Origin of the sequence: Streptomyces virginiae, from assembly GCF_000720455.1 — a bacterium.
Classification (GTDB): Bacteria; Actinomycetota; Actinomycetes; order Streptomycetales; family Streptomycetaceae; genus Streptomyces; species Streptomyces virginiae.
This window is the reverse complement of sequence record NZ_JOAK01000011.1, coordinates 112,616-170,286: the sequence shown is the minus strand read 5'-3', so window position 1 is coordinate 170,286 and position 57,671 is coordinate 112,616. Positions and strand designations below refer to the sequence as shown.

At 72.7% G+C, this 57,671-nt stretch carries 44 protein-coding genes and 1 pseudogene (2 of these 45 running past the window's edge); 13 read left to right on the top strand and 32 right to left on the bottom strand.

The features are described 5' to 3' along the window. Window positions 1-2,724, top strand: the 3' portion of a protein-coding gene (locus tag IG86_RS0118875; protein ID WP_030823964.1) for a type VII secretion protein EccC. It extends 1,233 nt beyond the left edge of the window; only the last 2,724 of its 3,957 coding nucleotides appear in the window; its start codon lies beyond the left edge, outside the window; it ends in the stop codon at window positions 2,722-2,724. A 128-nt stretch (window positions 2,725-2,852) separates the two neighbouring features. Then, window positions 2,853-3,098 carry a DUF397 domain-containing protein gene (locus tag IG86_RS0118870; protein ID WP_030651192.1) on the top strand — a complete coding sequence of 82 codons (246 nt, stop codon included), beginning with the start codon at window positions 2,853-2,855 and terminating at the stop codon, window positions 3,096-3,098. 89 nt (window positions 3,099-3,187) lie between these two features. Here IG86_RS0118870 and IG86_RS0118865 read toward each other — a convergent pair whose 3' ends face one another. The 4 genes from IG86_RS0118865 to eccB all read right to left on the bottom strand — a co-directional run bounded on the left by IG86_RS0118865 (window position 3,188) and on the right by eccB (window position 6,933). After that, window positions 3,188-3,493 (bottom strand): WXG100 family type VII secretion target, encoded by a 306-nt coding sequence (locus IG86_RS0118865; RefSeq protein ID WP_030651188.1) that lies wholly within the window; start codon window positions 3,491-3,493, stop codon window positions 3,188-3,190. A gap of 45 nt (window positions 3,494-3,538) precedes the next feature. Then, window positions 3,539-3,886 (bottom strand): hypothetical protein, encoded by a 348-nt coding sequence (locus IG86_RS0118860; protein WP_030823960.1) that lies wholly within the window; start codon window positions 3,884-3,886, stop codon window positions 3,539-3,541. A 213-nt stretch (window positions 3,887-4,099) separates the two neighbouring features. Then, window positions 4,100-5,344: a type VII secretion-associated serine protease mycosin gene (gene mycP, locus IG86_RS0118855; RefSeq protein WP_030823957.1), complete on the bottom strand. Its 1,245-nt coding sequence runs from the start codon at window positions 5,342-5,344 to the stop codon at window positions 4,100-4,102. 11 nt (window positions 5,345-5,355) lie between these two features. Beyond that, window positions 5,356-6,933, bottom strand: a complete 1,578-nt coding sequence (gene eccB, locus IG86_RS0118850) for a type VII secretion protein EccB (protein ID WP_030823954.1) — start codon at window positions 6,931-6,933, stop codon at window positions 5,356-5,358. 258 nt (window positions 6,934-7,191) lie between these two features. On the opposite strand from eccB, the gene eccE reads away from it, so the two are divergent. The 3 genes from eccE (at window position 7,192) to IG86_RS0118835 (ending at window position 11,672) form a co-directional block, all read left to right on the top strand. Beyond that, a complete protein-coding gene (eccE, locus tag IG86_RS0118845) occupies window positions 7,192-8,466 on the top strand; it encodes a type VII secretion protein EccE (protein ID WP_030898153.1) in 1,275 nt (424 codons plus the stop codon). Beyond that, window positions 8,463-9,161 carry a hypothetical protein gene (locus IG86_RS0118840; protein WP_030823948.1) on the top strand — a complete coding sequence of 233 codons (699 nt, stop codon included), beginning with the start codon at window positions 8,463-8,465 and terminating at the stop codon, window positions 9,159-9,161. Before eccE ends, IG86_RS0118840 begins: the two co-directional genes overlap by 4 nt. A 123-nt stretch (window positions 9,162-9,284) precedes the next feature. Then, complete coding sequence (locus tag IG86_RS0118835) at window positions 9,285-11,672, top strand: SCO5717 family growth-regulating ATPase (RefSeq protein ID WP_030898150.1); 2,388 nt, start codon at window positions 9,285-9,287, stop codon at window positions 11,670-11,672. Window positions 11,673-11,765: 93 nt separating this feature from the next. Here the strand turns inward: IG86_RS0118835 and IG86_RS0118830 are convergent, their stop codons facing one another. The 9 genes and pseudogenes from IG86_RS0118830 to rimP all read right to left on the bottom strand — a co-directional run bounded on the left by IG86_RS0118830 (window position 11,766) and on the right by rimP (window position 23,792). Then, the gene (locus IG86_RS0118830; protein WP_078905955.1) at window positions 11,766-12,722 is read right to left on the bottom strand and encodes a bifunctional riboflavin kinase/FAD synthetase; all 957 of its coding nucleotides are present in this window, start codon (window positions 12,720-12,722) and stop codon (window positions 11,766-11,768) included. 137 nt (window positions 12,723-12,859) lie between these two features. Continuing rightward, window positions 12,860-16,515: pseudogene (locus IG86_RS41310) on the bottom strand (hypothetical protein); the annotation flags it as partial. Window positions 16,516-16,740: 225 nt separating this feature from the next. After that, on the bottom strand, window positions 16,741-17,649 hold the full coding sequence (truB, locus tag IG86_RS0118815) for a tRNA pseudouridine(55) synthase TruB (RefSeq protein ID WP_030823924.1): 909 nt from the start codon (window positions 17,647-17,649) through the stop codon (window positions 16,741-16,743). Then, complete coding sequence (gene rbfA, locus IG86_RS0118810) at window positions 17,646-18,095, bottom strand: 30S ribosome-binding factor RbfA (RefSeq protein WP_030651161.1); 450 nt, start codon at window positions 18,093-18,095, stop codon at window positions 17,646-17,648. Before rbfA ends, truB begins: the two co-directional genes overlap by 4 nt. 28 nt (window positions 18,096-18,123) lie before the next feature. Continuing rightward, a complete protein-coding gene (locus tag IG86_RS0118805; protein WP_030651158.1) occupies window positions 18,124-18,417 on the bottom strand; it encodes a DUF503 domain-containing protein in 294 nt (97 codons plus the stop codon). A gap of 160 nt (window positions 18,418-18,577) precedes the next feature. Next, window positions 18,578-21,682 carry a translation initiation factor IF-2 gene (gene infB, locus IG86_RS41305; RefSeq protein WP_078848090.1) on the bottom strand — a complete coding sequence of 1,035 codons (3,105 nt, stop codon included), beginning with the start codon at window positions 21,680-21,682 and terminating at the stop codon, window positions 18,578-18,580. 149 nt (window positions 21,683-21,831) lie between these two features. Continuing rightward, window positions 21,832-22,119: a YlxR family protein gene (locus IG86_RS0118795; RefSeq protein ID WP_030823921.1), complete on the bottom strand. Its 288-nt coding sequence runs from the start codon at window positions 22,117-22,119 to the stop codon at window positions 21,832-21,834. A 147-nt stretch (window positions 22,120-22,266) separates the two neighbouring features. Further along, complete coding sequence (nusA, locus tag IG86_RS0118790; protein ID WP_030823918.1) at window positions 22,267-23,277, bottom strand: transcription termination factor NusA; 1,011 nt, start codon at window positions 23,275-23,277, stop codon at window positions 22,267-22,269. A 2-nt stretch (window positions 23,278-23,279) separates the two neighbouring features. Beyond that, window positions 23,280-23,792: a ribosome maturation factor RimP gene (rimP, locus tag IG86_RS0118785; RefSeq protein ID WP_030823915.1), complete on the bottom strand. Its 513-nt coding sequence runs from the start codon at window positions 23,790-23,792 to the stop codon at window positions 23,280-23,282. A gap of 157 nt (window positions 23,793-23,949) precedes the next feature. Between rimP and IG86_RS0118780 the strand changes: the two genes are divergently transcribed. The 4 genes from IG86_RS0118780 to IG86_RS38855 all read left to right on the top strand — a co-directional run bounded on the left by IG86_RS0118780 (window position 23,950) and on the right by IG86_RS38855 (window position 26,991). After that, a complete protein-coding gene (locus IG86_RS0118780) occupies window positions 23,950-24,495 on the top strand; it encodes a hypothetical protein (RefSeq protein ID WP_030898139.1) in 546 nt (181 codons plus the stop codon). Beyond that, a complete protein-coding gene (locus IG86_RS0118775; protein ID WP_030823910.1) occupies window positions 24,492-24,932 on the top strand; it encodes a ferritin-like domain-containing protein in 441 nt (146 codons plus the stop codon). The genes IG86_RS0118780 and IG86_RS0118775 overlap by 4 nt, the downstream gene beginning before the upstream one ends. Before the next feature lie 33 nt (window positions 24,933-24,965). Then, window positions 24,966-25,868, top strand: coding sequence for an aminoglycoside phosphotransferase family protein (locus IG86_RS0118770; protein WP_030823908.1), 903 nt, complete (start codon window positions 24,966-24,968; stop codon window positions 25,866-25,868). 70 nt (window positions 25,869-25,938) lie between these two features. Then, window positions 25,939-26,991, top strand: a complete 1,053-nt coding sequence (locus tag IG86_RS38855) for a slipin family protein (RefSeq protein WP_045936346.1) — start codon at window positions 25,939-25,941, stop codon at window positions 26,989-26,991. Between the two features lie 32 nt (window positions 26,992-27,023). Here IG86_RS38855 and IG86_RS0118760 read toward each other — a convergent pair whose 3' ends face one another. The 11 genes from IG86_RS0118760 to IG86_RS0118710 all read right to left on the bottom strand — a co-directional run bounded on the left by IG86_RS0118760 (window position 27,024) and on the right by IG86_RS0118710 (window position 43,672). Continuing rightward, window positions 27,024-28,721 (bottom strand): proline--tRNA ligase, encoded by a 1,698-nt coding sequence (locus IG86_RS0118760; protein ID WP_030898136.1) that lies wholly within the window; start codon window positions 28,719-28,721, stop codon window positions 27,024-27,026. Window positions 28,722-28,763: 42 nt separating this feature from the next. Continuing rightward, entirely contained in the window at window positions 28,764-29,306 is a 543-nt protein-coding gene (locus IG86_RS0118755) for a GNAT family N-acetyltransferase (RefSeq protein ID WP_030823899.1), read from the bottom strand. 62 nt (window positions 29,307-29,368) lie between these two features. Further along, the gene (locus IG86_RS0118750; protein ID WP_030823896.1) at window positions 29,369-30,214 is read right to left on the bottom strand and encodes a GNAT family N-acetyltransferase; all 846 of its coding nucleotides are present in this window, start codon (window positions 30,212-30,214) and stop codon (window positions 29,369-29,371) included. 287 nt (window positions 30,215-30,501) lie between these two features. Beyond that, on the bottom strand, window positions 30,502-31,659 hold the full coding sequence (gene ispG / locus IG86_RS0118745) for a flavodoxin-dependent (E)-4-hydroxy-3-methylbut-2-enyl-diphosphate synthase (RefSeq protein ID WP_030823893.1): 1,158 nt from the start codon (window positions 31,657-31,659) through the stop codon (window positions 30,502-30,504). A gap of 174 nt (window positions 31,660-31,833) precedes the next feature. Next, window positions 31,834-33,135 carry a M50 family metallopeptidase gene (locus IG86_RS0118740; RefSeq protein WP_030823890.1) on the bottom strand — a complete coding sequence of 434 codons (1,302 nt, stop codon included), beginning with the start codon at window positions 33,133-33,135 and terminating at the stop codon, window positions 31,834-31,836. Then, complete coding sequence (gene dxr, locus IG86_RS0118735) at window positions 33,132-34,385, bottom strand: 1-deoxy-D-xylulose-5-phosphate reductoisomerase (protein WP_030898131.1); 1,254 nt, start codon at window positions 34,383-34,385, stop codon at window positions 33,132-33,134. The genes IG86_RS0118740 and dxr overlap by 4 nt, the downstream gene beginning before the upstream one ends. Before the next feature lie 21 nt (window positions 34,386-34,406). Beyond that, entirely contained in the window at window positions 34,407-35,735 is a 1,329-nt protein-coding gene (locus tag IG86_RS0118730) for a hypothetical protein (protein WP_030898129.1), read from the bottom strand. Window positions 35,736-35,831: 96 nt separating this feature from the next. Next, window positions 35,832-37,790 (bottom strand): acyl-CoA dehydrogenase family protein, encoded by a 1,959-nt coding sequence (locus IG86_RS0118725; RefSeq protein ID WP_030823882.1) that lies wholly within the window; start codon window positions 37,788-37,790, stop codon window positions 35,832-35,834. Window positions 37,791-38,001: 211 nt separating this feature from the next. Further along, window positions 38,002-39,447 carry an aldehyde dehydrogenase family protein gene (locus IG86_RS0118720; protein WP_030898126.1) on the bottom strand — a complete coding sequence of 482 codons (1,446 nt, stop codon included), beginning with the start codon at window positions 39,445-39,447 and terminating at the stop codon, window positions 38,002-38,004. Window positions 39,448-39,597: 150 nt separating this feature from the next. Further along, window positions 39,598-41,181 carry a PucR family transcriptional regulator gene (locus IG86_RS0118715; protein WP_030823876.1) on the bottom strand — a complete coding sequence of 528 codons (1,584 nt, stop codon included), beginning with the start codon at window positions 41,179-41,181 and terminating at the stop codon, window positions 39,598-39,600. A 118-nt stretch (window positions 41,182-41,299) separates the two neighbouring features. Then, the gene (locus IG86_RS0118710) at window positions 41,300-43,672 is read right to left on the bottom strand and encodes a hypothetical protein (RefSeq protein ID WP_030898122.1); all 2,373 of its coding nucleotides are present in this window, start codon (window positions 43,670-43,672) and stop codon (window positions 41,300-41,302) included. Window positions 43,673-43,920: 248 nt separating this feature from the next. On the opposite strand from IG86_RS0118710, the gene gabT reads away from it, so the two are divergent. Continuing rightward, window positions 43,921-45,267: a 4-aminobutyrate--2-oxoglutarate transaminase gene (gene gabT, locus IG86_RS0118705; protein WP_030823871.1), complete on the top strand. Its 1,347-nt coding sequence runs from the start codon at window positions 43,921-43,923 to the stop codon at window positions 45,265-45,267. A 168-nt stretch (window positions 45,268-45,435) separates the two neighbouring features. Continuing rightward, the gene (locus IG86_RS0118700) at window positions 45,436-46,221 is read left to right on the top strand and encodes a phosphatase PAP2 family protein (protein ID WP_078905954.1); all 786 of its coding nucleotides are present in this window, start codon (window positions 45,436-45,438) and stop codon (window positions 46,219-46,221) included. Here the strand turns inward: IG86_RS0118700 and IG86_RS0118695 are convergent. From IG86_RS0118695 to IG86_RS0118660, 8 genes are all read right to left on the bottom strand, one after another. After that, window positions 46,181-47,998 carry a chitinase gene (locus IG86_RS0118695; RefSeq protein WP_030898115.1) on the bottom strand — a complete coding sequence of 606 codons (1,818 nt, stop codon included), beginning with the start codon at window positions 47,996-47,998 and terminating at the stop codon, window positions 46,181-46,183. The genes IG86_RS0118700 and IG86_RS0118695 overlap by 41 nt on opposite strands. 85 nt (window positions 47,999-48,083) lie before the next feature. After that, window positions 48,084-48,548 carry a hypothetical protein gene (locus IG86_RS0118690; RefSeq protein WP_030898112.1) on the bottom strand — a complete coding sequence of 155 codons (465 nt, stop codon included), beginning with the start codon at window positions 48,546-48,548 and terminating at the stop codon, window positions 48,084-48,086. A gap of 149 nt (window positions 48,549-48,697) precedes the next feature. After that, complete coding sequence (locus IG86_RS0118685; RefSeq protein WP_030823858.1) at window positions 48,698-50,116, bottom strand: NAD(P)/FAD-dependent oxidoreductase; 1,419 nt, start codon at window positions 50,114-50,116, stop codon at window positions 48,698-48,700. Window positions 50,117-50,158: 42 nt separating this feature from the next. After that, on the bottom strand, window positions 50,159-50,965 hold the full coding sequence (locus tag IG86_RS0118680; protein WP_030823855.1) for an ABC transporter permease: 807 nt from the start codon (window positions 50,963-50,965) through the stop codon (window positions 50,159-50,161). Further along, the gene (locus IG86_RS0118675; protein WP_030651072.1) at window positions 50,965-51,894 is read right to left on the bottom strand and encodes an ABC transporter permease; all 930 of its coding nucleotides are present in this window, start codon (window positions 51,892-51,894) and stop codon (window positions 50,965-50,967) included. Before IG86_RS0118675 ends, IG86_RS0118680 begins: the two co-directional genes overlap by 1 nt. Further along, the gene (locus IG86_RS0118670; RefSeq protein ID WP_030823852.1) at window positions 51,891-53,039 is read right to left on the bottom strand and encodes an ABC transporter ATP-binding protein; all 1,149 of its coding nucleotides are present in this window, start codon (window positions 53,037-53,039) and stop codon (window positions 51,891-51,893) included. The genes IG86_RS0118675 and IG86_RS0118670 overlap by 4 nt, the downstream gene beginning before the upstream one ends. Window positions 53,040-53,106: 67 nt before the next feature. Then, window positions 53,107-54,357: a polyamine ABC transporter substrate-binding protein gene (locus tag IG86_RS0118665; RefSeq protein WP_030823849.1), complete on the bottom strand. Its 1,251-nt coding sequence runs from the start codon at window positions 54,355-54,357 to the stop codon at window positions 53,107-53,109. Window positions 54,358-54,404: 47 nt separating this feature from the next. Next, window positions 54,405-55,919 (bottom strand): gamma-aminobutyraldehyde dehydrogenase, encoded by a 1,515-nt coding sequence (locus IG86_RS0118660; protein ID WP_030823846.1) that lies wholly within the window; start codon window positions 55,917-55,919, stop codon window positions 54,405-54,407. Between the two features lie 194 nt (window positions 55,920-56,113). On the opposite strand from IG86_RS0118660, the gene IG86_RS0118655 reads away from it, so the two are divergent. Together IG86_RS0118655 and IG86_RS0118650 are read left to right on the top strand one after the other, a co-directional pair. After that, window positions 56,114-56,668 carry an NADAR family protein gene (locus tag IG86_RS0118655; protein ID WP_030823843.1) on the top strand — a complete coding sequence of 185 codons (555 nt, stop codon included), beginning with the start codon at window positions 56,114-56,116 and terminating at the stop codon, window positions 56,666-56,668. A gap of 477 nt (window positions 56,669-57,145) precedes the next feature. Then, a protein-coding gene (locus IG86_RS0118650) for a TROVE domain-containing protein (protein WP_030823840.1) crosses the window boundary here: on the top strand, window positions 57,146-57,671 show its 5' end (the start). 1,073 nt of this gene lie beyond the right edge of the window; 526 of the gene's 1,599 nt are visible here — the first part of the coding sequence; its start codon is at window positions 57,146-57,148; its stop codon lies beyond the right edge, outside the window.

The window sequence follows — 57,671 nt, the reverse complement described above, 5'->3', positions numbered from 1 at the left end:
GACTTCACGGACCTGCTGAACCTGGGCGACGCGGCCGCGGTCGACGTGGCGCGGACCTGGCGGCCGCGGTCGGCCGGTGAGCGGCTGCGCGTGCCGATCGGCGTGGGCGAGGACGGGGCGCCGGTCATGCTGGACCTCAAGGAGGCCGCGCAGGAGGGCATGGGCCCGCACGGCCTGTGCGTGGGTGCGACCGGTTCCGGCAAGTCGGAGCTGCTGCGCACGCTGGTGCTGGGTCTGGCGGTCACGCACACCTCGGAGACGCTGAACTTCGTGCTCGCCGACTTCAAGGGCGGTGCGACCTTCACGGGCATGGGCCAGATGCCGCACGTCGCGGCGGTCATCACCAACCTCGCGGACGACCTCACGCTCGTGGACCGCATGGGCGACTCGATCCGAGGCGAGCTGCAGCGCCGTCAGGAGCTGCTGCGTTCGGCGGGCAACTACGCGAACATCCACGACTACGAGAAGGCCCGCGCGGCCGGCGCCCCGCTGGAGCCACTGGCGTCGCTGGTGCTGGTCATCGACGAGTTCAGCGAGCTGCTGACGGCGAAGCCCGACTTCATCGACATGTTCATCCAGATCGGCCGCATCGGCCGTTCGCTGGGCGTGCACCTGCTGCTGGCCTCGCAGCGGCTGGAGGAGGGCAAGCTGCGCGGGCTGGACACGTACCTGTCGTACCGGATCGGTCTGCGGACCTTCTCGGCGGCGGAGTCGCGGACGGCGATCGGTGTGCCGGACGCCTACCACCTGCCGTCGGTGCCCGGTTCGGGCTACCTCAAGTTCGGTACGGACGAGATGGTGCGCTTCAAGGCGGCGTACGTGTCGGGCACCTACCGTTCGGGCGGTCCGGACCTCTCGGTGGGGCAGTTCCCGGTGGAGCGGCGCCCGGCGCTGTTCACCGCGGCGCCGGTGCCGGTGGTGTACGCGGCCCCGGACCCGGCGTACCTGGCCGCGCGGTCGTCGCGGGAGGACGACGCGCTCGCGGACACCGTGCTGGACGTGATCGTGAGCCGGCTGGAGGGCCAGGGCGTTCCGGCGCACCAGGTGTGGCTGCCGCCGCTCGACCAGGCCCCGCCGCTGGACCAGCTGCTTCCGGCGCTGGCGCCGAGCGCGGAGCGCGGGCTGCACGCGGACGGCTACACGCGGCCGGGCGGGCTGGTCGTGCCGCTCGGTCTCATCGACAAGCCGTTCGAGCAGCGGCGCGAAGTGCTGTACCGGGACTTCTCGGGTGCGGCGGGCCACATGATGGTGGTCGGCGGTCCGCAGTCGGGCAAGTCGACGCTGATGCGGACGCTGATCTCCTCCTTCGCGCTCACGCACACCCCGCGCGAAGTGCAGTTCTACGGGCTGGACTTCGGTGGTGGCAGCCTGTCGGCGGTCTCGGACCTGCCGCACGTGGGCGGTATCGCCTCGCGTCTGGACCCGGAGCGGGTGCGGCGCACGGTCGCGGAGGTGGGGGGCATCCTCAACCGCCGTGAGGAGTTCTTCCGCGCGAACAACATCGACTCGATCGGCACCTACCGGCGCCGGCGGGCGGCGGGCGACCTGCCGCACGAGCCGTGGGGCGACGTGTTCCTGGTCGTCGACGGCTGGGGCAACTTCCGCGGCGAGTACGAGGTCCTGGAGCAGGTCGTCACGGACATCGCGGCGCGCGGTCTGGGCTACGGCATCCACGTGGTGATCACCGCGGGCCGGTACATGGAGGTCCGGGCGGCGCTGAAGGACCAGATGCTCAGCCGGCTGGAGCTGCGGCTGGGCGACACGATGGACTCGGAGTTCGACCGGAAGGTCGCGGCGAACGTCCCCACGGGGATGCCGGGCCGCGGTCAGGTCGCGGAGAAGCTGCACTTCCTGGGCGCGCTGCCGCGGATCGACGGCTCGCACGAGGCCGGTGACCTGTCGGAGGCGACGGCGTCCTTCGTGGAGGCGGTCCGGCAGAACTGGTCGGGGCCCGCGGCCCCGGGCGTACGGCTGCTGCCGCGGCTGCTCCACTCCGACCAGCTGCCCAAGGGCGGGGAGTTCCCCGACCGCGGGATCGCGATCGGCATCGACGAGACCGATCTGGAGCCGGTGTTCGTCGACTTCGAGAGCGACCCCTTCCTGCTGGTCTTCGGCGAGAGCGAGTCGGGCAAGACGAACCTGCTGCGGCTCATCGCCCAGCAGATCGCGCAGCGGTACACGCCGGACCAGGCGCGTCTGGTCGTCGGCGACTACCGGCGGACCCTGCTCGGGGCGCTGCCGGAGGAGCACCTGCTGGAGTACGCGCCGATGGCGAGCTCCCTCCAGATGCACATGGAGGCGCTGGGCGGGGTGTTCTCGCGGAGGCAGCCTCCGGACGACGTCACTCCGCAGCAGCTGCGCGACCGCAGCTGGTGGACGGGCCCGGACGTGTTCATCATCATCGACGACTTCGACCTGGTGGCGACGAGCCAGGGCAATCCGCTGGCGCCGCTGGTGGAGTACCTGCCCTTCGCCCGCGACACGGGCGTCCGCTTCATCATCGCGCGCAGCTCGGCGGGTGCCTCGCGCTCGATGTACGAGTCGTTCATGCAGCGGATCAAGGAACTGGGCGCGCAGGGCGTCGTCCTGTCCGGCGATCCGGCGGAGGGCGACCTGGTGGGCACCGTCCGGCCGCGTCCGATGCCGCCGGGCCGGGGCTACTTCGTCTCGCGGCGGCGGGGCACGTCGCTGGTGCAGCTCGGCCGGATGCCGGGCGGCGTGTGAGCCGGTCCGATGCCCGGGGCCGGGGATCACGCACCTGGCCCCGTGCATCGGCCGGAAAACCGTCCCGGTCCGCGGCGCAGCCCCGATAATCGGCGGGGAAGACCGCACCACCGAGGGAAAGGCCACCCATGGGCACCCAGCAGGAGAAGGACGAGCTGTACGCGCTCGACATCAGCGGTGTGGAGTGGGAAGGGCCGCCCGGGACCAGCCCGGACGAGGAGCGCGTGGAGATCGCGCGGCTCCCCGACGGTGCGGTGGCGATGCGGTCCTCGCTGGACCGGGAGACGGTGCTGCGCTACACGGCCGCCGAGTGGGAGGCCTTCGTACTCGGCGCCAGGGACGGTGAGTTCGACCTGGACCGCCACGAGCCCTGAGGGGCGGCAGGAGACGCCGAAGGGGCGCGCCCGTAGCGGGCGCGCCCCTTCGGCGTTTCGGGACCCGGGGCCCGGGTCCGCTGCCGGGCTCAGTAGGCCTCGGTGAAGAGGGTCGAGGCCCGCTTGTCGGTGGCGCGGTAGTCGTCCTTGCCGCGCTCGATGAGCTTGGCGACCTTCTCCAGCTCCGCGTGCATGGTGTCGGCCTTGGCCTTGTACTTCTTCTGGAGGTTGACGTACTCCTGGTGCGCCTCACCGTCCCAGGTGTCCGTGACGACCTTCACGGCCTGCTCCATCTCGGCCAGGTCCTTGAGGATGTTCCCGGAGACGACCCGGATGCGGTCCGCCATCTGCTGAACGGTCTCGTACCGGACCCGGGTCCCGTCGTTCGCCGTCATGTTCTTCTCCTTCTCGCTACGGCCGAATGGAAAGGGGGGCGCTGATCAGATGCCGTCGAGGCCCGAGCGGGCACCGCCGCCGGACGTCGGCTGGACGGCGTTCTTGAACGCGGCCCGCACCTCCTCGTCCTGCGCGTTGCTGAGGTTCTTGGTCTGCGCCACGGCGTTGTGCAGGACGCCGAGCAGCCGGCGGATCTCGTCGTGGCTGTCGTTGAGCGTCGTCTGGGCCGTGATGAAGCCCGAAGCGCCCACACCGGTCCAGCCGGCGCTCACGGTGGCGATGATGTCGGCAAGCTCGCGGGCCTGCTTGGAGACGGCGGTTCCCGTCTCCTGGATCTTGTTCTTCGCCTTGACGACCGGGTCGTCCGCAAGTCCGAAGGTGTTCGTGCTCATCGAAGCTCCTCACTTCTCAATTCGCCGGCAGAACCGGCGGATTGCGCAGCGGGGCGGGCGTGCCTGGCGCGGATGTGTGCCACGCGCTCCGGGCCGTCCCCCTCCGCTTCACGCGATCCCCCGATCACACTCGTGAAGCCTGGTGTCACTCTAGTCAGTTCATGAAGCAGTCCCAACACCGGTGGGCCGCTTCCGTAGACGAACTGTGACTGTTCACTGCAAACGACGTCGGCGGCTCCGCGCATCCCGGACGACCGTGGCCGTTCCCGCGATGACGGCGATCAGGACGGCGCCGATGCCGAGAGCGTACGTGCCGTAGCGCTCCTGTCGTTCCTGGGCCGTCTCGGTGAGCTGGAGGGGCGCGGCCTGCGGTGCCGTCGCCGGGGGCGGACCCGGGTCCGGGACGGGGGCCTTCGGGGCCTGCTGGTCCTGGCTGATGGCGCGGACCGGGTCGACGACACCCCAACCGACGTAGTCGTCGCGGCCGTTGACGGCGCGCTCGGCCGTGTTCTGGATCTGCCAGACGATCTGCTGCGCGGACCAGTCCCCGTGCTCGGCGCGCAGCAGGGCCGCGAGCCCGGCGACGTAGGGCGCGGAGAAGCTGGTGCCGTTGTCGATGCACTGGCCGAAGCCCGGGACGGTGGAGACCATGTCCACGCCGGGCGCCGCCACTCCGATGAAGTCGCCCGGCTGGGAGAAGGCGGCCCGTTCGTTGTTGCGGTCGGAGGCGCCGACGGCCAGGACGCCGGGGAAGGCGGCCGGATAGGTCTTGCGCTTCTGGCCGCTCATGCCGTCGTTGCCCGCCGAGGCCACGACCACGATGTTGGCGGCGACGGCCTTCTGGACGGACTTGCCGAGCTCGGAGTCCGCGGACAGCTGGACGTCGGTGTCCTGCGAGATGTTGATGACCTGGGCGCCCTTGGCGACCGCGTGGTCGATCGCCTGGCTCAGGGAGAGGGCGTTGCCCTTGCCCTGCCCGTCGTTCTGCCGGATGGGGATCAGGGTGGCGTCCGGGGCCAGGCCGACGAAGCCGGTGCCCTCCTGGGGGCGGGCCGCGATCAGCCCGGCGACCTTGGTGCCGTGCCCGACGGTGTCGGTCGTGCCGTCGCCGCCCTTGGGGTCGACGAAGTCCTTGCCCGCGCCGACGTCGAGGGCGCCGCTGAGCTGCGGGTTCGCCCGGTCCACGCCGGTGTCGATGACGGCTACCCGGACGCTCGCGCCGTTCTTGTCCTTGCCCTTGGTCTGCGCCCACAGCTCGTCGAGCAGGAGGCGCTGGAGGGCCCAGGGGCGGTCCGCGATCTGCTTCTTCATGGGGAAGGTGCACTCCCCCGCGCCGTCGAGGCGCAGGGCGTACGGGGGGTGCTGCGCGGCGGTCGCGGCCGTGGCGCCGGCGGCGGTCAGCGTGAGGGCGAAGGCGGCGGCGAGGAGCGCGCGCCGGGCGTCGCGGTACGGGGGCATCGGCGGTTTCCTCACGAACCCTGGGGCTGACGGGCGGAGTTGGTGTCCAGCCGGGGGCCCTTGGAGAGGAACTCCGACCAGGCGATGGGCACCATGGCCGGGGCGACACCGCCGTAGCCGAGCCTGACCTGCGCCTGGCTGGCCTCGGGGCGGCCGTCCCCGCCCGCCTTGGACTGGTCGGGGGCGCCGATCTCGGACTGCTCGCTGTCGCTGTCGCCGTTGGCCTGGACGGCGTACCGCAGGCCGGTGTCGGTGACCAGGAAGAGGGAGCCGCCGGCCGTGGTCTGCTTGCCCTGGACCTGGGTGTAGAGCAGGCCGGAGCCCGGGGTGACGTACGCGCTGGTGCCGCTGGCGGTGATGTCGACGGGGTAGCCGGTGCCGGCCCACGTGCTCAGCGTCTGGTTGCCCTGGCCGTCGACCGAGCGCAGGACGTTGCAGACGGTGTCGCGGTTGTTGGAGCCGCTCGCCGGGGTGCCTGCGGGCGGTGTCGTCTGGTTGATCCGCTCGGTCTTCCTCTGCGGCCACTTGACGCCGCCGGCGAACGGGGTGGCGTCCGGGGCGAGCGACTGGAGGTCGACTTCGCGGGCCTTGCCGTGCATGTTGAGGCCGTCGGTCGCGGGCGCCGAGATCAGCAGCCAGGCGACGAAGTCGGAGACCGGCGCGACCTTGCCGGGAAGGACCACGTAGTGCTGCGTGCCGGAGCCGGTCTGGGCCTTGAGCACCATGCCGACCTTGTTGTCGGCGGTGGCCAGGCCCTTGACGTCGGCGTTGGCGCCGGCCTTGCCGGGGATCGCCGGGAACGCCAGGTCGTCGCCGGAGTTGAGGGTCCCCAGCCATTCCGGGCCGACCTGCTGCGCGGTGGCTCCGGTGCCGACCAGCGCGTTGGTCATGGTCCCGGCGGCCGGTGTGCCCTCGGGGAACTTGTACTTGGTGCCGGTCGCGTCGACCAGGTAGCGCTCCTTGCCCGGCCCGGTGCTCTCCACGTACAGCGCCTGGGTGTCGGTGAGCCTGCGGGCGTCGTCCGTCACGGACGCCTCGCGGTCCGCGAGGACGAAGGTGGCGGTCTGCACGCCTCGGCCGTTGCCGCCCGGCTGCTGGCAGACGGCCCAGCGCTTGGCCTTGGCCGCCTCGGCCTTGGAAGGGAGCCGGTCGGGGGCGTACGGGATGCCGATGATGGGGCCGCGCGGCGGCTTGCCCGCGTCGAGGACCTTGTCCTCGACCTGTACGACCTTGAACTTCTGCGGGTCCAGCAGCAGTCGGGCGGAGGCGAGGTTCAACACCGGGTGCAGGCGCGTCTGGTCCTTGCCGCCCACCTTCGTCGTCAGGACCACGTAGCGGGTCGTGGAGTCCTTGCCGACGATGACCTTCGTGCCGGGCTCGTCCCAGCCCTTGGGGGCGGTGGGCTTGAACATGCCCCAGGCACCGAACCCGGCGAGCACGAGGGCTCCGACGACCACCCCCGGGAGGACCGCGCGCAGCGGGCGCGGGGCACCCTCCTCGGTACCCGTGGCGGAGGGCTGGAGGAACGCGGCCACCGTCCGCCGCTTCGCAAAGGTGTACGCGTTGAGCTCATCACGTCGTGATGCCATGACCGTCTGCTTCTCCCCGCACGGCCCGGCCGGTGAGTACGGTCCCCGGGCCTCGATTGTCGGACCGGGCACCTACTATGCCTCTTGACGGACGGTATGCAGGGGCCGGGTAGGGTGGGGCAGCCGCTCAGCGCCTTCCACACCGGGGTAATCAGGGCTTGTTGGGGTGGATTGGGGAGATTCCGGGGTCCCGCGACGGGAGTCGCGCAGCGCCGGAACTCATGAGGTCTGGCCCTGGAGAGGGGAAGTGCGCGAGTGATGGCCACGGCGACGGAGCCGCAGACCGGCGCGCCCGCACCCGCCCGCGGCGGGGTGACGCCGCACCCGAAGTCGAGCCCCGGCCGCTTCGGTCCGTTCCGACTGCAACAACTCGTAATGCTCCAGGTCGCGGCGGCCGGGCTGCTCGTGGCATGGGTGGTCGAGCCGCTGCTCCTGGTGCCCGTCGGCGCGCTCGCGCTCGTCCTGGTGGTCCTCGCGGTCGTACGCCGGCACCAGCGTTCCCTGCCGGAGTGGATCGGCAGCGCGCTCTCGTTGCGCGCGCGGCGCCGCCGGGCCGCGTCCTTCGCCGTGCCCGCGGGCACGGAACCGGGTCTCGCCCCGCTGGTCGAGGCCGATCCGGCCCTGCGCACCCTGACCTTCAGCGACCGCGACCGGCGTCCGGTCGGAATGGTCGGCGACGGCACCTTCCTGACCGCGGTGGTCCAGGTGGACACGGACGCCACCGCGCTGCGCCCCGACCGGGCGGCGCGGCCGCTGCCGCTCGGCGTCGTACGGGACATCCTCGAAGTGGACGGCATCCGGCTGGAGTCCGCGCAGCTGGTGCAGCACACGCAGCCCGCGCCGGCCCCGCACCTGCCGGAACGGTCGATGGCCACGCGCAACTACGCGCCGCTGCAGGCCCGTACGGGCACGCCGGCGGTGCGGCTGACCTGGATCGCCCTCAAGCTGGACCCGGAGCTGTGCCCCGAGGCGGTCACCGCCCGCGGCGGCGGGCTGGCGGGCGCGCAGCGGTGCGTGGTGCGCGCGGCGGACCAGCTGGCGAGCCGGCTCGCCGGCGCCGGATTCACGGCCACCGTGCTGACCGAGCAGGAGCTGACGGCGGCGCTGGCCACGTCCTCGTGCGCGAACCCGATGGCGATCACCCAGGCCGGCCGGTCGGCCAGCACCGGGCGGCGCACCGAGGAGACCTCCCGGACCTGGCGCTGCGACGACCGCCGGCACACGACGTACTGGATAGGCCGCTGGCCGCAGCTGGGCGGCGGCGGGGCCGCGGCGCTGCCGCAGTTCGTGGCGCTGCTGACCTCCCTGCCCGCCCTCGCGACGACCTTCAGCCTGACGATGGCCCCGGCGGAGCGGCAGGGCGTGACCCTGACCGGACACGTACGGGTGACGGGCCGCAGCGACGAGGAACTGGTCGCGGCACGGCGGGAGTTGGAGAGGACGGCGCGGGGCGTGAAGACCGGGCTGGTCCGGCTCGACCGCGAACAGGTGCCGGGGCTGCTGGCTTCGCTGCCGCTGGGAGGCGCGCGATGAGGGGCGGTTTCGGGCTGGTCGGCCCGCGGCGGGAGCGGCACGTGGTGCCCGCGGCGGACCTGGACGCGCTGGCGGTGCCCGTCGGGGACGACGGGGTCGTCATCGGCGTGGACGCCGAGGGACGGTCTGCGGTGCTCGGCATCAACCGGCCGACGCCGTACGAGGTGACGCTGATCGGCGGCCTGTGGACGGCGCAGGTGCTGGCGCTGCGCGCGGCGGCGACGGGTGCGCGGGTGGCGGTGGAGACCGGGCGCGGGCAGGTGTGGTCCGGGCTGGCCCAGGCGGCGGGCGGCGGGCAGCAGTGCGTGACCCTGCACGAGGTGGGACGGATCCCGCCGCAGGGCGCGTCCGCGGGCAGCCCGGTCCTGGTGATCCGCGACTGCGGCATGCGGCCGCCGCGCGGTCGCGTGGTGGCCGGGCCGTGGCAGTCGGTGCTGACCCTGCTGCCGTATCTGAGCCCGACGGCACCGCGCCTGCTCCAGCAGGCGTCGCTGGTGGGCGTGCAGCGGGTGTCCCCGGACGAGGCGGAGCAGATCGGCCGCCTGATGCGGCTGCCGCGTCAGGCCGTGGCCTCCCTGCCGACCCTGGGCGACGGAGTGACCCTGTGGTGCACCCCGCGGGACCGGCAGTTCGTGATGACCCAGGGGACCGAGGCGGAGACCGGCCTGCTGGGCGCGGCGCGCCGCATCGACTGACGCGCCGCGCGCCCTCCCCGTGGAACGGGACGCGGCGGACAGGGGCGACGCGCCCCGATTAGGCTGGACGTCGGCGCGGCGTGGGTGGGCGCCGGAGCAGTGTTCGACAGACCAGGAGGACCAGTGAGCGGCGATCGGAACGAGAGGCGCGGCGGGACGTGGGACGTCCCGACGGACGATCAGTCCGACGCGGAGCCCGAGATGACGGGCGAGTTCACCATCGACTACACACCACCGGCCTGGTACACGCAGAGTGCGTCCCCGGCCGCGGCCGCGCAGGTGCCGGGGCTGCCCGAGGGGAGCGGCTTCGAGCCGCACCGCCCGACGGACCTGGACTCCCCTTCGACGATGCGGATCGCCCCGCCGGCGCCGCGGACCCCGTCCGACGGTGCGGGTACGGCCCCGCCGTTCCCGCTCGCGGCCACGGCCGACCCGGCCCTTCCGGCCCCGGCCCCGGCACCTGAGCCGCCGTACGCGACACCGGTCCCGGTTCCGGCTCCCGAGCCGATCGCGGCCCCCGAGCTGCCGTACGCGGCCGCCGCTCCGACCCCGGATCCGGCTCCGGCCCCGGCCCCGGCTGACGCATCCGTGTACGCGCCCCAGGAGCCGATCGCGGCCCCCGAGCTGCCGTACGCGGCCGCCGCTCCGGCTCCGGCTCCGGCTGACGAGCCGCCGTACGCCGCTCCCGAGCCGATCGCGGCCCCGGAGCCGCCGTACGCGGCCGCTCTTCCTTCCCCGGCTCCGGCTCCGGTCGAGCCCGCTCCCGCGGTGCCCGAGGCCGCGGCTCCGGCTCCCGCGGTGCCCGAGGCCGCGGCTCCGGCTCCGGCTCCGGCTCCCGAGCCGCCGTACTCCGCTCCGGCTGCGGCCGAGGCGGCCCCCGCGCTGACCGAGGCCGCGGAGCCCGCCCCGTTCGACGCCGTTCCTCCGGCACCCGAAGCCCCGGCGCCGTTCGCGTCCCCGGCCCCGGCCCCGGCTCCGGCTCCGGCTCCGGCTCCGGCCGAGGAGGCGGCCCCGGAACCGGCCGACGCCGTACCCGCTCCGGTGCAGCCGGTGGCTCCGGCTCCGCAGGAGAGCCCGTTCGGCGGGCCTCCCGGTGAACTGCCTCCGCCGCCGCCCGCGTTCGCAAACCAGGGCTACGGCTTCCCGCCGCCCGCCCCCGCCCCGCAGCAGCCCCAGCCGCAGCCGCAGTACGACCCCCGCGCCGCCGGTCAGTGGCCCGCGGGCCCCGGTCAGCAGCCTGCGCAGCCGCAGCCGCCCCAGCCGCAGCCCCAGCCCCACGACCCCCGGTACGCGGCCGCGCCCACCGGCGGTGGGGCGCCGCTCGGCTACACCGCCGCCGTCGAGCTGTCCTCGGACCGGCTGCTGCGCAACAAGCAGAAGCCCAAGAGCAACAACAACGGCGCCGGCGGCGGCCTCTTCCGCTTCGGCGGCAAAGCGGCCGAGGCCGAACGCCGCCGCAAGCTGGAGCTGATCCGCACCCCGGTCATGTCCTGCTACCGCATCGCCGTCATCAGCCTCAAGGGCGGCGTCGGCAAGACCACGACCACCACCGCGCTCGGCGCCACCCTCGCCACCGAGCGCCAGGACAAGATCCTGGCCATCGACGCGAACCCGGACGCCGGCACCCTCGGCCGCCGTGTCCGCCGCGAGACCGGCGCGACGATCCGGGACCTGGTCCAGGCGATCCCGTACCTGAACTCGTATATGGACATCCGCCGGTTCACCTCGCAGGCGCCCTCCGGTCTGGAGATCATCGCCAACGACGTGGACCCCGCGGTCTCCACGACCTTCAACGACGAGGACTACCGCCGCGTCATCGAGACGCTGGGCCGCCAGTACCCGATCATCCTCACCGACTCGGGCACGGGTCTGCTCTACTCCGCCATGCGCGGCGTCCTGGACCTGGCCGATCAGCTGATCATCATCTCGACCCCGTCCGTGGACGGCGCCAGCAGCGCCAGCACCACCCTCGACTGGCTCTCCGCCCACGGCTACGCGGACCTCGTCTCCCGCTCCCTCACCGTCATCTCGGGGGTCCGCGAGACAGCCAAGATGATCAAGATCGAGGACATCGTGCAGCACTTCGAGACCCGCTGCCGCGGTGTCGTCGTGGTGCCCTTCGACGAGCACCTCGCAGCCGGCGCGGAAGTCGACCTCGACATGATGCGGCCCAAGACCCGAGAGGCGTACTTCAACCTCTCCGCCCTCGTGGCCGAGGACTTCCTGCGGGCCCAGCAGCAGGCCCCGCAGAACCACTGGGGAGCACCGCAGCAGCCCCACCAGCCCCAACCACACCCCCAACAGCCGCAGCACCACCAGCCGCAGCCGCCGCCCCAGCCGCAGCCGCAGCCCTACGGCCAGCCGCAGGGCCAGCCCCCGTACCAGCAGCCGCCGCAGCAGCCGGGACCCTACGGGCAGCCCTACCCCCAGCCCGGCCAGCCGTGGCAGCAGCCCCCGGCCGCACCGCCCCAGCAGCCCCCGCAGCCGCCGCGCGATCCGCGTCTCGGCTGACGGCCGCCGCGCCGAGCACAACGGGCGAGGGCCCGTACCACCCGGGGATCCGATCCGGATCCGGGGCGGTACGGGCCCTCGCCCGTACTCGCGTCAGCGCCTCGCGTCGTACGTGTCGGTCAGCACCCGGGCCCGCTTCACGTCGTCCGCGATCGCCTCCAGCAGCCCGTCCAGCGACTCGAACTTCGCCATCCCGCGCACGTACGCGAGGAAGTCGACGGCCACGTGCTTCCCGTACAGGTCCAGCCCGAGCCGGTCGATCGCGTACGCCTCCACCGTCCGCTCGGTCGCGTCGAACTGCACGTTCGTCCCCACCGAGATCGCCGCGGGCATCCGTTCGCCGTCCGCCGTCAGCCAGCCCGCGTAGACCCCGTCCGCCGGGATCGCCGTGTGCGGCTGCGTCTCGACGTTCGCCGTCGGGTAGCCGAGCTCACGCCCGCGCTGTGCTCCGCGCACCACCACGCCCTCGACCCGGTGCGGGCGTCCCAGGACCTCGGCGGCGCCGTCCATGTCGCCCTCGGCGACCAGCCGGCGCGCCAGCGTCGAGGAGAACGGCACGCCGCCGCCCGCCGTGCCGCGCTCCACCAGGTCCACGACCTCGACCTGGTAGTCGTACGTGGAGCCCAGCTCGCGCAGGAAGTCGACGTTCCCCGCGGCCCGGTGGCCGAAGCGGAAGTTCGGGCCCTCGATGACGGCCCGGGCGTGCAGCTTGTCGACGAGCACCTTCACGATGAAGTCGGCCGGGGACAGCTGCGAGAACTCGGCGGTGAACGGCAGGATCAGCAGCGCGTCCACGCCCAGTCCGGCCATCAGCTCGGCGCGCCGGTCGTACGGGGCCAGGATCGGCGGGTGGCTGCCGGGGCGGACGACCTCGCTCGGGTGCGGGTCGAAGGTGACGACGACGGAGGGGACGCCGAGCTCGCGCGCCATGGCCACGGCCCGGCCGATGATCAGCTGATGTCCCCGGTGCACGCCGTCGTAGGAGCCGATGGTGACGACGCTGCGTCCCCAGTCCTGGGGGATGTCCTCCAAGCCACGCCAGCGCTGCACTGTGACCGCTCCTCGCCCGAACCCGCTTGGTCCTTGAACTGATTGCCGATTGCAGGTCTAAGACTGCCATGCCGGGGGCCGGTGCCACGCATCGGCGTCCGGGCCGGACGGGCCCGCCGGGCCGCCGTCGCGGATCTTCACGTCACATCCGCCGCGGCCCTGCTGAGGGTCTCCACCGTCCGCCGGGCGCTCGGCCCCAGCAGGGCCGCGGCCTCGGTGACCGACTGCGCCAGCCAGCGGGCCACCAGCGCGCCGAAGGCCGGCCGGGCCCGGGCCAGCTCCACCGTGCGCCGCTCGAAGACCGCCGGACCGCCGGGGGCCCGCAGCAGCTGCCGCCCGGTGCGGCGCAGCAGCTCCCGGGTCCGGTCCTCCGGGCGCGCCGAGGCCCCTGCCGCGACGGCCCCGAGGAAGGCGTCCAGCACCCGCGGGTCGCTCTCCTCGCGCAGCAGCACCTCGGCCAGATCGCCGCGCAGCGCGTGCGAGGGCTCCCCGCCCGGCGCGCCCAGTACCGCGGCGAGCTCGGCCCGCACCCCGGCCGGCGCGGTCCGCAGCAGGTCCAGCACCAGCGGGCGCAGGGCGGGAACCGCGGCGGGCCCCTGCTCGAGCCGCCGGTCGACGAAGGCGGCGGCGTGCGGCGCGTCCCCGGGGGTGCGCGCGAGGTGCTCCCGTACGAGCTCGGCCGCGCGCCGGGCCAGCCCCGGCGTGGTCAGCGCGGCCAGGGCGCGAAGCACCTCCCCGTCGGCGCGGGCGCGCAGCGCGGCGAACACCGCGTCCTGGTCCGGGAGTACGGGCAGGGCCGCGACCAGCGCGGCGGCGGGCAGCCGCGAGCCGGGATCGGGATCGGCGAAGGACGCGAGGGCGTCGGGGAGGTAGCGGGCGCGCACCTGCGGGTCGCGCAGCAGCACGGCCAGGGCGCTGCCGTGCAGGGTGACGTCGGCGGGCCGGGCGAGCAGCGCCCGGGCCGCGCGGCGCAGCAGCTCCCGGTCGGCGGCGGTGCGAACGTGCGGGGCGGTGGCGAGGCCGTAGGCGGCGGCCGCGACCCGGCGCCCGGGCCGTTCGTCGTGGGCCCAGCGGTCCACGGCACGGCACAGGGCGGAGGGCTCCTCCTCGGCGAGTACGGCGAGCAGCTCGTCGGCGCGGGGGTGCGCGGCGCCGACGAGCGCCTCGGTGAGGTCGTCCGGGGCGAGGCGGCGGTGGGTGTGCAGCAGGGCCTGCGCCGCGGTGGCGACCGTGGCCCCGGGGCGGCCGCGCAGCCGGCGGCCGTCGCCGAACCAGGCGCAGAGCAGCGGCTGCGCACGCCGGGGGTCCCGGGCCAGCCGGCGGGCCACGGCATCGAGGTAGCGGTCGCCGGGGACCGCCTCGGCGGGGTCGGCGGGCAGCAGGCGGCGCAGCAGGTCGAGGCGGTCGGGCTCGGCCAGCCGGAGCCCGTTCCAGAACCAGCCGCCGAACTCCCCCGGGCCGACCCGGGACACGTGCTCGGCGAGGGCGTGCAGGACGGGGAGCTGGGGGTGCGCGTCGGGGAGGCGGAGCAGGGTCTCGCGCAACAACCGGGCGGCCCACCAGACGCGGTCGGCGCCGGCGCAGGCCTCCGCGTCCGCGGGGGCCTCGGCGAAGCCGTTCAGCGCGTGGACGAGCCGGGTGAGTTCCTCGCGCAGCCGGTCCGGGGCGAGTCTGCGCAGGGCTTCCAGGACGGGCCCGATCCGGTGCCGGGGCACGGGCGGCCCGGGCCGGGCCGGGCCGTGGACGAGGACGCCGAGGGCCGGCGGGACGTCGAGGTGGCCGGCCTGGATCCAGTCGGACAGCTCCTCGTGGGCGAAGCGGTAGCCGGACCCGGTGGGCACCAGCAGCCCCTCGGTGAGGACGGCGGAGGCCCAGCCGGTGCGCCACGGGAAGAGCTCCTCGAAGGAGGCCCGGTCCAGCTGCCCCTGCCCGGGCCCCAGGCAGCGCCGGGCGGCCTCGTGCACCCGGCCGGCGACGCGGGCGGCGAGCCGCCTGACGCCGGGGCCGTGCACGGGGGCGCCTCCGGCCCCTGGGGATGCGGCGGCGATGCGGACTGCGGTGCGCAGGCACAGCAGGTCCAGGTGGGCGGCGAAGACCTCGTCGCGGCCGGGGCGGCCGGCGGTGACTCCGGCGGCGCGGATCCCGGCGAGGAGGTGCAGGGTGAGCGGGTGCCGGGCGTCGGCCTCGCGGACGGCGTCGGCCGGGATGCCGAGGCGGGCACGGACGGTCTCGGCCTCGGCGGCGGTGAGGTCCGCGAGCGGCAGGGCGGGCGGCAGCCGGCGGGCCGCCGGGCCGGGATGTGCAGCGCCCCCGGCCGGTGGAGGGCGCCGGCCCGCTCCCAGTACTCGGGCCGGGCGGCGACGACCAGCCGGGCCCCGGTCGCGAGCATCCACGCCGCGGTGGCTTCGGTCCAGGGCCCCAGGCGGTGGGCGAGCGCCGACGGCATCTCCTCGGGGGCGTCCAGGACGACGAGGAGGGGGCGTCCGGCGCGGGCGGCGAGGAGGGCGAGGTCCGTTGCCGCTCCGGCCGTTACCGCTCCGGCCGATACCGCTCCGGCCGTTTCCGCTCCCGCGGGGGCGGCGGCCTGCCCGGCGGCGGCTCCGAGGGGGTCCGTCCCACCGGGGTCCGTTGCGCCGGGGTCCGTTCCGCCGGGGCCGGGCGCTCGCCGGGGCGTCTCCTCGGGCGCCGAACGGTTCTCGGGGTCGGCAGGTACGGCGGCGGTACGTTCGGCGCCCTGCGGGGATCGCCCCGGCACACACCCGACCCCGCCGGAACCGGTGCCCGGGCCGCTGCCCGACGGCACGCCTCCGGTCCCGGCGGAACCGTCGGTGCCCGGCACGTCTGCGGCCCGGCCGGCGAGGCCACCGGCCTCGACGGTTCGGGCCGCCTCCGTCAGGGCTCGGGTGGCCGCGTCGGCGAGGGAGGTGTCGGTGGCGTGCAGGTCGGCGCCGCGCAGCCAGAGGGTCGGGGCGGGGTGGGCTCCGCGTGCCCGGCGCAGGGTCAGGGCCCTCAGTTCCGTCGTGCGGCCGGTGCCCGGGTTGCCCACGAGGCCGAGCACCGGGCGGTCGCCTGCCGTGAAGGCGTCCAGTTCGGCGGCGACGGCTGGCCGTTCCACCGGCTCGAACGGCCCGGTCGCGCCCACGGTGGTCGCGGCCAGTTCCAGCGCCCCGGCGAGGTTCAGGTCTGCGCCCCGGCCCGGCACGGTCGCGGCGTTGCGTTCGAGCAGCGCCGCGAGGGGGCCCCGCGGATCGGTGTCGGCGGCCGCCCGCAGCGCCACCGCGAAGCCGCCGGAGCGGTGCTCCGTGCGCAGGGCGGTGCCCAGTACGGCGAGCACCGCCCCGGTGGTGGCGTCGAGGACCGGCCCTCCGCAGGCTTCGCCGCCCTGGGCGAGGGCGTCGCGTCCGTCGGTGCCGATCGCCAGCTCCACCGCGGGTACCCATTGCGGCCGGCCGGCCGCCGGGTAGGCCGCCTGCGCGCTCCCCAGTACCCGCGCCTGCCGCCAGCCCCGCGCGGGCAGTCGTACGTAGGTGCCCGGGTCGATCGCCCCGCGCTGCGCCACCGGCAGCGGCCGTACCCCGAGCCCGTCCGTGCGGACGAGGGCCAGCGCCAGATGGGGCAGGGCGGTCACGTCGGCCGCCTCGGCGAGCCAGGTGCGCCCGGGGCCGTGCAGCAGCACCCGGGTCAGGCCGTCGACGGCCTCGTGACTGGTGACGACCGTTCCGCGGTCGTCCGCGACGAACCCGCTGCCGCGCTCCCGCCCGGCCGGATCGCAGATTTTGACGAGTTCCGCCATGGCCGCACCACTCCCCCGCAACGCCCCGTGCTCACGACGTTAGGCAGGTGAAGATCAGCGCGAAAAGCACACGCGGCGAACGCGCCCCCTTACGCTCCCTCCATTCACTCCGAGCGCCTGCTCGGACGGGTGAATAGCGGGGTCCGGGTGGATAGAGACCTACCCGAGGGGGGTCGTGGAGCGGTGAGCAGCACGGCAGATGCGCTCACCGCTCCACGTCAACGATCAGACGAAGACCGCGAGGGACTTCGCCTTTCCGTTCTTGCTCTCGACGAGCCCGAGGAGCTGGCCCTGCGGTCCGAAGACCGCGACCGTGCGGCCGTCCCCGTACTCCTCCGGCATGTCGATCCGTACGCCGTTGGCGAGCAGCGAGGCCCGCCGGGCGTCCAGGTCCCAGCGCGGGAAGGCCGCGGCCGCCGCCTCGCCGATCGGCATGACGGTCAGCTCCTCCTGGAGCTGGTCCAGGGTCCGCGCGCGGTCGAGCTTGTACGGGCCCACCCGCGTGCGGCGCAGCGCCGTCAGGTGTCCGCCGACGCCGAGGTCGGCGCCCAGGTCGCGGGCGAGGGCGCGGATGTACGTACCGCTGGAGCAGACGACGGAGACGACGAGGTCGACGACCTTGGTGCCGTCCTCGGCCTCCGCCTCCCGCATGTCGTACACCTGGAACGACGAGATCGTCACCGGCCGGGCCGGGATCTCGAAGTCCTCGCCGTCCCGTGCGCGCTTGTAGGAGCGCACGCCCTTGATCTTGATCGCGCTGACCTTGGACGGGACCTGCATGATCTCGCCCGACAGCTTGGCGACGCCCTCGTCCACGGCTTCCCGGGTGACCCCGGTGGCGTCCGTGGAGGAGGTGATCTCGCCCTCGGCGTCGTCCGTCAGGGTGTTCTGGCCCAGACGGATCGTGCCGAGGTACTCCTTCTCGGTGAGCGCGAGGTGGCCGAGGAGCTTGGTGGCCTTCTCCACGCCGAGGACGAGCACGCCCGTCGCCATCGGGTCGAGGGTGCCGGCGTGGCCGACGCGGCGGGTCTTGGCGATCCCCCGCATCTTGGCGACCACGTCGTGCGAAGTGAAGCCGGACGGCTTGTCGACGATGACAAGGCCGTCCGGAGTCTTCCCTGCGTTGGTGCTCATTCCGCGGCTGCGTCCTCGTCGTCCTCGCCCGGCTTCTTGTACGGGTCGGCGTCGCCGGCGTACTGGGCCCCGGAGGAGACCTCGCGCACCTGGGCGTCGGAGGTCCGTGCCTTCTCGAGGAGGTCCTCGATGGTCTTGGCGTTCTCCGGGAGGGCGTCCGCGACGAAGGTCAGGGTGGGCGTGAACTTGGTGCCCGCCGCCCGGCCGACCGCGGAGCGCAGGACGCCCTTGGCGCTTTCGAGACCCGCTGCCGCGCTCGCGCGGTCCTCGTCGTCGCCGTAGACCGTGTAGAAGACCGTGGCCTCCCGCAGGTCGCCGGTGACCCGGGTGTCCGTGATGGTCACGTGCGTACCGAGGCGGGGGTCCTTGACACCGCGCTGCAGCTTCTCGGCCACCACCTCCCGGATGAGGTCCGCCAGCTTCTTCGCCCGCGCATTGTCGGCCACTGGTCCGTCTCCTTCTTATGTCTTGCTATCAGTCTTCATCACCGTGGAGGCGCCGTCGTACGGACAGCAGCTCCACTTCCGGACGTGCCGCGACCAGCCGCTCGCAGCGGTCCAGTACGTCCGAGAGGAACCCCGCGTCCCCACTCACCAGAGCGACCCCTATACGGGCCCTGCGGTGCAGGTCCTGGTCGCCCACTTCAGCCGCGCTCACGGAGAACTTGCGTTGGAGCTCAGCCACGATGGGCCGGACCACGGAGCGTTTCTCCTTCAGCGAGTGGACGTCGCCGAGGAGCAGATCGAAGGACAGAGTCCCCACGTACATTCAGTTCCGGATGTCCCGCCGGTGCGGGTTCGGTGGCCTGCCGGCCGTCGCGCGGCAGGGTCACCAGAACCGTACACGCAACGGCCGGGGCCGATCGACGGATATTCCGCCGACCGGCCCCGGTGTTACGAGTTACGACACGGTGCGAACCGCCTCGCGCTTACGCGCGGGGCTTCTCGCGCATCTCGTACGTCGCGATGACGTCGTCGATCTTGATGTCGTTGAAGGAACCGAGGTTGATACCACCCTCGAAGCCCTCGCGGATCTCGGTGACGTCGTCCTTGAAGCGGCGCAGACCGGAGATGGTGAGGTTCTCCGCGATGACCTTGCCATCGCGCAGCAGGCGCGCCTTGGTGTTGCGCTTGACCTCGCCGGACCGGATGAGGACACCGGCGATGTTGCCCAGCTTGGACGAGCGGAAGATCTCGCGGACCTCCGCCGTACCGAGCTCGACCTCTTCGTACTCCGGCTTGAGGAGACCCTTCAGGGCCGCCTCGATCTCCTCGATGGCCTGGTAGATCACCGAGTAGTAGCGGACGTCGACGCCCTCGCGGTCCGCCATCTGCGCGGCGCGGCCGGCAGCACGGACGTTGTAGCCGATGACGATGGCGTCGGAGCCCATCGCCAGGGCGATGTCGGACTCGGTGACCGCACCCACACCGCGGTGCAGGACCCGGATGTCGACCTCTTCACCGACGTCGAGCTGGAGCAGCGAGGACTCGAGAGCCTCGACCGCACCGGACGCGTCGCCCTTGATGATGAGGTTGAGTTCCTGGACCAGACCGGCCTTGAGCACGGAGTCGAGGTCCTCGAGGGACACGCGACGGACGCGCTTGGCGAAGTTGGCGTTGCGCTCGCGCGCAGCACGCTTCTCGGCGATCTGGCGGGCCGTGCGGTCCTCGTCGACGACGAGGAAGTTGTCGCCGGCGCCGGGGACGTTGGTGAGACCCAGGACCAGGACGGGGGTCGACGGACCCGCTTCCTCGACGTTGTTGCCCTTGTCGTCGAGCATGGCGCGCACTCGGCCGTAGGCGTCGCCCACGACCATCGTGTCGCCGACGCGGAGGGTACCGCGCTGGACGAGGACGGTGGCGACGGCACCGCGGCCGCGGTCGAGGTGGGACTCGATCGCAATACCCTGAGCGTCCTGCTCCGGGTTGGCGCGCAGGTCGAGGGAGGCGTCGGCGGTGAGGACGACGGCCTCGAGCAGGGAGTCGATGTGCAGACCCTGCTTGGCGGAGATGTCGACGAACATCGTGTCGCCGCCGTACTCCTCGGCGACCAGACCGAACTCGGTCAGCTGACCGCGGACCTTGGTCGGGTCGGCACCCTCGACGTCGATCTTGTTGACCGCGACGACGATCGGGACGCCGGCGGCCTTGGCGTGGTTGAGCGCCTCGATCGTCTGCGGCATGACGCCGTCGTTGGCCGCGACCACGAGGATCGCGATGTCGGTCGACTTGGCACCACGGGCACGCATGGCGGTGAACGCCTCGTGACCGGGGGTGTCGATGAAGGTGATGCGACGCTCTTCGTCGTTGACCTCGGTGGAGACCTGGTACGCACCGATGTGCTGCGTGATGCCGCCGGCCTCGCCCGCGACGACGTTCGTCTTGCGGATGGCGTCGAGCAGTCGGGTCTTACCGTGGTCGACGTGACCCATGACGGTGACGACCGGCGGACGCGGCAGCAGGTACTCCTCGCCGCCCTCGTCCTCGCCGAACTCGATGTCGAAGGTCTCGAGGAGCTCGCGGTCCTCCTCCTCCGGGCTGACGATCTGAACCTGGTAGTTCATCTCGCCGGCGAGGAGCTGGAGGGTCTCGTCGGAGACGGACTGCGTGGCAGTGACCATCTCGCCGAGGTTCATCATGACCGCGACCAGCGACGCCGGGTTGGCGTTGATCTTCTCCGCGAAGTCGGTGAGGGACGCACCGCGCGACAGGCGAACGGTCTCGCCGTTGCCGCGGGGCAGCATCACGCCGCCCACGGACGGGGCCTGCATGGCCTCGTACTCCTGGCGCCTCTGACGCTTCGACTTGCGGCCGCGACGGGCCGGACCGCCGGGACGGCCGAAGGCACCCTGCGTACCGCCACGGGCACCGGGACCGCCGGGACGGCCACCGAAGCCGGGACGACCGCCGCCACCGGCGCCGGCCGGGCCGCCGCCGAAGCCGCCGCCACCCGGACGGGGACCGCCGAAGCCGCCGCCGCCCGCGGGACGCGAGCCGGGACCGGCCGGACGGCCGGCGAAGCCGCCGCCGCCGGGACGACCGGCGCCACCGGGACGGGGACCGCCCGCACCGGGACCACGGCCACCGGGGCCGCCGCCGGGACGGGGACCGGGACCACCGGCAGCGGGACGCTGCGGCATCATGCCCGGGTTGGGACGGTTACCGCCGGGAGCACCACCGGGACGCGGGGCGCCGCCCTGCGGACGGGGCATGCCACCGGGGGTCGGACGGGCGCCGCCGGGACCCTGCGGACGCGGAGCGCCGCCGGGGCCGCCCTGCGGACGGGGAGCACCCTGGCCGCCGCCGGCGCCAGGGGCACCGGGACGCGGGGCGCCGGCCGGACGGGGCGCCTGCGGGCGCGCCATGCCGGTGGAGCCACCAGAGGTGAACGGGTTGTTGCCCGGACGGGGACCGGCCGGACGGGCGCCCTGCGGGCGCGGGGTCTGGGCACCGGGGGTGCCGGCCGGACGGGCCTGGCCGCCGGGGGTGGCGCCGGCCGGACGCGGGGCGCCGGGACGGGCGCCGGGCTGGCCGCCCTGGGCCGGACGCTGCTGCGCCGGACGCGGGCCGGGGGCCGCGGCGGGACGCGCCGGGGCGGCCGGAGCCGCCGGAGGCGCGGAGAACTCGGTCGCCACGGGCGCCGCCGGAGCGGGCTTCGGGGCGGCCGGAGCCTTCGGGCCGGGACGCGGGCCGGGGGCGGCCGGCGTCACGGGTGCTGCGGCCGGGGCCTCGGCAGCGGCCGGCTTGGGGGCCGGTGCGCCGGGCTTCGGGGCAGCAGGACGTGCCGCAGCGGCCGGGGACGGCGCTGCGGGCTTGGCGGGCGCGGCCTTGCGGGGCGCGCCGGGCTTTGCAGCGGACTTGCCGGCGTTGCCGCCGGGCCCCTGCAGTGCGTCAGTCAACTTGCGTACAACCGGCGCCTCGATCGTCGAGGACGCCGAACGGACGAATTCACCGAGTTCTTGGAGCTTGGCCATGACGACCTTGCTCTCCACCCCGAACTCCTTGGCGAGTTCGTATACCCGGACCTTAGCCACTTCGCTCCTTTTAGGTCCGGGTTACGCCGGACCGTCGCTACTTCATGGGCGTACTCATCGCGTACTCATCGAGTGCTCATCGCAATCTCGACCTACTTCCAACTCGCGAGGTACCTGACCGCACGGGGTATCCGTGCCGTACTACTTCTTTACGCTGTGGTCCCGGCTTTCCCGGCCACGGCTTTGCGCAGGTTCGCCGTGTCGAGCGCTCCGGCGGACCTGAGGGCCCGGGGGAACGCCCGGCGGCGGACCGCCTGGTCGAGGCAGACCACGGCGGGGTGCACGTACGCACCCCGGCCGGGCAGCGTACCGCGAGGATCGGGGACGCATTCGTCCTCGATCGCCACGATCCGCAGCAGATCGCTCTTGGCCGCTCGCTCCCGACACCCCACACAGGTGCGTTCGGGGCATGCGCGGGCTTGCGTCCGGCCAGACACGCCTAAGTCTACCTCCCCGTACCGACCTCTTCCCCGACGAGTGCCGGAGGAAAGATCGAACGGCTGTTGTGTTGTCCTGATCCGCTGCCCTCGGCGGCGGCGGTGTGGAACCTGTCTACCGTCGGGGTAGCCCCGGCCGGTACCGGTTTATTCCCCGTCCCGGTCCCGGTCCGTGTCCGGGGACACCTCGGTGTCGGGACGGATGTCGATGCGCCAGCCGGTGAGCCGCGCGGCGAGGCGGGCGTTCTGGCCCTCCTTGCCGATGGCCAGGGACAGCTGGTAGTCGGGCACGGTCACCCGGGCGGAGCGGGAGTCCCAGTCGACGACCTCGACCTTGCTCACCCGGGCGGGTGACAGCGCGTTCGCGACCATCTCCGCCGGGTCGTCCGACCAGTCGACGATGTCGATCTTCTCGCCGTGAAGTTCGGCCATCACGTTGCGCACGCGGCTGCCCATCGGGCCGATGCAGGCGCCCTTGGGGTTCAGGCCCGAACGGGTGGACCGGACGGCGATCTTGGTGCGGTGACCGGCCTCACGGGCGATCGCCGAGATCTCGACGCTGCCGTCGGCGATCTCCGGGACCTCCAGCGAGAACAGCTTCTTCACCAGGTTCGGGTGGGTGCGCGAGAGGGTGACGGACGGGCCGCGGACACCCTTCGCCACACGCACGACGTACGCCTTCAGGCGCAGACCGTGCGGGTAGTCCTCACCGGGGACCTGCTCCTGCACCGGCAGGATGGCCTCCAGCTTGCCGATGTCGACGAGGACGTTCTTGGGGTCCTTGCCCTGCTGCACGACGCCGGTGATGACGTCGCCCTCACGGCCGGCGAACTCGCCGAAGGTCAGGTCGTCCTCGGCGTCGCGCAGACGCTGGAGGATCACCTGCTTGGCGGTCGTCGCGGCGATCCGGCCGAAGTCCGACGGCGTGTCGTCGAACTCCTTGGGCTCCTGGCCCTCTTCGAGATCCCTCGGGTCTTCCGTCGCCCACACGACCACGTGACCGTTGGTGCGGTCCAGCACGACGCGGGCGCGGCGGAAGCTCCCCTCGGTCCGGTGGTACGCGATGAGGAGGGCCGACTCGATCGCCTCGACGAGCAGGTCGAAGGAGATCTCCTTCTCCCGGACCAGACCCCGCAGGGCACTCATGTCGATGTCCACGGCTACGCCTCCTCTTCCTTCTTGTCCTTGCGGTTGAACTCGATCTCGACACGCGCCTTGGCGATGTCGGTGAAAGCAATGCGGCGGGCGGTGGCCTTGCGGCCCTTCACGCCCGGAACTTCGAGGTCCATGCCCTCGTCGTCGACGTCGAGGATGCGGGCGACCAGTTCCCCGGCGCCCTTCTCGTCCTCGGCGGACAGCTGGAACTTCACGAGACGGCCGATGGCCCGCACGTAGTGGCGGTGCTCGGTCAGCGGACGGTCGGCGCCCGGGGAGCTCACCTCGAGGACGTACTCGTCCTCGCCCATGACATCGGATTCGTCGAGCTTGTCGGAGACCTCACGGCTCAGCTCGGCACACGCGTCCAGCTCCACGCCCTCGTCGGAGTCCACGATGATCCGCAGCATCCGGCGCTTGCCCGCCCGCGACAGCTCGATCTCTTCGAGGTCCAGGCCCTTGGCGGCGACGAGCGGCTCCAGCAGTCCGCGCAGCCTGTCGCTCTGGGTGGTGCTCATCCGGGTGACTCCTCGGCCGCGTGTGCTGTTGTGGTTTCCGTCGTGCGTCAGGTCAAAGGGTATCCGGTGTCAGAGGGTGTTGCCGTCCGCCCTCCGAGCAGGGCCCCGGGTACCGTGATCACACCCTGCCCCGCCCCACACCCCCTAGGACGACGCCGTGCCCTGGACTCCGCCTTCGAGACCTTCGCGCAGGAGCCTGCTCGCCGGGGCCGCCGGCGCGGCCGGTGCCGCGCTGCTGACCGGGTGCACCGACGACCGCTCGGCCGCCTCTGACCCCACGATTTCACTCGAACGGCGGATGCGGGAGGCGGCCGTTCGTGACAGTGCACGACTGCTGGAACGTTACGACACCACGGCCGCCGCCCATCCGGACCTGGCCGCGCGGCTCGCTCCCCTGCGTGCCGCCGTCGCCGCGCACACGGCGGCCCTGTCCCCCGCCACCGCCTCGGGCTCGCCGTCCCCCGCCCCGTCACCGTCCGGCGGTACGGGGGCCGCGGCGCCCGCGCCGAGCGGCGAGCCGGTGCCCGCGAAGTCGGCCGAGGCGCTCACCGCCCTCGCCGACGCCGAGCGGAGCCTGTCCGAGGCCCGGACCATCGACCTGGCCGGGGCGCCGGGCGAACTGGCCCGGATGCTGGCCTCGGTGGCCGCCTGCGGCGCCGTGCACGTGTACCTGCTGACCTCGACCCCCGGAGCCAAGCCGTGACGCCCCAGCCCTCTCCCGCCGGACCGGCCCTGGAGGCCGCCCAGGCGGCCCTCGCCGCCGAGCACGCGGCCGCGTACGGGTACGGGGTGATCGGCGCGCGCACCACCGGCGCCCGCGCCACGGAGGCCCGGGAGGCGTACGGCAGCCACCTCGCGCGGCGTGACGCGCTGGCCCGGACCGTGCGCGAGCTGGGCGGTGCGCCCCGGCCCTCGGAGGCGGCGTACGCCCTGCCGTTCGAGGTGCGGAGCGCCGCCGACGCCGAGCGGCTGGCCGCGGTGATCGAGGACCGGGTGGCCGGGGCTTACTCCGATCTGGTGCGGGCGGCGGAGGGCCCGCTGCGCCGCGAGGCGGCCGACGCGCTGAGCGCCGCGGCCGTGCGCGCGGCACGCTGGCGCGGTGTCGGCGTAGCCTTCCCTGGGCTCGCGGAACGCGCATAGCGAGCCTCACCAGCTGAAAGGGACCACGCACGCATGGCTTTCGAACCGCCGCAGCGGCTTGTACGGGCGCTCGGCGAGATGCCGGGGACGGCGCAGGACACGGACTGGCTGGGGCAGTTGCCCGGCCTCACCGAGGCCGCGCTCTCCCGGCGGGGGCTACGGGCCCAGCGGGTGCAGGCCCCGGGCGGCCGCAGCAGTCTGGTCGTCCTCGTCACCTACGCGGACGGGACCCCGGCCGCTCTGAAACTGGCACCCCCGCACGCCCGGCCCGACCGGGAGCTGGCCGCGCTGGCGCACTGGGGCGGCTTCGGCGCCGTACGGGTCCTCGACACCCGCCACCACGAGGACGACGGGGCCCTGCTGCTGGAACGGCTGCACCCGGAGGTGTCGCTGCGGTCCCTGCCGGAGGCGAAGGCGCTGCTGGAGGCGAGCGGCACGCTGCGCCGGCTGTGGGTGGCGCCGCCCGCCGGGCACGGGTGGGAGACGGTGGCGGAGCGCACCGGGACCCAGTCGGCGGCCCTGAAGGCCGCCCCGGCGGAGGTGCGGACGCTGGCCGACTCGGCTCTGGCGGCGCGCGAGGAACTGCTGGCGGCCCCGCCGGAGGAACAGCTGCTGCACGGGAACTTCCGGCAGGGCAAGGTCCTGGCGGGCGAGCGGGCGCCGTGGCTGACCGTGGGGCCCGATCCGCTGGTCGGCGAGCGGGCGTACGACCTGGCGCGGCTGGTCCGGGACCGGCTGGAGGACCAAATGGCCACCTCGGCGGGGGCCGCGGGCGTCCGGCGCCGGGTGAACAAGCTCGCGGACGCACTGGAGGTCGACCGGGACCGGCTGCGGGGCTGGACCCTCTTCCGGGCGGTGGAATCGGGCAACCGCGCCCTGGCCGCCGGGCGGCGCCGGGACGCGGAGCTCCTGCTGGAGTTCGCGGCCTGGTTGTAGGCGGTCTGATCGACCGGACACTTGCTTGGGCATACCGTAAATAAGTAGGTATGTCCGGCAGGGGGCCGTCATGGTCGAGGAACTGCTGACAGCAGTGGTCGCCGCAGGCGTCGGTGTCGCGGTCTACATGGGCGCCGCGGCCCGGGTGGTGAAGCAGTACGAGCGGGGCCTGGTGTTCCGCTTCGGCAGGCTGCGGGAGGAGATCCGGCCGCCCGGCTTCACGGTGATCGTTCCCGTGATCGACCGGCTCCGCAAGGTCAACATGCAGATCGTGACGCTGCCGGTGCCCGCGCAGGAGGGCATCACCCGGGACAACGTCACGGTGCGGGTCGACGCGGTCGTGTACTTCAAGGTCGTCGACCCGGCGAACGCGGTCGTGGCGGTGGAGGACTACCGCTTCGCCGTATCGCAGATGGCGCAGACCTCGCTCAGGTCGATCATCGGAAAGTCCGACCTGGACGACCTGCTGTCCAACCGGGAGATGCTGAACCAGGGCCTGGAGCTGATGATCGACAGCCCGGCGGTGGGCTGGGGCGTGCAGATCGACCGGGTCGAGATCAAGGACGTGTCGCTGCCGGAGACGATGAAGCGGTCGATGGCGCGGCAGGCGGAGGCCGACCGTGAGCGCCGGGCCCGCGTGATCAACGCGGACGCGGAGCTGCAGGCCTCGCACAAGCTCGCCGAGGCGGCGGAGGTCATGTCCGAGCAGCCCGCGGCGCTCCAGCTGCGCCTGCTGCACACGGTCGTGGCCGTCGCCGCCGAGAAGAACTCCACGCTGGTGCTGCCGTTTCCGGTGGAGCTGCTGCGTTTCCTGGAACGCGCCGCCCCACCGCCTCCGGTGGCTGCCGCGCGGGAGGAACCGGCCCCGGCCGGCCCGGCTTCCGAAGGCCCCGGGCCGGCCGAGGTCGACGCCGCGGCGGCGCCGGCGGCGATCGATGCCGCGGAGGCGGAGGACGGGCCCCGGGCCGACGCCGCGGCAGTGCCGGCGGCGGTCGATGCCGCGGGAGCGGAGGACGGGCCTTCGGCCCTGGACCGGGCGGCGGCGGACCTGGACCGGGCGGCGGCGGAGCCGGCCCTCGACGGTGCCGAGCCGCCGCCGTACCCGGACGAGTCCCCGCCGTAGCAGCGGGGCGGGTCCTCTCCCCTCCCCGCCCTTTACGACGTCAGGCGGGCGAGGGCTTCGGTGAGGGGGAGTTCCTCGCGGGTGCCCGTGGCGCGGTTCTGGAGTTCGACGACCTCGTCGGCGGAGCGGCGGCCCGCCACCAGGATCCACGGCACGCCGATCAGCTCCGCGTCCGTGAGCTTCACGCCCGGGGAGAGGCCCGGCCGGTCGTCCAGCAGGACCCGCAGCCCGGATGCGGCCAGGGCCGTCGCCGCCTGCTCGGCCAGAGCCAGCGGTACGGCCTTGCCCGCCGCGACCACGTGGACGTCGGCCGGGGCGACCGCGGCCGGCCAGCACAGGCCCCGCTCGTCCGCCGTCTGCTCGGCGAGTGCCGCCACCGCGCGTGAGACGCCGATGCCGTAGGAGCCCATCGTGACCCGTACCGGCTTGCCCTCGCGGCCCAGCACGTCCAGCCCGAAGGCGTCCGCGTACTTGCGGCCGAGCTGGAAGATGTGCCCGATCTCGATCGCCCGGTCGAGCCGCAGACCGGCGCCGCAGGAGGGGCAGGGGTCGCCCGGCTCCACGACCACCACGTCGAGGTACTGGTCCACCTCGAAGTCCCGGCCGCAGACCACGTTGCGGGCGTGCGTGTCGGCCTTGTTGGCGCCCGTCACCCAGGCGGTGCCCGGCGCGACCCGCGGGTCGGCCAGGTAGCGGACCTTCTCCAGGCCCTGCGGGCCCACGTAGCCGCGTACGAGGTCGGGCCGGTCGGTGAAGTCCTCGGCGGTGACGAGCTCGACGACCGCGGGGGCCAGGTGTTCGCCCAGCTTGCCGAGGTCCACCTCCCGGTCCCCGGGCACGCCCACGGCGACGATCTCGCCGTCGACCTTCACCAGGAGGTTCTTCAGCGTCGCCGAGGCGGGGACCCCCAGGTGCGCGGCGAGGGTCTCGATCGTCGGGGTGTCGGGGGTGTCCACCTCCTCCAGGGCCGGGTGCTCCGCGGACAAGGGGGCCAGTGCGAAGGTCACGGCCTCCGTGTTGGCCGCGTAGGCGCAGGAGGGGCAGTCCACGAACGTGTCCTCGCCGGCCCCGGCCGGGGCCAGGAACTCCTCGGACGCCGATCCGCCCATCGCCCCCGACACCGCCGAGACGATGCGGTGGTCCAGGCCGAGCCGCTCGAAGATCCGGACGTAGGCCTCGCGGTGGAGCCGGTAGGACTCCTCCAGCCCCTCGTCGGACACGTCGAAGGAGTACGAGTCCTTCATCTGGAACTCGCGGCCGCGCAGCACGCCCGACCGGGGCCGTGCCTCGTCGCGGTACTTGGTCTGGATCTGGTACAGCATGACCGGCAGGTCCTTGTACGAGGTGCACTGGTCCTTCACCACCAGGGTGAAGATCTCCTCGTGGGTGGGGCCGAGCAGGTAGTCCGCGCCCTTGCGGTCCCTGAGCCGGAACAGCAGGTCGCCGTATTCCGACCAGCGGCCGCTCACCTCGTACGGCTCCTTCGGCAGCAGGGCGGGGAGCAGCACCTCCTGGGCGCCGATGGCGTCCATCTCCTCGCGGACGACCCGGCTGACGTTGTCCAGGACCCGCTTGCCGAGCGGCAGCCATGTCCACACGCCGGCGGAGCTGCGCCGCACGTATCCGGCCCTGACCAGGAGCCGGTGGCTGAGGGTTTCGGCGTCGGCCGGGTCCTCGCGGAGGGTCTTGGCCATGAGGCGGGACATGCGCTGTACGTGATGTGTGGACATGCCCGGGAGGTTACCGGGGCCCCGTGGACCCCGGAAACCATTTCAGGCCCTGGTCAGCGGCAGTGGGGCGCCCATGACGGCGTACGGGAGGCTCGCGCTCGGGAAGTGGACCTGGCGGGCGAGGTCGACGTAGCCGAGGGCCCGGTAGAGCCCTCGGGCGGGGCTCTCGGTGTCGATGGCGGAGAGGATCGATCGGGGCTCGGCGGCGGCGTCGGTGATGGTGGTGATCAGTGCGCGGCCGACGCCGTGGCCCTGGAAGCCGGGGTGGACGTGCAGTTCGGTGATGACGAAGGAGCCGTCCAGCCAGTCCTCGTGCCCGCCGGACCGCAGGTAGGGCTCGACGATGGTGGACCACCAGTGGGTGCGGTCGTTGGGCATCCCGTACACGAATCCGGTGAGTGCGCCGTCCTCGGCGAAGGCGCCGAGGGCGCGGGCGCCCTTGCAGGTCATGTGGCGCTGGACGATGTAGCGCCGGATGCCGACCTCCTCCTCGCTGAGGCCGAAGGCGACGGCCTGCACGCGCAGGGCCTCGTCCACGCGGGCGGCGAGGTCGAGGGGGCCGATACGGACTCCGGAAGGCAGCATGCGGCGACCTTACTTCGGGGTAAGGGTGTGCCGGAATGCCGCGTCCGCAGTCGTCGGGCGGTTCAGAACAGCACGCTCATGAACGCGCCGACCTCACGGAAGCCCACCCGTCGGTACGCGGCCCGTGCCGCGGTGTTGAAGTCGTTCACGTAGAGGCTGACCACGGGTGCCACGTCGCGCAGCGCGTACTCGACGACGGCGGCCATCCCGGTCTCCGAGTGGCCGCGGCCGCGGAACTCGGGGGCCACCCAGACGCCCTGGATCTGGCAGGCGCGGGAGGTGGCGGCGCCGATCTCCGCCTTGAAGACGATCTTGTCGTCCTCGACGCGGGCGAAGGAGCGGCCGCCGGCGACGAGCTCGGCGACGCGGGCCTGGTACAGCAGTCCGCCGTCGCCGGCCATCGGCGAGACGCCGACCTCCTCGGTGAACATGGCCACGCACGCGGGCATGATCAGGTCCATCTCGTTCTTGCGGATCCGGCGGACCTGCGGGTCCGCCTGGACGGTGGTGGAGGGTCGGTCGATGACCATGAGGGGCTGGTGGGCGCGGACCTCGCGGGCGGGGCCCCAGCTGGGCTCCAGGAGCTGCCACAGCCGCCGGGTCGGCTCGGCGGGGCCGACGATGGAGGAGCAGCGGCGGCCGGTGCGGCGGGCCCGGTCGGCGAAGGCCCGTACGGCGTCGGGCTCGGCGCAGACGGGCACGAGGTTGGCTCCGGCGTAGCAGAGCGAACGGAGCTCGCCGTCGGCGTACCAGCCCCACATCTCGCCGCCCAGGCGCCAGGGGTCGAGTCCGGCGACCTGGACCCGGGAGGTGACGAAGGCGTTCTCGACCGGCTCGCGTCCGAGGATGTCGAGCGCGGCGTCGAGATCACTGGGCTCAAGGACCCGGGTGGTGGTCTGCGTCAACACTGGGGCCTCACCATGCAAGTCTGCTGATCTCCGCACTGTACCCGGCGGCACCGGACGATGCCGCGTCCAGAGGTCACGAAAAGGCCCCGGCCCCGCTCCCGAACTGCGGGAACGGGGCCGGGGCCACGTGCGGGGCCGGCCGAGCCGGGGGCGAGGCGAGCCGAAGGGGCGCGCCGGGGAGCGACGGCGAACGCGCGCAGGGAACGCGAGGCACGAGCGTTTCCGAGCACGTACGCCGGCGCGAGCCGGCAACAGGCGCCCCGGAGGCGAGGCGAGCCCGAAAAAGATCAGACGCCGATGGCGACGGTCGGCTCGCCGCTGGTGACGCCGTCGGCCTCCATCTGCGCCGCGATCTTCAACGCCTCTTCGATGAGGGTCTCGACGATCTTCGACTCGGGGACGGTCTTGATGACCTCGCCCTTCACGAAGATCTGGCCCTTGCCGTTGCCGGAGGCGACGCCGAGGTCGGCCTCGCGGGCCTCGCCCGGGCCGTTGACGACGCAGCCCATGACGGCGACGCGCAGCGGGACCTCCATGCCCTCCAGGCCCGCCGTGACCTCCTCGGCCAGCTTGTAGACGTCGACCTGGGCGCGGCCGCAGGAGGGGCAGGAGACGATCTCCAGGCGGCGCGGCTTGAGGTTCAGCGACTCCAGGATCTGGATGCCGACCTTGACCTCCTCCGCCGGCGGGGCGGAGAGGGAGACGCGGATGGTGTCGCCGATGCCCTCGGAGAGCAGGGCGCCGAAGGCGACCGCGGACTTGATGGTGCCCTGGAAGGCGGGGCCGGCTTCGGTGACGCCCAGGTGCAGCGGGTAGTCGCAGGCGGCGGCGAGCTGACGGTAGGCGTTGACCATGACGACCGGGTCGTTGTGCTTGACCGAGATCTTGATGTCGCCGAAGCCGTGCTCCTCGAAGAGGGAGGCCTCCCACAGCGCGGACTCGACCAGCGCCTCGGGGGTGGCCTTGCCGTACTTCTTCAGCAGTCGGGCGTCGAGGGAGCCGGCGTTCACACCGATGCGGATCGGCGTGCGCGTCTCGTTCGCGGCCTTCGCGATCTCCTTGACCTTGTCGTCGAACTGCTTGATGTTGCCCGGGTTCACGCGGACCGCGGCGCAGCCGGCGTCGATCGCGGCGAACACGTACTTCGGCTGGAAGTGGATGTCGGCGATGACCGGGATCTGCGACTTCTTGGCGATCACGGCGAGGGCGTCGGCGTCGTCCTGCGTCGGGCACGCCACGCGGACGATGTCGCAGCCGGAGGCGGTGAGCTCGGCGATCTGCTGGAGCGTCGCCCCGATGTCGGAGGTCCTGGTGGTGGTCATCGACTGCACGGAGATCTGTGAGTCGCCGCCGACGGCGACCTTGCCGACCTGGATCTTGCGGCTGACCCTGCGGTCGGCAAGCTTCGTCGGCACGGCCGGCATTCCGAGAGAGATGGCAGTCATCTGCTGTGCAACCCCAAGGTGTGGATCAAGGTCCCGAGATCGGCGGGCTCCAGGCTTCGAGATTACGCCAACCCAGGGGCGGGCCGTGCATCCGAGGGGGTGCGCCACCCGAACGTAGGGAGCCGGGCACGATCCGTGCCCGGCTCCGGTACGACCGGGGTACGGCACCGCAAACTAGGTGATCTTGATCGGATTCACCACGTCGGCGACCATCACCAGCAGGGTGAAGCAGATGAACAGGCCCGCGACGACGTACGCGACGGGCATCAGCTTCGCCACGTCGAACGGGCCGGGGTCGGGGCGGCGGAAGATCCGTGCCACGCCCCGCCGCAGCGACTCCCAGAGCGCGCCGGCGATGTGCCCGCCGTCGAGGGGGAGCAGCGGCAGCATGTTGAAGAGGAACAGCGAGAGGTTGAAGCCGGCCAGCAGGTTCAGGAAGAACACCAGCTGGTGCTGGGCGGGGATGTCGAGGGTGAAGATCTCACCGCTGACGCGGGCCGCGCCGACGACGCCCATCGGGCTGTCCTGCTTGCGTTCGGCCCCGTTGAAGGCCGCGTTCCACAGGTCCGGGACCTTGGACGGCAGGGCGACCAGCGACTGCACGCCGGCCTCCATCATCTCGCCCATGCGCTCGACGGACTGGCCGAAGGACTGCGGTACGTAGCCGGAGGCGGGGGCGAAGCCGAGGAAGCCCGCGGTGACGTACTCGTCCTTGACGTACTTGCCGCTGCCGTCCGTCTTGGCGACCTTGTTCTCGATCAGGTTCGCCTTGAGGTCGAGGCGCTCACCGGCCCGGACCACGGTGATCGTGGCGGGCCCGACGGTGGCGCGGATGTCCTTCTGGAGGGCGGACCAGTCGTCGACCCGGCGGCCGTCGAAGGCGACGATCTTGTCGCCTGCCTTCAGGCCCGCCGCCCGGGCGGGTGCGGCCGGGTCGCCGGGCTGGCACTTGTCGCGCTTCTCGCTCTGCTGGATGACGCAGTCCGAGACGGTGGCGACCGAGGTGGTCTGGGTGTTCAGACCGAAGGTCATCAGGGTGGTGAGGAAGATCGCCACGGCCAGGACCAGGTTCATGAACGGGCCGGCGAACATCACGATCACGCGCTTCCACGGCTTGCGCGTGTAGAAGAGGCGGGTCTCGTCGCCGGGCTGGAGCTCCTCGTACGCCGCCGAGCGCGCGTCCTCGATCATCGACCGGAACGGCGAGGTGGACCGGGCGGTGACCTTGCCGTCCTCGCCGGGCGGGAACATCCCGATCATGCGGATGTAGCCGCCCATGGGGATGGCCTTGATCCCGTATTCGGTCTCGCCCTTCCTCCGCGACCAGACGGTCGGGCCGAAGCCGACCATGTACTGCGGCACGCGGATGCCGAAGAGCTTGGCCGTGGAGAGGTGTCCCAGCTCGTGCCACGCGATGGAGACCAGCAGGCCGACCGCGAAGATCACGATTCCGAGCACCGTCATCAGAAGTGTCATGCGCGCGCCTCCGCGGCGGCCCGAGCCGCCATCTCCCGCGCCCGGGCCCTGGCCCAGGCCTCTGCTTCAAGGACGTCCTGGACGGTCAGGGAGGTTCCCGACTCCGGCGTCCCGTGCTCATCGACCACGGCAGAGACCGTATCCATGATTGCTGTGAACGGCAGCCGACCGGCCAGGAACGCCTCGACGCACTCCTCGTTCGCCGCGTTGAACACGGCGGGGGCGGTGCCCCCGAGGCCGCCCACGTGCCGGGCGATGCCGACGGCGGGGAAGGCCTCGGTGTCCAGCGGGAAGAACTCCCAGGTGGACGCCTTGGTCCAGTCGAAGGTGGGGGCCGCGTCCGGGATCCGCTGGGGCCAGCCGAGGCCGATGGCGATGGGCCCGCGCATGTCCGGCGGGGTGGCCTGGGCGAGGGTGGAGCCGTCGGTGAACTCCACCATCGAGTGCACGTACGACTGCGGGTGGACCACGACCTCGATCTGCTCGAACGGGATGTCGTAGAGGAGGTGCGCCTCGATGACCTCCAGGCCCTTGTTGACCAGCGTCGCCGAGTTGACGGTGATCACCGGGCCCATGGCCCAGGTCGGGTGCGCGAGCGCGTCCTCGACGGTCACCTTCGCCAGCTCGGCGCGGGTGCGGCCGCGGAAGGGGCCGCCGGAGGCCGTCACCACGAGCTTGCGCACGTCGGCGCGGGTGCCGGCGGCCAGCGCCTGGAAGAGCGCGGCGTGCTCGGAGTCCACGGGGATGATCTGGCCGGGCTTCGCGAGGGCCTTGACCAGCGGGCCGCCGACGATCAGCGACTCCTTGTTGGCCAGGGCCAGGGTGCGGCCGGCCCGGAGCGCGGCGAGGGTCGGCGCGAGGCCGATGGATCCGGTGATGCCGTTGAGGACGGTGTGGCACTCGGAGGCGGCGAGTTCGGTCGCGGCGTCCGGACCGGCCAGGATCTCGGGCAGCGCCTCGCCCGGCCCGTACTGGGCGCCGAGCGCCTCCTTCAGGGCCGGTACGACGTCTTCGCGGGCGACGGCCACCTTCCCGACCCGCAGCAGCCGGGCCTGCTCGGCCAGCAGCGCCACCCGGCCGCCGGCGGCGGACAGGGCGGTGACCCGGAAGCGGTCCGGGTTGCGCAGGGCGAGATCGATGGCCTGGGTGCCGATGGAGCCGGTGGACCCGAGGATCACGATGTCCCTGCGGCCGGCCGCGGCGTCGAAGAGGAGGTGCGGGTCGGCGAGGGGGGCTGGACGGTCGCTCATGCCCCCCATTGTTGCCGCAAGTCAGGGGCGGCCCGACACGGAGCCCCCTTCCGTGACCCTCAGCAGGAGGTGCGGGAGCGTTCCGGCGAAGTCGGGGAGCGTGCGGGCGGTCCGCCACCAGGCCTCCGGGTCCTCGCCGAGGGCCACGGTGAGCAGCCGGTACGCCTCCGCGTGGGCGGCGAGGACGGCGCCCGCGTGGTCGTGCCGGTCGGGGTGGTCCACGTCGCCGAGCCAGTGGTCCTCGTCGAGGGCCCAGCAGGCGGGCAGCTTGTGCCGGATCACGTCGATGCCGGTGAGCAGGCCGCGGTCGAGGCAGTCGCGCACCCAGCGGATGTCCTCGTCGACGCTCTCCATGGGCACGGCGAGGCTCGCCAGGGCCAGTTCGCGCTCGACGTCGCCGGTGGGCTCGGCGGCGGTCGGGGCGAGGTGGCGCACGGCCCGGGTGAGCTCGGGGTCCGCCTCCCCCGCGCCGTCCGGTTCGGGCAGGGTCCCGTCGACGACGCCCGCCACCAGTGCGGGCAGCGGTCCCGGGTGGCCGGGGGCGTGCCGCAGCAGCTCCGCCCACAGCCGCGGGTCGTCCCCCAGCGGGCGCAGGGCCCGCATCACGGCGGTCTGCATGCCGGCCTGTTCGGGCAGGGTCCAGCGCAGGGAGCGGCGGGCGGGAAGGTGGCCGAGGAGCAGGGTGTGGCGGGCGGGGGCGACGTGGGTGACGAGTTCCTCGTGCGTGAGCCGGCCCATGCGTACGGCGCGGACGGCCGGCCGGTGCCAGGAGCGGGCGTCCCCCGGCGCCGCGGCCGTGGCGAGCAGCCCGCCGACGGTCTCCCGGGGCAGGTCGGCGGCGAGCAGCAGGGCCTCGACGGAGCCGGCCGGCAACGGCAGGCGGGAGTGCTCGGCGAGCAGGCGTTCCGGGGCGGCTTCGTGGGGCAGCGCCAGGATGTCCAGGGGGACCCGCAGTCCGCGGCGGCCGTGCCGGCGCAGCAGGCCGGTCAGCTCGGCGGCGGTGAGGGGTTCCGCGCCGGGGTCGCGGCCGAGCTCGGCGCGGAGCACGGGCAGGAGCTCCGGCGGGGTGCGGCGGCGGGCGTAGCGGGCGGGCCCCGGCAGGCCGGGCAGGGGCCGTCCCACGACGCGGGGGTTGCGGGCGATGTAGCCCCGGCCGGCCTCGTCTGCGTGGCGCAGGAGCAGGGTGACGGTGGAGGCCGCCAGCCATTCGTCCCGGCAGAGGTACTTGAGGGTCGGCCGGTCGAGCCGGCGGGTCATGTCGACGACGACGTGGTCCGGTGCGTGGCGCAGAAGGTGCGCCACGCACCAGGCCAGCCGTCGGCTGGTGCGGTCCTGCTCGGCCGTCGGCATGGTTCTCGTCCGCCTCGTGCTGTGCTCGTGCGCGTACCGGTTCCGTACGCGTACTCATCCTCGTACGTCTGTCCGACGTGCGGCGATGATCGCAGGTCAGCGGATGGGGCGGTGCACGTTTTTCCGGGTCGAGGCACCGGGGGCGGCGTCCGCGATCCAGGGGCCGTCGCCCGACGGGTCGAGGACGCCCTCCTCCAGCCAGGTGTAGGTCCCGGACAGGACGCCCGCGACCACCTTGCGGTCGAGGTCGTCGGTGTTGGACCAGAGCCGGCCGAAGAGCTCCTCGACGCGCAGCCGGGACTGCTCGCAGAAGGCGTCGGCCAGCTGGTAGGCCTCGCGGCCGTGCTGTCCGGAGGCGCGCAGGTGCTCGGCTCGGACGCAGGCCGCGCTCATCGCGAAGAGTTCGGCGCCGATGTCGACGATCCGGCCGAGGAAGCCCTGCTTGGTCTCCATGCGGCCCTGCCAGCGGGACATCGCGTAGAAGGTGGACCGGGCGAGTTTGCGGGCGCTGCGCTCCACGTAGCGCAGGTGGGTGGCGAGGTCGGGGTGGCCGCCGGGGTGGAAGGCCCGGTAGGTGCCGGGGACCTGGCCGGGTCCGGTGGCCAGCTTGGGCAGCCAGCGGGCGTAGAACCCGGCGGCGCGGGCGCCGGCCCTGGCCTTGTCGCCGAGGTCCTTGTCGGGGTCGATGAGGTCGCCGGCGACCGAGAGGTGGGCGTCCACGGCCTCGCGGGCGATCAGCAGGTGCATGATCTCCGTGGATCCCTCGAAGATCCGGTTGATGCGCAGGTCGCGGAGCATCTGCTCGGCGGGGACGGCGCGCTCGCCGCGGGCGGCCAGGGACTCGGCGGTCTCGAAGCCCCGTCCGCCGCGGATCTGGACCAGTTCGTCGGCCATCAGGCAGGCCATCTCGGAGCCGTAGAGCTTGGCGAGGGCGGCTTCGATGCGGATGTCGTTGCGGTCCTCGTCGGCCATCTGGGAGGCGAGGTCGACGACCGCTTCGAGGGCGAAGGTGGTGGCGGCGATGAAGGAGATCTTGGCGCCGACCGCCTCGTGCCGGGCGACCGGCCGGCCCCACTGCTCGCGCACGCCGGACCACTCGCGGGCGATCTTCAGGCACCACTTGCCGGCGCCGACGCACATGGCGGGCAGGGAGAGCCGGCCGGTGTTGAGCGTGGTGAGGGCGATCTTGAGGCCGGCGCCCTCGGCGCCGATGCGCTGGTCGGCGGGGACCCGCACCCGGTGGAAGCGGGTGACGCCGTTCTCCAGGCCGCGCAGGCCCATGAAGGCGTTGCGGTGCTCGACGGTGATGCCGGGCGAGTCGGCCTCGACGACGAAGGCGGTGATCCCGCCGCGGTGGTTCTCCGACTTCGGCACCCGGGCCATGACCACGAGCAGGTCCGCGACGACCCCGTTGGTGGTCCACAGCTTCACGCCGTCGAGGACGTAGGCGTCCTCGCCGTCCGGGACGGCGGTGGTGGCCAGGCGGGCGGGGTCGGAGCCCACGTCGGGTTCGGTGAGCAGGAAGGCGCTGATGGCGGTGGTGGCGCAGCGCGGCAGGTAGGCGTCCTTCTGCGCCTGCGTGCCGAACATCTTCAGCGGCTGGGGCACGCCGATCGACTGGTGGGCGGAGAGCAGGGCTCCGATGGCCGGGCTGACCGAGCCGACGAGGGCGAGCGCCTTGTTGTAGTAGACCTGGGTGAGGCCGAGACCCCCGTACTTGGGGTCGATCTTCATCCCGAGGGCGCCGAGCTCCTTGAGCCCGCGCACGGTCTCGTCGGGGATCTTCGCCTCGCGCTCGATGAGGGCGCCGTCGACACGGGTCTCGCAGAACTCGCGCAACCGGGCGAGGAAGGCCTCGCCCCGGCGGACGTCCTCGTCGGTGGGGAGCGGGTGGGGATGGATCAGGTCGAGCCTGAACCGTCCCAGGAAGAGCTCCTTGGCGAAACTGGGTTTGCGCCAGTCCTGTTCCCGGGCCGCTTCCGCGACCTGTCGTGCCTCGCGCTCGGTCACCTTGGGCTGTGTGCCGCTGGGCTGTACGGGCTGTGTTGCGGACATGCGGGGACTCACCTCGCCGCCGGAGTCGGTGGTACCGGCCTACTGGCCGGTGCTACCTGTGAGTCGTACCCCGCCCGGCTCCGCGGGAAAAGCCGGGGCGGACCAGTCGGGGGAATCGCCGGGTCCGGGGGCCGGACCCGGGCCGGAAAAGGGGGACGGCCGGAGCCCCCGCACAGTGGGCTCCGGCCGTCGGCTCTTCGGCCGTACGAGATCAGATGTCGAGGCCGGTCAGGACCAGGACCCGCTCGTAGGTGTAGTCGTCCATCGCGTAGCGGACGCCCTCGCGGCCCACGCCGGACTGCTTGACGCCGCCGTACGGCATCTGGTCGGCGCGGTAGGACGGCGCGTCGCCGATGACCACGCCACCGACCTCGAGCTCGCGGTGGGCGCGGAACGCGGTCTGGACGTTGCGGGTGAAGACGCCGGCCTGCAGGCCGAACTTCGAGTCGTTCACCGCGGCGAAGGCCTCGTCGGTGTTCTCGACCCGCAGCAGGGTGAGGACCGGGCCGAAGACCTCCTCGGTGGCGAGCTTGACGCCGTCCGGGACGTTCGCCAGGACGGTCGGCTCGTACGAGGCGCCCTCGCGCTTGCCGCCGGTGAGCAGCTTGGCGCCCGCGGACACGGCCTCGTCGACCCAGGACTCGACGCGCTCGGCGGCGGCCTGGGAGACGAGGGGGCCGACGTCGGTGGCGTCGTCGTTCGGGTCGCCGGTGACCTGCGCCTGGACCTTCGCGACGACCTTCTCGACGAGACGGTCGTAGACGGAGGCGTCGGCGATCACGCGCTGCACGGAGATGCAGGACTGGCCGGCCTGGTAGTTCGAGAAGGTCGCGATGCGGGTCGCGGCCCAGTCGAGGTCGGCCTCGGAGGACCAGTCGTCCAGGACGACGGCCGCTGCGTTGCCACCGAGCTCCAGGGTGCAGTGCTTGTGGGGCACCGACTGCTGGATGGCGTAGCCGACGGTGTCGGAGCCGGTGAAGGAGATGACGGGGAGGCGCTCGTCCTTGACCAGGGCGGGCATCTTGTCGTTCGCGACCGGCAGGACCGACCAGGAGCCGGCCGGGAGGTCGGTCTCGGCGAGCAGCTCGCCGAGGATCAGGCCGGACAGCGGGGTGGCCGGGGCCGGCTTGAGGATGATCGGCGCGCCGACGGCGATGGCCGGGGCCACCTTGTGGGCGCACAGGTTCAGCGGGAAGTTGAACGGCGCGATGCCGAGGACCGGGCCCTTGACGAAGCGGCGGGTCAGCGCGAGGCGGCCGACGCCGCCGGCGTCGGTGTCGAGGCGCTGGGCGTCGCCGCCGTTGAAGCGGCGGGCCTCCTCCGCGGCCAAGCGGAACACGGACACCGCACGGCCCACCTCACCGCGGGCCCACTTGAGGGGCTTGCCGTTCTCGGCGGAGATCAGCCGGGCGATCTCCTCGGTGCGCTCGGCGAGCCGCTTGGACACGTGGTCCAGGGCCGCGGCCCGTACGTGGGCGGGGGTCGCGGAGAATTCCGCCGTCACGGCGTACGCCGCGGCCACGGCCTCTTCGACCTGCTCGTCGGTGGGCACGCTGACCGTGCCGACCAGTCGGCCGTCCCACGGGGAGTGGACGTCGAAGCTGTCCTCGCCGGTGGCCTGGCGGCCGGCGAGCCAGAAGGCGTGGGTGGAAGTCATGCGAATCCCGGCCCTTCGGAAGTGTGCGGTGGGTCCTGACCCCTCCACCGTAGGACTCCCCGGGGGATTCGGCGTTTATCCGGGGTGTAGTACCTGCCGTCGGGGTCGCGCCGGTTTGTCACTGTCGCACCCGGGCGGCCCCACTGCGGCTCACTGGCCGGGGGCGGAGGTGGCCTTGAGGGCGAGCCACAGCTCCATGCGGACGTCGGGGTCCTCCAGGGAGCGTCCGAGGATCTCCTCGACCCGCTTCATCCGGTAGCGCAGGGTGTGCCGGTGCACGCCGAGGTCGGCGGCGGCAGCGTCCCACTGGCCGTGGCGGGAGAGCCAGGCCTGCAGGGAGGCGACCAGGTCGCCGCGGCCCGTCGCGTCGTGCTCGCGCAGGGCGCGCAGGGTGCCGTCCGCGAAGGCCCGTACCGCGTCGTCGGCCAGCAGCGGCAGGACCGAGCCCGCCGCCATGTCCTCGTGCTCCACCATCGGGCGGCCGCGCCGGCGGGCCACGGCGAGGGCCTGGTCGGCCTGCTTGAGGGCCGCCGCGACGCCGCCGGGCCCGGCGGGCGCGGACAGTCCGACCACCAGTTCGTCCGGTTCGGGGCCGGCCGCGTCCCGGCCGCGCCGGGCCTCCAGGGCTTCCGCGTGGTCCGCGCACGCCTGTACGGCCGAGCCCGCGTCGGAGGCGAGGACCACGAGCCGTCCCGGCTCCGGGACCACCAGCAGCGCCTCCCCGGTGCGGGCGGCCGCCGACTCCACGGTGTCGGTCAGCAGCGCCAGCCCCTCCGGCTGCGCCGTCCCCGCCAGCGCCGGTTCGGCCACGATCAGCCGGAACGGCGCGTCGAGCAGCGTCCCGTACAGGTCTCCGGCCACGGCCCGGGCGTGGTCGGGCTCCCCCGCCAGCAGCATGCGCAGCACCGCCGCCCCCAGCCGGGATTCGGCGTCGTGCAGCGAGCGCGACCGCTCGGTGGTGAGCGTCAGCAGCGCGACCGCAGAGTGCACGGCGTACCGCTCGGCCGTGCCCAGCGGGGCCCCGGTGCCGACGGCGAGCGCGCCCCGCGCCCGCCGGCCGGTGCCCAGGGACTGCAGCTCGACGCGGTCCTCGGAACCTCCCACCACGGCGCTCGCGGGCGCCGGCCGCTCCCGCAGCCGCTCGACGTCGGGGGTCAGCCGGGCGGCGCGGCGCGCGGCCCATTCGGGGGCGGCCGCCACGACCGCGCCGGAGGTGTCGTAGAGCGCCGCCCAGCCGTGCACGTGCGCCGCGAGCCTCGCCAGCAGCTCGGCGGGCCCGTCGGCGGAGAGCGCGGCGCGCGTCAGTTCGCGCTGCGCCTCGAAGCCGGCGGTCACCGCCCGGTACTGGTCCGCCGCGAGCGCCGCGGAGACGGCCTTGCTGATCGCCAGGAAGGGCGTCCGGCGCGGCACTTCGAGCAGCGGCATGTCCTCGCGCCGCGCGGCGTCGACCAGCGCGTCGGGGACCGCCTCGTAGTTGACGCCGATCGCGAAGCCGATGCCGACCACTCCGGCCGCGGCGAGGCGGCGTACGTAGCGGCGCATCTCCTCCGGGTCGTCCGCGTCCAGCTTCATCGCGGTGATCAGGAGCAGCTCCCCGCCCTCCATATAGGGGACGGGGTCGGCCAGCTCGCTGACGTGGGCCCAGCGCACGGGGGTGTCCAGGCGGCTCTCCCCCGCCCGGACGCTGAGCTTGAGCGCCGAATGCTGGACGAGTGAGGCGAGGGTCAGCGGCATCGGTTACCAGGGGCCTTAGCGGGAGGGGGGCGGTGGAGGAGGAGCCGCCGACGCTTTTCGCCGTGTCGTACGAACGACTCCCCTCGATTCTGCCACCTCGTACGGGTCGGGGCGCGGGTCAGGCCGTTCCGGCCAGGCGGACCAGCAGCGGGGCCGCCCGTTCGCCGCTGACCGAGGTCAGCGACAGCACCGCGTGCCCGGGCGGCACGGCGTGCGCCAGGTCCGAGGCGGACCAGCGCTCCCGTTCCACCTGCCGCACGGTCACCGCGTCCGTCGTGACCGCCTTGCCGGTGACGAGCTTGCGGAAGGCGTGGATCGCGCGGGTCAGGGGCTGGTCGGCGAAGACCGTGCGGTGGGTGACGTCGCGCGTCTCCACCCACTCGGTTCCCCAGGCCTCCGCGAAGCGCTTGCCGTCCCAGGTGGTGACCCCGGCGAAGGCCATCCGGCAGCCGACAGCCCCGAGCAGGGGCGTGCGCAGTGCCTCCGGTACGTCGTCCAGCGTGCGCAGCGTGAGCAGTACGCCGGCGTGCGCCGAGCGCAGCCGCTGGACGCCGCGCACGGTCTCCGCGGTCAGGGTGTGGGAGGCGTCGTCGAAGGCGAGGAAGGCGAAGAGGGAGCGGTCGGCGCGGGCGGCCGCGGCGGCGTTGAACTGGGCGAGCAGCAGCCGGGCCAGCATCCGGGAGGCGTCGGCGTGGCCGCGTTCGGGCAGGTCGACGCGGACCCGGATCGGGTGTTCCAGCGCGCGCAGCGAGAACGGCCGCCCCTGCCCGGTGGTGTCGAAGAACCCGGCGAAGGCGGGCCGGTCCAGCAGGGCGACCCGGTCGGCGAGGGCCGGTCCGGGGTCACCGTGCGCCCCGTGCTGGCGGGTGCGGGCGTCGAGCTCGCGCAGCATCGCCTGCTGTGCGCCGTCGGCGGCGAGCTCGCGGCGCAGGGCGTCGAAGGCGGCCGGGACCTGGTCGAGCAGCTCGCGCAGCTCGGGCACGGCGGGGAAGCGGCCGTAGGCGGCCCGGAACGGCCCGAGGAGCTGGGCGAGGGCGGTCGCCGCACGGCGTACGTCGATCCCGGGGACGTCTCCGACGAAGGCTTCGGCGAGCAGGGTCGCGGCCTCGTCGGGGTCGGTGGTACCGCCGTAGAGGTCGAGGTCGTAGACGGATCCGGGGTCGCCGATGCGGACCACGACGTCGTAGGCGGCGTCCGGCCCGAGCTGGGCCCCGGCGGCGCCGACGGCGACGACTGCGGCCTGGCCGGCGAGCGCCTGGAGGGCGAGGGACTCCACGACGGGCCGCACCAGACGCTGCGTCTTGCCGGTGCCGGAGGGGCCGACGGCGAGCAGGGAGGTGCCGAGCACGTCGGGGTCGAGCGCGAGGGAGGTGCCGCGGCGGGCGTAGGGGTTGCGGACGCCGTCCTCGACGGTGCCGAGCAGCACCTGCCGGGCCAGCAGGTCGTGCCGGGCGGCCCGCACGGGCAGGTCCCGGTCCCCGGAGGGGTGCACGCAGGCCCCGGCGCCCTTGTCCCGGACGGAGTCGGCGAAGGCGCGCATCCGCGAGGGGTCGACGCGCACGGAGTCCCAGGCCCGCTGGATGCGCGCGTAGTCCACGTCGTTCATCCGCCCGCCCCCGGCCTCCCCTTCGAGCCGATCGGCCACCTCCACAAGCCCGGCCCCCCGCAACTGCGGCCACCGCACGGGATCCTCTGCGGGTGGGTGCTGCGCCGCGAGTCCGGCGGGGGCCGCCGCGGCAGTGGTCGCCGGCGGTGCGGATCGGCCGCGCGGGCCTCGCCACCCTGCCAGCCGGAGGAAAAGGTAGACGACGGGTCCGTACAACACCACGAACAGCAGGTTGACGGTGAGCGTGGCCGCTCTCCCCAGCTCGGGGTAGGGAAGGTGGCTGAACACCAGGTCGTCTGCGGGCAGGGTCCTCGTCGCGATGAGCATTGCGACGAACAGGGCTACGGCTGCCGCGCCGGCGACACGAGCCCCGGAGCCGCGGGCCGCGACGAGCCTTTCGAAGGCCAGGCTCCAGGAGCCCAACCGGCTGAACCAGAAGACCAGCGCTCCTGTCAGCAGCAGTTCGTAGACCTGCAGTGCAGCTCTGCCCCGGTGGTCGGCGGCTCCGCCCCCGAACTCCCACCAGTCCCGGGGAGTGAAGAGCTTCAACGGCACTTCGGCGTAGGGGATGTAGTTGTTGGTCAGCAGGGACCAGAGCAGGACGCATGCCAGAAACGAGATGACCGCACCGATCAGCAGCGATCGGTCGGTGGCGGCCTCCGCCTCCTCCCCCTTCCGGGGTTCGTACCCGAACCGCCAGACGCCCGGTTCGGCCTGCGGTCGTGGGGCACGGGCCCAGTCCGCGAGCGTGGGGCCCACAGCCGGCGCGTGGACCGGCTTCGGCGGGGCCGGGGGGACGTGCGGCGGGGCCGGTGGAGGCGTGGTCGGTCTGGGGACGTGGCCTCGTCGCGTTGCCTGTCCGTCGTACGTGCCCTCGGTGTCCATGAACCCCTGCCCCCTGCCCATCCCTTGCCCTGCGGCGCTCAATCTAGTGCCCGGCCCGGTGCTTGGGGGCGCGCTGCGCCCGTACCCGGTGCTGATCCACGAGACACGTACCGCGTCCTTCCTATGGCCGTCGCGGACAAGGACACGCTGAGATCACTACCGAACGGAGCATGCAGGACCCCCGCTCCCGGGCCTAGCCTGCGGACAAAGACACAAGTGCGTCCGAAAACACCCCCCAGGAGCCCTCTATGACCGCTGTCCCGCAGGAGCGCAAGATCGTCACCGCGATCCCCGGCCCCAAGTCGCAGGAGCTGCAGGCCCGCCGCCTGCAGACCGTGGCCGGCGGCGTGGGCTCCGTGCTGCCCGTCTTCACGGCCCGCGCGGGTGGCGGCATCATCGAGGACGTCGACGGCAACCAGCTGATCGACTTCGGCTCCGGCATCGCCGTGACCTCCGTCGGCGCCTCCGCCGAGGCCGTCGTGCGCCGCGCCTCCGCGCAGCTCGCCGACTTCACCCACACCTGCTTCATGGTCACCCCCTACGAGGGCTACGTCGAGGTGTGCGAGGCCCTCGCCGAGCTGACCCCGGGCGACCACGCCAAGAAGTCGGCCCTGTTCAACTCCGGCGCCGAGGCCGTCGAGAACGCCGTCAAGATCGCCCGTTCGTACACCAAGCGCCAGGCCGTCGTCGTCTTCGACCACGGCTACCACGGCCGCACGAACCTGACGATGGCGCTGACCGCGAAGAACATGCCGTACAAGCACGGCTTCGGTCCGTTCGCCCCCGAGGTCTACCGCGTCCCGGTCGCCTACGGCTACCGCTGGCCCACCGGCGCCGAGAACTGCGGCCCCGAGGCCGCCGCCCAGGCGATCGACCAGATCAGCAAGCAGATCGGCGCCGAGAACGTCGCCGCGATCATCATCGAGCCGGTCCTCGGCGAGGGCGGCTTCATCGAGCCGGCCAAGGGCTTCCTGCCGGCGATCGTGAAGTTCGCCAACGAGAACGGCATCGTCTTCGTCGCCGACGAGATCCAGTCCGGCTTCTGCCGCACCGGCCAGTGGTTCGCGTGCGAGGACGAGGGCATCGTCCCGGACCTGATCACCACCGCCAAGGGCATCGCGGGCGGTCTGCCGCTCGCCGCCGTGACCGGCCGCGCCGAGATCATGGACGCCGCCCACGCGGGCGGCCTGGGCGGCACCTACGGCGGCAACCCGGTGGCGTGCGCCGGTGCGCTCGGTTCCATCGAGACCATGAAGGAGCTCGACCTCAACGCCAAGGCGAAGAAGATCGAGGCCATCATGAAGGCCCGCCTGACGGCCATGCAGGAGAAGTACGAGATCATCGGCGACATCCGCGGCCGCGGCGCCATGATCGCGATCGAGCTGGTCAAGGACCCGGTCTCCAAGACCCCGTTCCCGGAGGCGGCCGGCGCGCTCGCCAAGGCCTGCCACGCCGAGGGCCTGCTCGTCCTCACCTGCGGCACCTACGGCAACGTGCTCCGCTTCCTCCCGCCGATCGTCATCGGCGAGCACCTGCTGAACGAGGGCCTGGACCTGATCGAGGCCGCGTTCGCGGCCATCGGCACGGAGATCTGAGCCACGGTCGGCACGACCACCCGCTCGAACGACTAGAACGTCCGAGCGCAGTGACCGCCCCTCGTACCGACGGTAACGGGCGGGCGCTGTGAAGAAGGTGTGGGGGGCCGATGGCGGGAGCGCGTTCCTGCTGTCGGTCCCCCTTCCGCTGCCGTACGGTTTCTGCAGATGAGTGAAACAGCCCGCTCCCGGGAGACCGGGGGCGATACCGGTACCGGGCTTCCCCAGCGCCGTACCGGGCATGCGTTCGCGCACACTCCTCACCGATCGGACAGCCGACCGCCCCAAACCCCCCGGGGCGTCCGGCAACCCGGTCCGGGCGGCCGTCCCGGAACCATCCCCCCTGTTCCGGGACGGCCGGCCACCCTTTCCGGCGAACTCGCCGCCTGCGCGCTCTGCGCACTCCTCTTCGCCCTGATCACCTGGCAGGTCCTGGTGCGGGGCCCGCTGCTGTCCTGGGACGCCCGGCTGAGCGGCGCGCTGGTGCGCTCCGTCCCCGACGCGGTCACCGAGGGCCTCTCCGACCTCGGGAACATCCCGGTCGCACTGCCCGTGCTGCTGCTCGCCGCCGCGTACGCCGCCCTGCGCGGGAACCGCCGCGGCGCCGTGGCCGCGGCGGTGGCGATGGCCCTGGTGCCGGCCCTCGTCGTCCCGCTGAAGGAGTGGACCGCCCGCCCCGGCCCGCTGGAGCCGTGGGCCGCGGGCTATTTCCCCTCGGGCCACACCGCGACGGCCTTCGTCGCGTACGCCGGCGCGGCCCTGCTGCTGCGGCCGCACCTGGGCCGGTGGTGGCCGGCGGCCGCCGCCCTCGTGCTCACGGGGGCGACGGCCGTCGGGCTGGTGCTGCGGGGGTTCCACTGGCCGCTGGACGTGCTGGCCAGTCTGCTGATGTGTACACCGCTGCTGCTGGCGGTCAGACGGTCCTGCCGTAGTACGCGTCGAAGTTCCGGCTGAACTCGCCGCCTCCGAAGCGGTCCCAGTTGATCGACCAGGTCATCAGGCCGCGCAGGCCGGGCCAGGTGCCGTGGGTCTGGTAGGTGCCGCAGTCCGTCTTCTTCGTCAGGCAGTTCAGGGCCTTGGTCACCTCGGCCGGCGAGGTGTGGCCGTTGCCCGCGTTCGTCGTGGCGGGCAGCCCGATCGCGACCTGGTCGGGGCGCAGGCCCGGGAAGACGCGGGCGGTGTTGCCGGCCACCGGGAAGCCGGTGAGCAGCATGTCGGTCATGGCGATGTGGAAGTCGGCGCCGCCCATGGAGTGGTACTGGTTGTCGAGGCCCATGATCGGGCCGGAGTTGTAGTCCTGGACGTGGAGCAGCGTGAGGTCGTCGCGCAGGGCGTGGATGACCGGGAGGTACGCACCGGCGCGCGGGTCCTGGCCGCCCCAGGGGCCGGAGCCGTAGAACTGGTACCCGAGCTGGACGAAGAAGGTCTCCGGGGCCATGGTGAGGACGAAGCCGGGGCCGTAGCGGGCCTTCAGGGACTTCACGGCGGAGATCAGGTTGACGATGCCCGGCGTGGTGGGGGCGCGGAAGTCGGTGTCCCCGGTGGCCAGGGAGAGGGAGTGGCCCTCGAAGTCGATGTCCAGGCCGTCGAGCCCGTACTCGTCGATGATCTTGCCGACGGAGGAGACGAAGGTGTCGCGGGCGGCGGCGGTCGGGAGCTGGACCTGGCCGTTCTGGCCGCCGATGGAGATCAGCACCTTCTTGCCGGCGGCCTGCTTGGCCTTGACGGCCGCCTTGAACTCCGCCGGTGATTCGACGTTCGGGCATTCCGTGACCGGGCAGAGCCGGAAGCGGATGTCGCCCGAGGTCACCGAGGTCGGCTCGCCGAAGGCGAGGTTGATGACGTCCCAGGCGGCGGGCACGTCGGCCATCCGGAGGTAGCCGGAGCCGTTGGCGAAGCTCGTGTGCAGGTAGCCGACGAGCGCGTGCGCGGGGAGCCCGCCGCCCCCTCCGCCGCCGCTGCCCGTCGTCGTCGCGGAGACGGGGGCGCTCAGCGGGGACTCGCCCGCCGCGTTCACCGCGCCGACCCGGAAGGTGTAGGCGGTGGAGGCGGCGAGGCCGGTCACCGTCGCCGAGGCGGCGGTGACCGGCAGGGGTGCGGCGCCGTCCCGGTGGACGGTGTACGACGTGGCGCCGGGCACCGCCGTCCAGGACAGCAGGACCGAGCTCGACGAGACCGCCGAGGCGGTCAGGCCGGTGGGGGCGGCCGGGGGCTGGGGCTGGCCGGGGCCGCCGGGGTCGGGGCCCACCAGGGTGACGTCGTCGGTGACATGGGCGGGCTGGCCGTACCAGCCGTGGGTGTAGACGGTGACCGAGGTGGTGGACGGGCCGGTGCGGAAGCTGGTCGTCAGCTGCTTGAAGGCACCCGGGCTCTGCGTCCAGGCCGACACGTCGGTGGTGCCGGTCCCGCTCGCGCCGAGGTAGACGTACGCGCCCTGCACCCAGGCGCCGAGCGTGTACGTGGAGTCCGGCTTGACGGTGACGCTCTGGGAGCAGCGGGCGTTGTCCTGGGCGGCCGGGGTGGCCTTCAGGGCGGAACTTCCGCCGTGGACGGGCGCGGTGACGGCGGCTCCGCTGCCGCCCGAGCAGCTCCAGCCGTCGAGTCCGGCTTCGAAGCCGCCGTTGCGGACGAGGTCGGCGTCCGCGGCCGCGGCCGCGGCCGGCGGGCCCGCGGCGAGGAAGCCGGCCGCCGCGAGGACGGCGGCCGTGAGGAGGGACCGGGTTCTGCGCACAACTGCCTCCGGGACGTGGGGGGATGGAGCCAGGCTGCCGGAACGGGAACAGCGGCGCCCAAGATGGTCCAGACCAATCCCCTTGTCAAGGGTTCCGGCACTCCCCCACCAGCGCGCGTGCGGCGGCCTCGTGCATGGCGAGCTCCAGCAGGACCGGGTCCGTGAGGGTCCCCTCCCCGTCCGGGAGCACCGTCCAGCGCACGCCTCCGGTCGCCCGTCCCGGGTACGGGACCACGATCCACGCCCCGCGCCCGGCTCCCCGTACGCCCGTGCCGATCCAGTGGGAGGCGGTGCCCGCGGGCACGAAGAAGCCCAGCCGCGATTCGCCGAAGTCGGCGAGCACCGGGCCGGGCCGGTCGGTGAGCAGGGCGAGCACGTCGAGGGTGGCCTGCCCCAGCTCCCCCGGCAGGATCAGCACGTCCCAGAGCCGGCCTGCGGGCAGGAGGGCGACCCCGAGGGGGTTGCGCTCCCATGCCCGTCGGCAGGCGTCGGGATCCGGCGCCGCCGATGCCAGCCATTCCACCGCAGTCTTGTCCCCCGGGGTCGTCATCGCCCGGCCTCCGTTCCCTGTAGATGAGGCGTTCTCACCTGCAGAGAGCGGGGCCGGGCCCGGCTATGACGCGGGTTGCGTTACTCCGTGGTAGTGAATCGGGTCACACGGCGAAGGGGCCCGGGCGCGCCGGGGAGCGGGCGGTCGGCTCAGCTGTCGAAGCCGAGGCCCAGCTTGTCCATCGCCTTCAGCCACAGGTTGCGGTGCCCGCCCCGGGCGTCCGCGCGGGCCAGCGACCACTTGGTGAGGGCGATCCCGGTCCAGGCGAACGGCTCGGGCGGGAACGGCATCGGCTTGGACTTCACCATCTCCAGCCGGGTGCGCTCGGTCGAGAGCCCGTCGAGCAGGTCCAGCATCACGTCCGCGCCGAAGCGGGTGGCGCCCACTCCGAGGCCGGTGTAGCCGGCCGCGTACGCCACCTTGCCGGAGTGCGCCGTTCCGAAGAAGGCGGAGAACCGCGAGCAGGTGTCGATGGCGCCGCCCCACGCGTGGCTGAACTTCAGCCCCTCCAGCTGGGGGAAGGCGGTGAAGAAGTGTTCCGCGAGCCGGAGGTAGGTCTCGGGGCGGTGGTCGTACTCGGAGTCGAGCTTGCCGCGGTAGGGGTAGATCGCGTCGTAGCCGCCCCACAGGATCCGGTTGTCCTTGGTGATCCGGAAGTAGTGGAACTGGTTGGCGCTGTCGCCTAGGCCCTGGCGGTTCTTCCAGCCGATCGCGGCCAGCTGCGCGTCGTCCAGCGGCTCGCTCATCAGGGCGTAGTCGTAGACCGGGACGGTGAAGGGACGGATCCGCCGGACCAGCGACGGGAAGATGTTGGTGCCCAGGGCGACCCGGCGGGCGAGGATCGTGCCGTAGGGGGTCTGCACGGTCATCCCGCGTCCCGCAGGGGCGAGCTTCAGGCCGCGGGTGTTCTCGTAGATCCGCACCCCGAGGTCGAGGCACGCCCGCTTGAGGCCCCAGGCCAGCTTCGCCGGGTTGAGCATGGCGACGCCGTCGCGGTCCCACAGGCCCGCGAGGAAGGTCGGGGAGTCGACCTCGGCGCGCACGGCGTCGCGGTCGAGCCATTCGGACCCGCCGGCCAGGCCGAGGCGGAGCGCCTCCTCGTGGAGTTCGCGCAGCTCCTCGACCTGGTGGGGTTCGGTGGCGACGTCGATCTCGCCGGTGCGCTCGAAGTCGCAGTCGATGCCGTAACGGGCGACGGCCTCCTCGATGGCGTCGAGGTTGCGGGCGCCCAGCTCCTCCAGCTTCGCCAGCTCGCCGGGCCAGCGGGCGATGCCGTTACCCAGGCCGTGGGTGAGGGAGGCGGCGCAGAAGCCGCCGTTGCGTCCGGAGGCGGCCCAGCCCGCCTCCTTGCTCTCGATCAGTACGACGTCCCGCCCGGGGTCGCGCTCCTTGGCGAGCAGCGCGGTCCACAGACCGCTGTAGCCGCCGCCGATGACCAGCAGGTCGCAGCGCTCGTCGGAGGTCAGCGCCGGCTCGGCGGCCGGCTTGCCCGGGTCGTCCAGCCAGTACGAGACCGGCTTCGCTTCGGAAAGTGATGCAGCAACACTACGCATGGCGACTGGGGCCATGGCTTCCAACTCCCTACGGAACTGATGACGTGCTTTTCCGAATTACTTCGGTTGTGCCTTCTTGCGGCGGTTGCCGACCGTCTGGCCGGCGAGGACCACCAGCACCGCGATGACGAACATCGCCGTGCCGATGACGTTGATCTGCACGGGCGTACCGCGCTGGGCCGATCCCCACACGAACATGGGGAAGGTGACGGTGTTGCCCGAGTTGAAGTTGGTGATGATGAAGTCGTCGAACGAGAGCGCGAAGGAGAGCAGCGCGCCCGCCGCGATACCGGGTGCCGCGATCGGCAGGGTCACTCGCAGGAAGGTCTGCACCGGCCCGGCGTAGAGGTCGCGGGCGGCCTCCTCCAGCCGCGGGTCCATGGACAGGACGCGGGCCTTGACCGCGGCGACGACGAAGCTGAGGCAGAACATGATGTGGGCGATCAGGATCGTCCAGAAGCCCAGCTGGATGCCCATGTTGAGGAAGAGCGCGAGCAGCGAGGCCGCCATCACGATCTCCGGCATGGCCATGGGCAGGAAGATCAGCGAGTTGACCGCGCCGCGCGCCCTGAAGCGGTAGCGCACCAGCGCGAAGGCGATCGCGGTGCCCAGGGCGGTCGCGGCGAGCGTGGACCACAGGGCGATCTGGAGCGAGAGTCCGAGGGAGCCGCACATGTCGGCGACGCCGCAGGGGTCCTTCCACGCGTCGAGCGAGAACTCCTGCCAGGCGTAGTTGAAGCGCCCGGAGGGGTTGTTGAAGGAGAAGACGGTGACGACGACGTTGGGCAGGATCATGTACGCGAGGGTGGTGAGGCCCGCGATCACGACCAGGTTGCGCCGCAGCCAGGTGAGGGGGGTGCGCATCAGACCAGGTCCTCCGTCCCCGCTCGGCGGATGTAGATGGTGACCATGATCAGCACGATGGCCATGAGAATGAAGGACAGCGCGGCCGCCGTCGGGTAGTCGAGGATCCGCAGGTACTGCGACTGGATGACGTTGCCGATCATCCGGGTGTCCGTGGAGCCGAGCAGTTCGGCGTTCACGTAGTCGCCGCTGGCCGGGATGAAGGTGAGCAGGGTCCCGGAGACCACGCCCGGCATGGAGAGCGGGAAGGTGACCTTCCGGAAGACCGTGGCGGGGCGGGCGTACAGGTCCCCGGCCGCCTCGTGGAGGCGGGTGTCGATGCGCTCCAGCGAGGAGTACAGCGGCAGGATCATGAAGGGGAGGAAGTTGTACGTCAGGCCGCAGACGACCGCGAGCGGCGTGGCCAGCACCCGGTCCCCCTCGGTCATGCCGAGCCAGCTGGTGACGTCGAGGAAGCCGATGGCGTTGAGGCCGGCGACCACCGGTCCGCCGTCGGCCAGGATCGTCTTCCAGGCCAGCGTGCGGATCAGGAAGCTGGTGAAGAACGGGGCGATGACCAGGACCAGGAGCAGGTTGCGCCAGCGGCCCGCCTTGAAGGCGATCAGGTAGGCCAGCGGGTACCCCAGCAGCAGGCACAGCGCGGTGGCGGTGCCGGCGTAGAGCAGGGAGCGCAGGAACTGCGGCAGGTACTCGGTGAAGGCGTCCCAGTAGGTCTGGAAGTGCCAGGTGACCTCGAAGCCCTCTTCGAGGGAGCCGGTCTGCACCGAGGTGGAGGCCTGGTAGACCATCGGCAGGACGAAGAAGACCAGCAGCCACAGGATGCCGGGGAGCAGCAGCCAGTACGGGACCAGCCGCTTGCGCACGGACGGCTTGTGGACCGGGGGTTCGGTGGGGGCGGGCGCCTGGGGCGGCGCGGCGGTGGCGGTCACGCGCTCTCCTCGACCGTCTCGATGCCCGCGTCGATGTCCTGGTCGGCGTCGAGGCCGAAGGTGTGCTCCGGGTTCCAGTGCAGGACCACCTCGGCGCCCGGGACCAGGCGGCCGTCGCGCTCGATGTTCTGGACGTAGACCTCCAGCTCGGGGCAGACGGGGCTGTCGATGACGAACTGCGTGGAGACTCCGATGAAGGAGGAGGCGGCTATGCGACCGGTGATCTTGTTCCGGCCCGTCGCGATGGCGTTCTCCTCCGCGGCCGGGACCAGGGACACCTTCTCCGGGCGCACACCGACCAGCAGCTTTCCGCCGGTGCGGGGCGTGGTCGAACATCGTGCGGCGGGGAGCCGGAGGGTGGTGCCGGAGGCCGAGACCACGACGTCGGGGCCGGCGGACTCCACGGAGGCCTCGATGAGGTTGGAGGTGCCGAGGAAGTTGGCGACGAAGGTGGTCCGCGGGTTCTCGTAGAGCTCGGCGGGGGCGCCCAGCTGCTCGACGCGGCCGCCGTTCATCACGGCGACCGTGTCGGCCATGGTCATGGCCTCCTCCTGGTCGTGCGTGACGTGCACGAAGGTGATACCGACCTCGGTCTGGATCCGCTTGAGTTCCAGCTGCATCTGGCGGCGCAGCTTGAGGTCGAGGGCGCCGAGCGGCTCGTCGAGGAGCAGCACCTGCGGGTGGTTGATCAAGGCGCGGGCGACGGCGACGCGCTGCTGCTGGCCGCCGGAGAGCTGGTGCGGCTTGCGCTGGGCGAACTGGCCGAGCTGGACCAGGTCCAGCATGTCGTCGACCTGCTTCTTGACCGACTTGATGCCGCGGCGGCGCAGGCCGAAGGCGATGTTCTCGAAGATGCTCAGGTGCGGGAACAGCGCGTAGCTCTGGAAGACCGTGTTGACCGGGCGCTTGTACGGCGGCAGGTCGGTGACCTCCCGGTCGCCGAGGTGGACCGTGCCGGTGGAGGGCTCCTCCAGCCCGGCGATCATGCGCAGGGTGGTGGTCTTGCCGCAGCCGGAGGCGCCGAGCAGGGCGAAGAAGGAGCCCTGGGGGATCGTCAGGTCCAGCGGGTGCACGGCGGTGAAGGTGCCGTAGTGCTTGCTGATCCCGGAGAGGCGGACGTCGCCGCCCGCGGTCTTGTCAGTCATGGATGGTCCCGGGGTTGGGTGGGCGAAGAGGTCAAGGGGAGGAGCGGGCGCGGTGCGGCGCCGGCCGTTACGCGCCGATGAGCTTGGCGAACTTCTCCTCGTACGCCGTTTCTTCCTCACTGGTGAGGGAGCGGAAGGCGTGGGACTTGGCGGTCATCGCCTTGTCCGGGACGATCAGGGTGTTCTCCGCGAGCTCGGCGTCGATCTTCGCGAGCTCCTCGCCCACGCCCTCGACGGGGCAGACGTAGCTGATGTACGCGGCGAGCTGGGCTGCGACCGGGAGCTCGTAGTAGTAGTCGATGAGCCGCTCCGCGTTGGCCTTGTGCCGGGCCTTGGTGGGGACCAGCAGGTTGTCGCTGGAGGTGATGTAGCCGGCGGCGGGGATGGCGAACTTGATGTCCGGGTTGCCGGCCTGGAGCTGGATGACGTCGCCCGCCCAGGCGAGGCAGGCGGCGAGGTCGCCCTTGTCCAGGTCGGAGGTGTAGTCGTTGCCCGTGAAGCGCCGGATCTGGTTCTTGTCCACGCCCTTCTGGAGCCGGCCTATCGCCTCGTCGAAGTCCGCGTCGGTGAAGGAGGCGGGGTTCTTGCCCTGGTCGAGCATGGTCATGCCGACGCTGTCGCGCATCTCCGTCAGGAAGCCGACGCGGCCCTTGAGGGAGGGGTCGTCGAGCATCTGGGTGACGGAGTCGACCTTCTTGCCGTCCGTCGCCTTCTCGTTGTAGGCGATGACGGTGGAGATGCCGGTCCAGGGGTAGCTGTACGCGCGGCCCGGGTCCCAGTCGGGGCTGCGGAACTGCGGCGACAGGTTGGCGTAGGCGTGCGGCAGGTGCGCGGGGTCGAGCTTCTGGGCCCAGCCGAGGCGGATGATGCGCGCGGCGAGCCAGTCGGTGACGACGATCAGGTCGCGGCCTGTGTCCTGGCCGGCCGCGAGCTGCGGTTTGATCTTGCCGAAGAACTCGACGTTGTCGTTGATGTCCTCGGTGTACTTGACCTTGATTCCGGTCCGCTTGGTGAACTCCTCCAGCGTGGGACGGGACTTCTCGTCCTCGCTGGTGTCCATGTACTCGGTCCAGTTGGAGAAGGCGATCTCCTTCTCCCGGTCCGAGTGGTCGTCGGAGACGGCGGCCGCGTCACCCTCCCGCTTGGCGGGCGGGATGCCGCACCCGGCGAGGGTGGACAGGCCGCCGAGGGTGAGCGCTCCGACTCCGGAGGCGCGCAGCAGCGAGCGGCGGGTGAGGGCGCCGCGCCCGCTGCCTATGCTGCGCCGCATCGCGGCGAGTTGCGCCGCCGAGAGGCGGTCGGGCTCGTACTGCTCCATGCGCTGTGGCCTTTCGGGAGGTGGACCGCTGGTCAGGCGGTGATCGGCTATCGGTCCCCGAAGATCGTGCGGTGCCAGTCCTTGGCCGCCACCGCTGTGTTGTCGTACATCACGTGCTTGACCTGCGTGTACTCCTCGAAGGAGTAGGCGGACATGTCCTTTCCGAAGCCGCTCGCCTTGTATCCGCCGTGGGGCATCTCGCTGATGATCGGGATGTGGTCGTTGACCCACACGCAGCCCGCCTTGATCTCGCGGGTGGCACGGCCCGCCCGGTAGAGGTCGCGGCTCCAGGCGGAGGCCGCGAGTCCGTACGGGGTGTCGTTGGCCAGCGCGATGCCCTCGTCGTCGCCGTCGAAGGGCAGGACCACGAGGACGGGGCCGAAGATCTCCGACTGGACCACCTCGCTGTCCTGGGCGGCGCCGGTGATGAGGGTGGGCCGGTAGTACGCGCCGTCGGCGAGCTCGCCGCCCGGGACCTCCCCGCCGGTGACGACGGTGGCGTAGCCGCGGGCGCGCTCGACGAAGCCGGCGACGCGGTCGCGCTGGGCGTGCGAGACCAGCGGGCCGAGGTCGGTGCCGGAGGCGAAGGGGTCACCGAGGCGGACGGTCTCCATCAGCTCGGCGACCCGGGCGACGAACGCGTCGTACAGGGGGCGCTGCACGTAGGCGCGGGTCGCGGCGGTGCAGTCCTGGCCGGTGTTGATCAGGGAGGCGGCGACGGCGCCGTGCGCGGCGGCCTCCAGGTCGGCGTCGTCGAAGACGAGGAAGGGGGCCTTGCCGCCCAGCTCCAGGTGCAGGCGCTTGACGGTGGCGGTGGCGATCTCCGCGACCCGCTTGCCGACGGCGGTGGATCCGGTGAAGGAGGTCATCACCACGTCGGGGTGGCCCACCAGGTGCTCGCCCGCGTCGCGGCCGGCGCCGGTGACGATGTTGATCACACCGTCGGGCAGGCCCGCGTCCTTGGCCGCCTGCGCGAACATCAGCGAGGTCAGCGGGGTGAGCTCGGCGGGCTTGAGCACGATGGTGTTGCCCGCCGCGATCGCCGGGAGGATCTTCCAGGCGGCCATCTGGAGCGGATAGTTCCAGGGGGCGATGGAGCCGACGACCCCGATGGCCTCGCGGCGTACGTAGGAGGTGTGGTCGCCCGAGTACTCGGCGGCGGCCTGCCCCTGCAGGTGACGGGCGGCGCCCGCGAAGAAGGCGGTGTTGTCGATGGTCCCCGGCACGTCGAACTCCGTGGACAGCTTGATCGGCTTGCCGCACTGCAGGGACTCGGCGTACGCGAAGTCCTCGGCCTGCTCCGCCAGTACGGCGGCCAGCCGGTGCAGGGCGTCGGAACGCTCGCCGGGGGTGGCGCCGGACCAGCCCGGGAAGGCCCTCTTGGCGGCGGCCACGGCCTCGTCGACGTCCGCGGTGCTCGCGAGCTCGTAGGTGAGGACCTCGTCGCCGGTGGCCGGGTCGACCACGGTGTGTGACCGACCGGAGGTGCCGGGCCTCAGCTGCCCGTCGATGTACTGCGCGCCGTCTGCGAAGCGGTCCTTGACCTGGAAGCGGTTGCCCATCACGCTCTCACGCTCTCCGTAGCTACAGTTCGAGCTACAGCTCGAATTGAGTGCCGATCCTGACAGAGGTGATGGCCTCGGCCAAGTGATTCCGTTGTTGCCTTTTGATTACGCGACGGAATCGGTCGACCATGTGTCGAGGCACGCCGGAAATCCCGTACGAAGTGTCAGTGGCGGGTGTCAGACTCGCGTGCATGGAAATGATCGACGACCTGATCAAGCAGGTCAGCCGCGGTGAGCGGGTGAAGTACCTGCCGTTCTGGGGGCACCGGCCGCGGCCCGACGGGAAGCTCGGTCCGAGCTGCCTGAGTCAGTGGTGGCCGTCCGCCTTCACTGTCGGTGACGTCCGTTATGCCACGGCAGAGCACTGGATGATGGCCGGCAAGGCCCGGCTGTTCGGGGACCCCGAGGCCGAGCGCGCCGCGGTGGGGGCGAAGAGCCCGGCCGAGGCGAAGAAGGCCGGGCGGCTGGTGCGCGGCTTCGACGACGCGACGTGGGAGCGGGAGCGGTTCGCCCTGGTCGTGGAGGGCAGTGTGCACAAGTTCGGCTCCGACCCGGCACTGCGCGCCTACCTGCTGGGCACCGGGGACCGTGTGCTGGTGGAGGCGAGCCCGATGGACCGGATCTGGGGCATCGGACTGGCCGCCGACGACGAGCGCGCCCTGGACCCGGCGCGCTGGCGCGGGCTGAACCTGCTGGGCTTCGCCCTGATGGAGGCCCGGGAGCGGCTGCGCGCAGGCGGCGTGTGAGGGTAATTGGCTGGCGGAGCCGGAAGGCCGCCGCCTAACGTGTTCCTCGTCCAGGTGCGAAGGCGAGACCTACTTCGACTCATAATCGGGCGGCCGCGGGTTCGAGTCCCGTCACCGGCTTCGGGCCGGTGTAGCTCAGCTGGTAGAGCACCTTGTGGTTTCGCCGGCCTTGTTCTCTGGACACCTACGTCACGCACCTCCCGGTGCGCAGGCTGCGGCTCCTTCTTTCGCAGAGAAACCCAGGCCGCCGCCACCTTGATCTCGGGAGGCCGCGTGGGGGATGTCCGGTGCGCAGGCGACGGCTACTTCCGGACCCGGAGGTCGTGGGTTCGAATCCCACCCGGCTCGTCACCCGCACGGGAACGGGCCGGTGGAGCAGTCAGGCAGCTCGCCGGGCATTGTCCGCCGCCGACTCCCGATCTCGGGCATCCCCTGCGCAACGCCTCCCCCGCTTCCATCGAATTCGGGGGGATTCACATGGCTCGCTTCAACCTGCGCGCGCTCAAGCCGGCGTCCGCCGCGCCCACTTCGCCGGTGCGCTCCACCGCACACGCCCGCACCGCCCAGGGCGGACCGGGCCGTCTGCGCGATCCGCGCTCCGAGCTCTTCCTGCTCGCCGTCGCCAACTTCGTGACGCAGCGCACCGCGTACGAGAGCGGCGAGGCGCGCGACGACCGGTTCGCCGCGCTCGTGCGCACCCTCGCCGTCGAGGAACCCGCCTGGACGGCCGGCCTGCTGGGCTGGCTGCGCGGGGACGCGAACATGCGCACCGCCTCGCTCGTCGGCGCCGCGGAGTACGTGAAGGCCCGGCTCGACGCGGGCGTCACCGACGGGCCGTCGAACCGCCGGGTCGTGGACTCCGTACTGCGGCGTGCGGACGAGCCCGGTGAACTGCTGGCCTACTGGACGGCCACGTACGGGCGCGCCGTGCCCAAGCCCGTCAAGCGCGGGATCGCCGACGCCGTGCGCCGGCTCTACTCCGGCGCCTCCCTGCTGAAGTACG

Coding starts and splice junctions, on each gene's coding strand:
- IG86_RS0118870 (WP_030651192.1), top strand. CDS start 2,853: ATGGGCACCCAGCAGGAGAAGGACGAGCTGTACGCGCTCGACATCAGC.
- IG86_RS0118865 (WP_030651188.1), bottom strand. CDS start 3,493: ATGACGGCGAACGACGGGACCCGGGTCCGGTACGAGACCGTTCAGCAG.
- IG86_RS0118860 (WP_030823960.1), bottom strand. CDS start 3,886: ATGAGCACGAACACCTTCGGACTTGCGGACGACCCGGTCGTCAAGGCG.
- mycP (WP_030823957.1), bottom strand. CDS start 5,344: ATGCCCCCGTACCGCGACGCCCGGCGCGCGCTCCTCGCCGCCGCCTTC.
- eccB (WP_030823954.1), bottom strand. CDS start 6,933: ATGGCATCACGACGTGATGAGCTCAACGCGTACACCTTTGCGAAGCGG.
- eccE (WP_030898153.1), top strand. CDS start 7,192: ATGGCCACGGCGACGGAGCCGCAGACCGGCGCGCCCGCACCCGCCCGC.
- IG86_RS0118840 (WP_030823948.1), top strand. CDS start 8,463: ATGAGGGGCGGTTTCGGGCTGGTCGGCCCGCGGCGGGAGCGGCACGTG.
- truB (WP_030823924.1), bottom strand. CDS start 17,649: ATGAGCACCAACGCAGGGAAGACTCCGGACGGCCTTGTCATCGTCGAC.
- IG86_RS0118805 (WP_030651158.1), bottom strand. CDS start 18,417: ATGTACGTGGGGACTCTGTCCTTCGATCTGCTCCTCGGCGACGTCCAC.
- rimP (WP_030823915.1), bottom strand. CDS start 23,792: ATGAGCACCACCCAGAGCGACAGGCTGCGCGGACTGCTGGAGCCGCTC.
- IG86_RS0118770 (WP_030823908.1), top strand. CDS start 24,966: ATGGCTTTCGAACCGCCGCAGCGGCTTGTACGGGCGCTCGGCGAGATG.
- IG86_RS38855 (WP_045936346.1), top strand. CDS start 25,939: ATGGTCGAGGAACTGCTGACAGCAGTGGTCGCCGCAGGCGTCGGTGTC.
- IG86_RS0118760 (WP_030898136.1), bottom strand. CDS start 28,721: ATGTCCACACATCACGTACAGCGCATGTCCCGCCTCATGGCCAAGACC.
- IG86_RS0118755 (WP_030823899.1), bottom strand. CDS start 29,306: ATGCTGCCTTCCGGAGTCCGTATCGGCCCCCTCGACCTCGCCGCCCGC.
- ispG (WP_030823893.1), bottom strand. CDS start 31,659: ATGACTGCCATCTCTCTCGGAATGCCGGCCGTGCCGACGAAGCTTGCC.
- IG86_RS0118740 (WP_030823890.1), bottom strand. CDS start 33,135: ATGACACTTCTGATGACGGTGCTCGGAATCGTGATCTTCGCGGTCGGC.
- dxr (WP_030898131.1), bottom strand. CDS start 34,385: ATGAGCGACCGTCCAGCCCCCCTCGCCGACCCGCACCTCCTCTTCGAC.
- IG86_RS0118730 (WP_030898129.1), bottom strand. CDS start 35,735: ATGCCGACGGCCGAGCAGGACCGCACCAGCCGACGGCTGGCCTGGTGC.
- IG86_RS0118725 (WP_030823882.1), bottom strand. CDS start 37,790: ATGTCCGCAACACAGCCCGTACAGCCCAGCGGCACACAGCCCAAGGTG.
- IG86_RS0118720 (WP_030898126.1), bottom strand. CDS start 39,447: ATGACTTCCACCCACGCCTTCTGGCTCGCCGGCCGCCAGGCCACCGGC.
- IG86_RS0118715 (WP_030823876.1), bottom strand. CDS start 41,181: ATGCCGCTGACCCTCGCCTCACTCGTCCAGCATTCGGCGCTCAAGCTC.
- IG86_RS0118710 (WP_030898122.1), bottom strand. CDS start 43,672: ATGGACACCGAGGGCACGTACGACGGACAGGCAACGCGACGAGGCCAC.
- gabT (WP_030823871.1), top strand. CDS start 43,921: ATGACCGCTGTCCCGCAGGAGCGCAAGATCGTCACCGCGATCCCCGGC.
- IG86_RS0118700 (WP_078905954.1), top strand. CDS start 45,436: ATGAGTGAAACAGCCCGCTCCCGGGAGACCGGGGGCGATACCGGTACC.
- IG86_RS0118690 (WP_030898112.1), bottom strand. CDS start 48,548: ATGACGACCCCGGGGGACAAGACTGCGGTGGAATGGCTGGCATCGGCG.
- IG86_RS0118685 (WP_030823858.1), bottom strand. CDS start 50,116: ATGGCCCCAGTCGCCATGCGTAGTGTTGCTGCATCACTTTCCGAAGCG.
- IG86_RS0118680 (WP_030823855.1), bottom strand. CDS start 50,965: ATGCGCACCCCCCTCACCTGGCTGCGGCGCAACCTGGTCGTGATCGCG.
- IG86_RS0118670 (WP_030823852.1), bottom strand. CDS start 53,039: ATGACTGACAAGACCGCGGGCGGCGACGTCCGCCTCTCCGGGATCAGC.
- IG86_RS0118665 (WP_030823849.1), bottom strand. CDS start 54,357: ATGGAGCAGTACGAGCCCGACCGCCTCTCGGCGGCGCAACTCGCCGCG.
- IG86_RS0118660 (WP_030823846.1), bottom strand. CDS start 55,919: ATGGGCAACCGCTTCCAGGTCAAGGACCGCTTCGCAGACGGCGCGCAG.
- IG86_RS0118655 (WP_030823843.1), top strand. CDS start 56,114: ATGGAAATGATCGACGACCTGATCAAGCAGGTCAGCCGCGGTGAGCGG.